A 57072-nucleotide genomic window follows, 5' to 3' on the forward strand; every position below is an offset into this window, starting at 1 on the left:
GTTAAAGGTCAAAATGAGCATAATTCACATATTTGCCATTTAACACATTTTTATCATGTTATTTTCTAATAATTAGCATTTGTAAATGAAGATTAACTACGTTCTTTGTTTGCATGCCCAAATCAGATAATAAGATTTAACTTCCTAAATATTCTCTCGTTGTTTTTATCGTTTGTATCACCCATGCTGTGCGCGGTATTGGTCTACCTCTGGCCAGAAAGGCTACCGGCTATTGCGCACGTCAAAGACTACCACTGTAGCAAGAGTGACGCTATAATTAATCTCCTGAATAAACTCCGGTGGAATAAAGGCTTGCCATGAACGCTAACTTTGCTTGATAGCAGGCTTCCTTTTGTTCTTTCGTCAATTCAACTTTTACTTTCGGGCGGTTTTCCCATTCCTTAGCAGCAGCTTGTTTAGCTTCGTACTCAATAGATTCCTTTGCAATATCCCAAGCTCTTTTCAGACACATTGAGAAATTTGAAGCGTATTGCCATTTGCTTCTATGGATCGCCCAGGCTTTCTTCATTATCTCGCTTTTGTTGTATTTTGTTTTCATTGCTTTGTGATATTAATTGTTACTCTTATGATGCAAATGTAACGAATAATATCAAATACGCAATACTGTTATGATATTAAATTTGATATTTAACGTTAATTAATACTTTTCAATGTAACAAATAAGGTCACAATCTATATTTTTGCATAGTAACATATAATATCACAATAATATGCCATTAAGAATAAAAGAGATTGCTAAAATCAAGGGCATTACGATAGGAGAGATTGCCGATAGAATGGATATAAAGAGAGAGAGTTTGAGTAGGGCTATAAATGGAAAGCCTAATCTTGAAACCCTTGAAAAAATTGCATCTGCTCTAAATGTTGAATTATGGGAGTTGTTTACAGATTCAACTTCAAAGGATGAATTAACAGCCCTTATAAACCACAAAGGAGAGTTTTATAAGGCGAATACGTTAGAGGAGCTTGAAAAAATAGTAAAAAAAATCAAGGGAAATGAATAGTATGTAATATGGCTATACTACGAATCGAGGAGATAATGAAAGAACTGATAGCTTAACACTGCTCTTCCAGCTTAATGTCCTCCTTCAAATCAATTTGTGCAAGTATTGTTGTCTTCGTTTAAATAGGGGCTAAAGAGTTTGCGATATCATGCTTTACCAAACTACCAGCAGTATTGATATATTCCTTTAGAAGATTCAGTCTGTCTTTTGTGGGTATATCAATTTGTCCATGACAGCCATTTTTTGGGTAGGCAAAAAGGAATACCACCTCCTTCCTGTCTTTCCTTACTAAAAAGAAAAGTCGGAATCCGTCCCTTTTACTTAATTTCAAGTGTGAATTTCCAATCCTAATCTTTTTTATCTTGAAGGTCTCTTCTTCCCATATTGTTGTGCTGAGCTGCACAATGTCCTCATGTTTTAATGACGAAAAAACAGAACAAACATCCTCATTTATTGACGAATACCCGTCTTTTGCTTTCTTGGTTAGTTTGGATATTTGTGTTCTAAATGACTCCGTAGATAGGTAAGTACACACGATTACAGGTCATTTATTTGTTTAGCTAAAGACTTAAAGTCTTCATCATTTTCAAGTTCAATCTTGGAGACTTCAAGGTCGGTAGCTATTTCAGTTAAATCAAGTATGCTACATTTGAACTCCCTGATAACCTCTTTAGAAGAAGAATAAACCGTTTCGTTCTTTCTAAATATCAGATAGGAAGCATTTAACCTTTTAATGACGTCTTGCAATTTAGCCCTGAACTGCAAATAGCCATCCTTATCAACGTTATCAAACCCTTCGTATATGTAATCAGACAAGTCATTAGCCAGCTTTGAGATATTCCTAACCTCGTTTTGAAAGCTTATAACACTGTCAAGAAACCTATTAGCAACCTGCTCAAAGGATTCAATAGATTTTCCAGACTCAACTTGCACATCATTTATCTTTATGACTATTTCTTCTACTACGCTCATATCCACATTATTTATAACAACCTTGTTATAATACAACAGCAAATATATGACAAAAGTCTGTATAATAAATATAAAATATATTTATTATTTATATCACAGGCACAAAGAAGGGTCAAGCCGCCCTTCTTTGTCATTATTCTTTTGCATACAATATCAGTTGCTTTTCAGAATTGAACAATACATTTTGAACGCCGCTTTTTAAATATCCCTGATAATTTTTCTTTTTATACCTAAATTTCACAAGCCCGTTAATATCATCACCAACAGGTAAGACTATCCGTCCGCTTGTGGCAAAATTATAAACAAAAGGCTCAAACAGCTTCCCGAATATCGGTACATCTACATAAATCAGATCAGAAGTATATCCCTGCAAAGTAGCCTCCCTGTAATTCGTTGTACCTTTGAAATATAATTTATTTGTGACAATGCCAAACCTTGTCATATTCGCCAATGCTAGGAAAAATGGGTTTAGTGTGGCATTAAACAATTTTATTCCTCCGGACATAAGGTAAACTGCATCATAAGTGTAATAGTTATTTCCGGGTAATGCGTCCGATTTATAAACAACCAACTCAAAGATATCGTTGTCAGACTTGTTAGAGGCGCTTTCTTTTGATTCCTCTGGCGTTTTCCAGCATAATAGATCAATACCTATCGGGTCTGCCCTGAATGGAGAAATAAGACTTAAAACGTTATCCTTTTGCGTGATATATCCCGTATCATAGCTGAATGTTCCGTTAGTTTCATATCGAGAGTTTAACCCATCATCGTCATAATTTTGCTCTTTGTAGCCTATTTCAACAGATGTGTATAAATGATCCTGATCCGCCTCGATAATTAGATCGCTTACTTCGCTCTCAGACAGTTCCAGCACAACGTCACTTTTGTACATTTGTCCTCTCGGCTTGAAAACTACTTCGTTATCCTGATACTCCCTTTCGTATCCCTTTACTCCCATCCAATCTTTGAAATCATCAAATGATATATGCATAGTTGCATTGTCGAGCTGCCGGATTGATTCAGCCGCTATCAGTTTGCTTTCGGATTGGCTTATTGAATCGTTAAGCCATTCTATTCTCCCTGAGAAATCACGTCCGTTAGTCATAAGGGCTACCAGCTTATTCAAGAGGGCTTCAGGATCAATCACGTCTATTGTTCTCGAAATTCCTTTAGCCCAAAATGTTAGTTCCATATCCTGGAAAGAGTCTATAGTCAGCTGGTACGGATTGGATGTATTGTGGTGGTATGATACGACTAGAGATAATGTGTCTGATTCATTAAGTTCTATTTCTTCATTGCAATCCACGGTAACATCTTGAATGTCTTCAACAGTATGTACATAGAACGGCCATTCCTTAATTACAGTTTCGCCATTTTTACATAATAAAAGTTTTGCCGGATCGTACCCCTTTCTATTGATCGTAAACCTTGTTATAAATGATAGGTTCACGGTTACATGATTGTCCGCCTTGAAAAAATGTAGTAAAATCTTCTCCCCTTCCTTGTTTAATCCTCCAACTTCACTAGAAGATTTATCTTGTGTTCTAAATTCATGTTTTACATTCTCCAGCACATTTGACCCGCTTAGGTATATGTATGGGTAAAACCATTCCGCCCCTACCCATCCCGTTACATTTTCTTCCATCGCCACCGGAACCCACTTTACTGACTGACGTAAATTCATCCGGTTGTACTGCCATTTCTTGCTTTCCGCAATCTCTGACACAGGAATATCATACTTTGTCTTACCGGCACTCTTGATATACGAATTAAGATCGCTGTTTTCTGCTTCGATCGTTACCCGGTTGTCGTCTATCTTGATAGTGCTAAAGTCAAGGCTGAATGTACGAATTAGCGTATATTGGTTTACCTTTACCTTATCACGAAGGTAGATTCTAAGCTGACAGTAGGCGTTTTGACGGTATGTTTCGTATAGTTCCTTTAGGAAGTCCTTCGCCTCTAAAACAAAACCTCCGCTTATCATGCCGGTTTCTACCTCTATGCCGGAAAGCCCGTCACGGTCAAACGACACCTCGAAACCTTCCCCTGTTTCCACGAGGTCGGTAACATCCAGTTCACGGGTGTCTAATTCTTCCGATTCCCGCTTCCTGTACCCGAAATTTATAAGGGCTATCTTCACTTTTGGCGGAAATACCTTCTGCTTAATGTGATTAGGTATTCTCTTTTCTAATATGTCTGCTGTTTTCACGATAGTTTATTTTTATTTCTGTTTGAAAGATTGCTGATAGCGGAAGAGTAGATAGTGTTTTGTCTGATCCTGTTAATACTAACAGTCATCCGGTCTATCTTCTTCCCCACTTCCTTCTGCTCATTTATCATCCCCTTCATGTCTATGCTTGCGCTAATCGGCTTCTCTTCCTTCCTTTCCGGTATCCGCGCGTTCTCTTTTGCGAGATACGAAGTCATGTCTGGGAACACTTCCGTTCCCCTTGGCATATTGACGAGCGTCGGATAGTCAGGAGTGATGAATCTTTCTCCGGTTGGGAGTATGGCTACTTCAGGGCGCCCACCATCACCGACTATTGCCAGGCCTCCGGGGTGTTTAGGTGTTCCTGTTCCTTCTGCGTATTCAGGTATCTTCTGTGCGGCTATAGTAGCTATTTGCGCCGCTCCCAGTGCGCTTGTTATTGCCACTAGTGCAAGGTTTGGAAGTGCTGCTGTAACTCCCCTTGCTGTATAAATTGCTGCCTGCACAATAGAGTTTGCCTTCTCCCATCGGGCTTGTTTGAGTTGCATTTCCCTTTTTTTAGCCTCGATCTCTTCTTCACGAGCCTGGGCTTGCTGTTCTATGTATGCTTTCTGTGCATCGGCATGCGCTGCCGAGATAACACCAGCTTGCTCTTTCTCTTCGATACGGCTTATCTCGTTATCACGCCATTCCTGGTTTATATCGGACTCCTTACTAAGAACGTCTAATTGGTGGCTGAAACGGTTGTTTATAGCGTCAAAAACTATGTCGCTCGCTTCGTTTGTGTAATGTATTATCTTCCTTGCGAGTTCTTTTGCGCTCATCTCTCGTTTTTTGGCAGCCGCATCAGAGGCTTTTGCCACATCTTCATACCCTTTGATTGCGACTGCACTTGCTTCTTTGGCATACGCAGCACGCACAGCAGCTATCTTCTTCTCTATCTTCTCAATTTCTTCATCCAACAGTCCGGATATTTCCAGAATATCTTCGAGCCTGGCAAGTTCGGCTTCCATGCGTAGATTAGCGTATTTTTCTATAATGGAAAGTTTGCGCTTTTCGTACACTTCTTTCTCGAAAGCATCGTTTGCGTATTGTTCAGCGAGTCTTTCTAGCGCATCCTGCTCTTTCTGTGCCATAGAGGACAGCCTTTCCTCGTGAGCATCATTGATTACACTTTGTTGTTGTTCAACATAATCCTTCGTAATATCAAGCTGCATTTTTTCAGACTCTTGCTGGAGTTTCAAAAGCTCTGCCACCTCTTTGTCCTTTATAAGCGCTCTTTGCGAAGAAGTCAGCTTGTCGTTTGAAAGCTGGAATTTAGCGGACTGGCTTATTGATTCCATTTGCTTTTCAACGAAGGAATTTAAAGCGGCCGTCCGTTCATCGAAAGTCTTTTTGTTATCTTGAAGGACGAGCTTGTTTGCCTCCGCTTCCTGGTTGATTCTGAATAACGCTAAGTCTTGGTAAGCTTTCTTTTCGGATTCAGCCAATCTCTCCCTCTCTTTCTCAATTTTTTCTGCTGCTTTTTTAGATGCTAATTCTTCCGATTTAGTATCATTCTTTCCAAAATCACTTCCAAGAAGATCGGTCACGTTTATTTTAGAAATGAACGTCTCTGCAGTTTCTGATAGATTTTTCATTTTATCGTCCAGCGCTCCAATTTTAGCCTCAAATACTCTAAACGTTTCGCTTCCCCTTATTGTCCTTGAGATGGCTTCTTCCAATTCTATCTTTTTAATCTCAAGCTCCGCCATTTGCTTATATATATTCTCTACGACAGCGGAGTACGCCTTCGCCTTGGCAGTTGCCAATATGGATTTTGTCAAATCTTCATACGCCGCCTGGGATTTTCCAGCGAGTATTTCCTCTTGTGTGAAATTATTAAATACAGATGGGTATTGTTTTATTAGTTCATCCGCTGCTTTTTTTCTCTCCTCTAAACTTTTATTCAAGTCTTGAGTAGCGCTATATAAAATTTTTAATTGCACGGTTTCTTTTGAGTAGTTTTCGAGTGCCTCTAATTCGGCTTGATTTATTAAATCTCTTTCATTTTTCCACTCTTTGAATGCTTTTATGGCAAGCATTATCCCTCCAGCAACAAGACCTACTATTGCAAATTGAAGTGCTGATGCTATTCTTGATGTAACCCCAAGAGATTTTACCAACTGATCGTTTACCTTTATCCATGCCCCCTTCAACGGAGTAAGCTGCTGTACTCTTCCAACTATCGCCCCGATCCTCGGGTCGACAAGGCGAAGAGTTGTTGTCAGGTCTTTAACGGCTAAATCGTAATTCCCGACTTGTAGCTGATGTTTCCCTGTGGCCTTTTGGAGTTCATTCATCTTTCCGTATAGGGCTTGTGCGTGAGATTCTAATTCTTGCTTTGATTTTCCGTTAAGCTTTTCAGCATCGCTCATTCCATTGGTTGCTATTTTTAAGCGGGAATATTGAGCAGAAAGATTATCATAGCTACCTATAGAAGTTCTTATGATCTGGTTGTTGTATTTTATAGTATCCCCAAGAGTTTTGATTGATGCTTTTTGGTCTTGCTCTTTATCTATAAGAAGAGCCTTCCTCTCTATGTACTGATCGTATGTAACAGACTGTGCTTTATATTCTTTGTCAAGCGATTTTATTGAGTTTTGTGTTCCTTTTAATTCTTGCTGAAGGGCAACATATTGCCTCTGTTGTTCTTCAATCTTTTTTGTGGCTTCATCGTATGCCTTCTTTGAAAGATCCATCAAGGTTTTCTCTTCCATTCGAGCCGAAGTAGTCTGCTCTAAATTCTTACGGAAATTCTCAGTAGCTTTCGCTTCCGCGCTCGTGGATTCAATTACTTTACGCGTTACCTTATCCTTCTCGTCCATGACCGACAAGTGCTCTTTTTGAGCCGTCAGTATCTTATTTTCAATTCCATTGTAAGCCGTTATTGCAGCTGCGAGCTCCTTGTATGTGATAGCCTGGTTTTTAAGAACAGAATTTAAACTACCAGCCTCTTTTAGTACGGAGTTCATTTTCACTTGTGCTTCGGCAAGTTTTTCGTCTAACTTGCTGAGTTCCGTTATCGCTGATTGTGGTACTAAATCATTTGTATCCATTTTATTTAATTTCTAAGGATTTGTTAAACTGTTTCACATACGCCGCATATTCTGACAGCGTGATAGTCATTCTATTAATATGGAAGCCTGAAAACTTCGATACCAAAGCAATCTGTTCGTTGTAATCCTGAACGGTAACCTTTCCAGACTCCTCTTCTTTGGATGTGTTTTCCAACCGGGATAACTCTTCTTTCAAAGAAACAGACTTACTCCTGGCCTTGCTGTCTATCAGTTTTAATAGCTTCGCCTTCTCCGCATCCGTTTTAGGCTCTTTCGCTTTAATCCCGAATCTAGAAAGCACCTCAAGACATGAATAATCACCAACGGAAATTAGCGTCATGCATGCACTATAAGCCGTGATCGTATTCCGTAGCATATAGATCTTCCTTATTGAGTTATTTACCGAGCTTGCGCGCCCATTCCCGCACAGGGCTGAAAATTCAGCCGTGAGAATTGATAGGCTTTCTTTTAGCGCCTCTTCGGTCGGATTTCCACTAACTACCAGCCCCTTTAAATTGCCATCACAGACCGCATCTATGTAAGCGTAGAGAGGACATGTATTAATGCTGTGTATAGCAAATGAACTCGATAGGATTTCCAGGTCTTCCCGCTTTTTCCCAGCAGCTTTTCTTTTCGTGATATTTTTTACCTTCATATTCATAAATAATAACGTCTGTTTTTTCTGAATTTGACTCTATAATTGCAGTTCTGCGCACATCAACAGATGCCTTTAGCTTTACTTTTCCACATCCACATCCCATAATTATCCGTATTTTTGAATTATTCCACTTAGTCTCCTTGCGAACTCAGGAGCTATGTAATTATTGAAAAAGAACACCTTTGATTCAGGGCTGATTCCGAACACCTTGTCGTTATATTTATGCGAAATATCAGGTGTATCTATGTAGGTAGAACTGATATTGTAAGTCCTCCCGGATACGTTTATAAACATGTTCCCCTGAAACGGACCGGTAACAATCAAGTTCGGGGTGTTCTTTGGCTTGTTTGGATATATTGAAGGGTTCTGAATCCTTGCATTGTGCTGTGATTCCAGCTTAGACTTCATATCAGCGTACGCTTTAGCCGCTTCCGGAGTCTTAAAATGAGGGTCGCTCAAATAGTCAGGCGAAAGTAAATCTCCGTCCGTATTCCGACCTAAAAGCATCTGGTCTCGATTGAGAGAAAGAAGTGTATCCTGGTTATCTGCCGCTACCTTGGAAGCGATATCGTATATCCCAGCACACTCTTTCCGAAACGCCTCAAATCTGTCTATCATCCCCCTGATTGATATCATAATGCCAATATTTTACGCCAATAATGATAGTGCCACACCGTACATGTAAATCAAAGTGTCAACAAAAAGGGAGGAAACGCCAGCCCCCTCCCTTTACCAAATTGTTTTCTTTTTACTTCTCCTTCTTCTTTTGCTCTGGAGCCTCTTTCGTTTCAGCCGGAGGCGCAAGAAGATCGTATACTTCTCCCAGCTTACCCGAAAGTAGACCTACATCCAATCCGTTTGCCTTGGCAATCACTTCGGCATTTTCTTTCACGAACGCCTCTTTGCTCTTTGATCCCTTGATAAGGGAATCGCTAATGTCGATAGACTTTAATCCTATTTTTATCTTCATACCGCTTAGAATTAAATTGAAGTAAATTCGTCTACGCCGTCCAATCCAAAGATTCCGCCTTCGTCAAGAGCCAAAGCGTTTCTTACACGATAGTTGGCTGTAGGAGTGAATGTGAGTTCATTCGTCTCAGCATCGTATGTTACAGAGGTTGGCTGCTGTCCACCGTCATTTAAGAACATGGTAGCCGCCCATTGCTCGCCAAAGATTGAGGTGTAGTCTGTTCCTGAGCATGCAGAAACTACCAATGCCTTTCCTGAATCAGAACCTTTTGCCAGTTTTACGCCTACAATCCCTTCTGGTAACTCGTCCAGCTCAAACCCATGCAATGTCTTTAGCTCTTTTTCGTAGTTTGCTGAGTAATACACATCAATATATAAAGCGTATGGGTCATTTCCATTTCCTTCAATTCGGGTGATCTTTATCGTAGCATCAAATCCACGGAACATTTCCGCATCTGATCCTCCAGACTTTCTAATGATTGCAGTCCCGTATATATATCCTTCCTGATCAACACGGAATACTCGAACTTGAAGTTTATCAAGCTCCATCAATTCTTTATACAGGCAATCTCCAGCATCAATCCTATATTTTACACCACGAGGATTTATTCCTACTGGCTTCGGACCCGAAAATCCGACATCAGATGTTTTAGAATCCCCTCCGGAACCTTCGTTGTTAATGATATTCATTATAGGCCACATCTTGTCTACCCCGTTGGATATGATATGAGCCTGAATCTCATCCTTAAATGTGTCCGGGTCTGTAGAATACGTAGCTGATAGCTTTGTAATTATAAGTCCCGCCGTTCCGTCTTCTTTTTTCGGGCAGTTATCGCGCCCTGTGCGGGCGTTTCTTGCCGAGCAATCTGCTATAACAGTTCCCAGCGCCATTGCTACGTTAATGCTTCCTCCGGCGAACATACCAGCTAAATCTCCAGTCAAATAACAGAGAGCGGATACAATGAGCAAAATAAGCATGGAAAAACCCATGAACTTAGCTCTGTCCCGGTTACGGCAGCCGATAAGGCCGCCCTTCTTACAATCTTTCAGTATCTTTTTCATTTTTTTCTAACATTTATCGTAAATAATATTCATGTTTATCCTAAAACAGTGGAAAGGGTGCATGTCTGTGAATTTTATTACATCCTGACTAAACTCCCTGAACACATTTTTTATCCCTACCTGTATGGAAGAAACGGTAAATCCGTACATGTTGCAAAGGCTTACAACATCCATCCTTACTTCTTCATCTGCACGGTGCAGAACTTTACTTTTAAGCCTCTCAAGATTTACGCAGAAAATAAGGGAACCCGTTGTTCTCATAGAGGTTGATTCAAACTTCACCGTTTCATCCATGACAAAAAAGCTCGTAGCGTAAACTTTATCATCAAAGAACGTTTCTCGGTATTCGTTTCTACCCATGTAGAACTCCGGAATATATCCTCCGTCTTTACGGTTGATATACACCCGGCAAAAGGAGTTGTAATCACTCTCTGCGATTCCCCATGCCTTCAATAAACCGCTCCAAATTCTGTTTTGAAGCTTCTGGATCGGCTTGTCTATTCCTGTCGGATTCTCTTTTACGTAAAGCATGGTGTGAGCGTTTTTACTTTCCCTTTTGGAAGAAGGTTCTCTTTCAGTCTTTTTATTTCCCGTGCAATCTGATTTCTGATTCCAGTTGTATAAGGAAATTCAGGAGAAGAATAAGCAATATTCAAGTCGTTATACAGCTTATCAAGCATATTCTTAGATATCCTTTCCGTTTTGTTTGACCGGGTGGAATTAAGAATGAGCTCAATCACGTTGGCGGCCATTTGTAAACCAATAATCGTGTCGAAAACATACTCATTTCGTTTTATTACCTCTGTAAAATCCCGATAAGAACATATTTCTGCGTTGAGTCCGTATGTCTTGTTTGAAAAAGACAAGTCTTCCAGGCTTTCGCCTTCTGACGGTTCGGCGCGAAACATATATGTCTTATTGAATCCAGGAGATGTAAAGTCGATTGGAACAAGGCTGCTTTCGTAGTATAGATAAAAGAAACCTCCCTTATACTTGTCACATGTGTAATACAAAGGCCAATCTACACTAACGACCACCTCCTTACCATCTTCAACTTCAACAGTTTTCTCGTACAGAATGCTAGCCGTATTATGTTGTAAAACCACATTGATAGTCCCCGTCCCCGCAAAAAGCAAGGACAGGGTTCTTATCATGCAGCTATAACTGGCATCCTTTGAAACGGATATCTTATACCCCACCTTTCCCACAGGATTACTCTTCGGATTTTCCCGTCTTTCAGAGTCCCGGTTAAAAATAAGGGATTGCTCAATAAGTGTATTTTCGTTGAATACCCCATTTAAGCTGTTCAATATGGCTGAATATTGTAAATCCTCAAGATACTTGTTGAAGCTGTCTTCTCTTGCGTTCACCTCCTCTATATTATCATAGATATTAGTGAGCGTTATAGCTCCATGCGTATCTTGAAAGTATCTGCTTGACCTGGCTTCTTTATTCTTTTCAGACAAAGAAACCGGGGAAAGCGAATCGCGCCACCCCATCCGGCCAAACAGCACTTCTTTTATTTCAGCATTATTGAACATTATGCCTGGGCTACTTCAAATACTACCGTTTCATTTGCCGTAGAGAGAGGTGCGAGATTTGGAGAAATATCAACAGATACTTCAAATTCGATCACAACATCCTGCTCGTTTCCATTTGTCGCAGAAGTATCGGCTCTCTGCGAATATCCATGAACGGCCATCACAAGTCCGCTTACCGGGTCTGTCATTGAGCCAAAACCTCCCACATAGGTATTATAATCACCTTCGCCCTGTCGGTTTTGTTTTGGTATCCAATCAAGTACACCGAAGGTGTTTGCAGGCAAGAACAGCGAAACGCCATTCGTGTAATTCGCATCATCAAGGTCTACGCTTTGAGCTATATTCATTCCATTAAATTGGAATCCGAAGTTCGTAGCGTTTGATTTTCCTTGTGCCGCATGGAACTCTGCATTTGCATAAGCTACCGGGTCGGCAATCACGTCATACAGTCCACTGTAATAGTTTTGCGCCATCATTGACTTCGCAAGCTGCCAATACCTTCCGTTAATTGGAGATGCAATCTCGAAAGCGAAATTTGCTGCATTCCAAGTACCGTTCTTAGTGGCGATATTCACCTGTGTCCTTTCGGCATATAGGTAATCCACTAAGAATTTTTCGATATCGTTGCGGATATTCTGGAAAGCCTGAGAGAACTGGTTTGCAAGTACACGATTGGCATCAAACATATTGTTATCCAGCCATTTTAACGTAAACTTGAACTTATCCACAAAGGGAGTCCAGCTGAGATCAACGGAAAGGGAATCCCCTAAATCACCTTGGTGGTCATGGGCTCTCCCGCTCCCGGTAGTCGTTCGCAGATTGCGCTTTATGATATAAGCCTGTATAGGGCGGTCTTCACGTGTGCGCAGCTGCATGTGGCCTGGAATAAGTATCTGGCTATTCTTTTGGCCTAATGTAAGAACCGGAGATGGTGCTTGTCTTAATTCAGGAGCTTGAAAGTCCTGATTAAGCAATGCCTGAGCCATCACAAGGTTCGACGCATTAAAATTTGGCATAATAATTATTCGTTTTTAAAATGACTCCCTGTAACCTGGGATAATAACCTCGCACTGTATCCTGTGCTAATTGTTGAAAAAATCTTTATTATCTTTTGCGTATTCCTGGGCTTTAGCCAGGTACTCCGCTGAATTTGTACTTTTCCCTTCTCCTGTCCATTGTTTTTCAAACTCTGATAGCGATGAAGGAACGCCTAAATTATTTTTTGTACTGTAGGATCCTCTACCTTTCCGAGGGTCTTCTGTTCCTTTCGCCCATCCTTTTTCTGCCGCGTAAGTATCGAACACCTTGTCTATAGAAACTGGTGCTTGCGTCATGTTGTCTCGGACGATCTCCCCGTTTAATTTGGCCACTATTGACCCATTCTCTTCTTCTATGGAATATCCGTTCAGTTTCATAACTGAAAGCATGTCATTTTTTGAAAGAAGATAATCCTTCGTCACCATAGAGAGCGCTTTCGATGTCATATCCTTTGTTCGGATATCTGATTTCAACGTGTCATTCTCCGCCTGAAGTGTAGAAACATTCACTTTCAACTTTTCTATGACGCCGCTAAGCTCATTTACCTTTTCATCCGGCTTAATGTTGGCGTCTTTCTCGATCTTAGCTTTAAGCGCCTCTATGAATTTATGAGGGTCTTTTCCTTCTAATTCAATCCCGTGTTTCTCTTTCAGTTCTTTTACAAGGATTTCAACACCGACCGCCTTCCCGCTGTCGTAATGCTGTTTCTGAATGTTCTGATCCCTCGTTTTTAAATCTTCCTGAGTAAAAACGGAAAGATCCGGAATATCCACCTTTGTTTCCTTTTCGGACTTAATGGCCTCCTCTAAGGTTTTCGGATCAACCTTGATTAAACCGGCAATCTTGTCTATATTTTCCTTTGATAACATGCTGTTTATTTTTTAATGTAATAAATCGTTCCTTTTATCCCTCTGGAAGACGCTTTATTAAGCGATTCTGCCACATGGTCAGGTATGTTTACGTCTTTAACCTTTTTGATCTTATCTTTCACAACCCCATCCTTCCTGAGAGCAACAACCCACTTTTCGTAATTACATCCACTTTTAGCATCTGCCTTCTTGGGCGACGCTTCTGTTTCTACTTCGTCCAGGTTTTTCTCTGCGATACTTTCATTCTTGTCATCAACGCTCACGGCTTCTTCTGGAAAAAGAGATTCTACGAATACTTCTGTCGGGGTGTTATTCCCGATCTTTTCCTGAGACATAAGGATTTCTTTTATCTCTTCTTTTGAAGTTCCTTTTTCAAGTTCACTCTTGATTAGGTCTAATGCTTCCTGTTTCTTCATTTTGATTCACTATTAATTTATCTTTAACATATTCGTCAAATTTCTGCTGTAACACCTTTGTTTGAGTAAATATTATTTCATTATCACTCAGTGTTTTAACAAATTCGGTAAAATAAACCTTTTTCGTATAATCCATGCCTGACACATTGAGAGCCTTAACTTGAGATGCTGTAATATGCGGGAATGGCTCTAATTCTAAAGACTTGATCTGCTTTTGAAGTTCGATAGAGTTGTTCTCGTACTTAGACTGTATGTATTCCATTAGGAGATCATCAAGCATCGTATCAGGAGCTCCGCTCTTCCTGGCAGATTCATATTTATTCCATATCGCATCTGGTGTCTCTATCTGAAACCGTCTTCCGTAATTCACGGACGAACCTTTATATGAGTTTCCAAAATAGAATGCACCCATTTGGTCGGTTATAAACTTCTCAATCGTTTCGGCCGCCTCTGAGAATTTTGTTAATCTGTCGTTTATGGGCTGAGTGTCTATGAACTTTCCGGTTGCAGTTTCGTTTTCCGTATCTTCCAGCTCTTTTGTTCCCCAGATCGTTTTAAACATGAGTGTTTCGAGGTCTTTTAACTCCTCAGACATTTTGTCCCACGCGTCTATATCCGGAGCAACATATCCAGCTACATCCGGAGCTATCTTCGTATCTCCGCTTTCTGGGACAGGAAGATGTTTTACGTCTGAAACATCCCATTTTAGTTTATATCCTGTTCCCTTACATGTGCTACACTCACTTCCTTCAACATATCCGGTGCCAAGGCATTTCGGGCACTGACTTTGGTATTCCCAGTATTTAGGGAATCCGTGTAAAAGTTTATATACAGACTTTACGGAACATTCCCTCAAGTATTCGTCTGCCAGCTCTACCACTTTTTCAAACGGGCTGCAAAAATAATCTGTACCTAAAATCGGAAGGTCTGAGTTGATAATAGCTGGAACAATTCCGAAGTAGTTAGGATATGATTCTTCCTTTATTATTTTTATATGCTCATTTTCATATTCAACAATCAGGTCGTTTAAATCATCTACTACCCGGTATCTTTTCTTTCCTGAACTTACGCTTTTCGGAAGTTTTGGCTGGCTATCACAAGGAACTTGCTCCTTACCAACATTGAAAATCACATAATCAAGGTTTCTACCATTAAGTTTATAAGAAAACACCTCGTTGCTTCCTTTATATGTCGGATAAGCGTCTCCATTTCCGTCTACCTCCATAAATACCAATCCCATAGGATCAGCAAGATATGCAGGCTTCCAATACTGTTCCACCCATTTACGAAGTGTAAGCCCGTTTTCAGTATTTCTTAGTTTGTCCCGGAATATCTGATTTTGTCTATCTGGAAGATCATAAAACGTTGATCCTCCAGTAGCAGAGAATATCTTGTCTATTGGGCGGGATACCCTCTCCATTATATCCTTGTTGGAGCGCGCATATTTTTTTCTCGCTATATACTGATCGTTGTTTTCAAAACTGTTGATCTTTTGAATATACTCATCCATACCTACCCCGTATATATGGACAAAAAGATTCTTTCGCATCTTTTGCGCCAATCCGACAACATTCTTTCCCGGATTTTCTTTTATTATATTCAATATGTCATTTGTAGACAAGATCATAATACCACGTATTTTTTTCTTCTTTGTTTGAACTCTTTATACTCCTTCTCCAAAACCCTGCATATAAAGTACCTCTTCGCGTCTGAAATGTGTCCGTTCTTTTCGTAAGACACTCCAGTTACAGAATCCTTTACCTTCTCCTTTACCATCTCTCCGTCCTTTCCTTCTTTCACTGTATTATAGTCTACCTTTGAAAGGGAGCAGTTATCACCAATCACGATAGAGAAAGGCGTTAATCCTTCATATATGTCATTGATAAAAGCCGCGCTCATGGATATTGACGGATTAGCTTTCATTATGCGATCGTTTACTATGTAATGCTTTCTGAACTCCCGTAGATACACTCCGAAGAAACTATCGTTATCCGTTGCTGATTTATTCTTTCCTGAGGCGTCACCGTAGATGTAAACCACTCCTGTGTAATCAATATCATCCAGATACTTTGCTACTTTCCTGGCCGCCTTTACAGCGGTGTTTTCCGGGTCTTTAGCACACAGCTCCTCGAACTGTCTTATCTCTTTATCGTTGATCTGCCATAGCGTCTGGGATATGTAAGGAATCCTATTGATGTCTATTGTCAGGTGTACCGTCTTTTCGGGCAAAAATTGAACCGGCTGAACGTGTTTGTCAATATCAAATGATTTCCAGAACTCACCTCCTACGCGGTAACTTCCCCAGTTTCCGAGTCCATATACCTGGTACTGGTTTGGTTTCTTTAGGCGCATCTTCTCGAAGTTGGCTATCGTATGGCTATCTACAAATCCGTATTCGCCACATGGACTCCCAGTCACCCAGTAATTATCCCTGTATGTTGTTTTTATAAGGATTGCATCCCCCGCTTTGTTTATCCACTTTTGAGACTGATTATCTAATCTGCTTTGTGGCTTTCCATCCAGAATTAAAGGTTGCTCAACCCATTCATCTCCATCAATCAGTGAGGTTTTTATCCAGTGGGTTTCCTCTATTGGATTCCAGTCTGCGTATATCTTCTGATTTGGTCTTCCCCTGAGTCGGCGACTAATCTCGTCAAAGTCTGCCTCGTCAAACTTTGTAAGCTCATTCAGGTAGACAATATTGAACGATTCAAGCCCCTTTACCTTTTCGGAGTCGTCAAGCCCTTTAAATACGAAGCGATTCCCGTTCAGACATTGGATTTTGAAATTAAAGAAGTCAAAGAACTCGGATTCTTTATTTATTCTTTGCTGCACATCTTTGAAAGTCTCATACACAGTAGTCATAACTGTTACGCTTTCTTTCCGAAGCACCAAAGCATTTAAATCACTCTCAAGCGCGTTTACAGACTGGCATTGGGCGATTGAATAAGTTTTAGCTGCCGAACTTCCTCCGTAAACCAGGATATATCTAATCCTGTGATCCTTTTGCGCATCTTCAATATGCCAATAAAGAGGATTGAAGCATTTTTTACTGAATCTGAATATAGTTTGATCCATTTACTCATACTCCACCTTTATTACATTTGATTTAACCTCTGTCTTTTCCGAAAGACCAAGTTTCCTCGCTATTATATTAGCATTGAAAGCCCCAACCGTAGCCCCTTCAAATTGTTGGGTTTCGATTACTCCCTCTATACGTGTTATGACAGTGAAAAAATCTTTATGATCTTCATCTTTGAATTTTCGCCAAAAAGATTGACTGGCATCACAATACAACATTAGTCCAGAAATAGTGTACGGCCTTTGGGTAGGCGTTTCCTCTGTTTCGGTCTTATCCTCTTTCTTTTTTGTCTTACTTACAGCCCACGGATGATCGTCACACCATTGAAAATACTCTGATGCAGCCTCCCATAAAAGCTCAGGCGTGGCAAAGAGTTTATCTCTACCATGCTTGCTTCTTAGTTTCCAGAACTGATTTCCTTTCGGTGCTGCGCACATATTCTTCACTTTTTAGCGAAGTTAGGCAGTGTATAGAAATGATCTTGATTTATCAATGCGTAGTTTTCTACATGTCGAAAACTTTTACTATTTCAAGCATTTTTTCATCCTTGATATCCAGAAAATCAGACACGCGGCCTACTCCGTGAATTATTGTAGGGCGTGACTTCCCGAAGAATAATTCTATTTCCTGGATTTTATACTTCTCTCTCTTTCTAAGTATGTACCATATAACTTGCCTTCTGTCGTTTATATACGATTCCCGGCTTTTGGACATTACAGAACTATACTCAACCCCCAGCCTTTCGCAATATTCTCTTACTTTATCTTCCATACGTTTTAATTTATTACCTTTGTTTTGTCACATTCAAAGGTTGCTAAGGCTGCCTTTCTATTCAAAGCCGATCGGTTGCGAGCCTTTCGGCTTTGAATGGGATTAAACGAGTTTATAATAATAAGAAAACACAAACGGGTTGCTATCCCATGTACCCTTACCGTTTATCGCATCTATTTCGGCTGCATAAGTATTTTTGGGTGTATCATAAAAGGTTTCGCATCCCGGATAACGGTAAGATTCTAAAGGAACACCATCTTTCGGTATCCAATATTCCATTATTCCTTCTCTCAAACAATCTTCATCTGATATATCCTGTAACCTCTGGCACTTGACGTCTGTTATTTCAATGAAGTACCTGGCAGCCGACCCAGGCATGAACATTTTATTGTTCCATTTGACTAAATCCCCGTATATTGAATCCAATATTTCCGTGTCGTTACCATACCGGTACAGTATATCGCTTCCCTTGTTGCACATAGTTTCCCTGATAGGAAAGGCGGTAAAAAGCATATCTTCATCGTTGATGTATGGTTCCTTTAGATAAACCTTTTCTCCTATATTGTATCGAGGTTTTATCAGATAATCATCCCCATTGTCATTATAAGGCCTCTCGTTTTCGTCCATGCCCCTGAAATACAGTATTTCTCCATTCTTTGATACGGCCTGTATTCCATGTAGCCCTTTTGGCGCTTTAACCAATCGCCGGGTATTTGTCTTGTGGCCTTCTATCGTTAAGATAAAATTCGGCTCTGTAAATAATATTCCTTTCATTGTAGTTATATTTTATAGTTCTATCTCCAGTTCTTTCTTCTCAAACAAATAGTAATAATTCTGTAGCTCATGCAGAAATGCAATCTTTCCGTATCCATGAATGAAGAATTTATTTCTATGTTCCTCTACCTTTACATTCTTCCAATACTCTATAGTCCATTTTACTTCCATTCGTCTTTTAAAACATGAAATGTCGGACCATATTTATTTCTTGCTTTAAGGAATGAAGGACTTTTTGACAGCAGATCCTCTGTTAATGGAATAGGCTCAAAATCTTCACATGGCAACATCCAGCTTCCTCCTTCGTGCTCTACAGTCACAAATTTTTCGCTTATCGCTTTTACAGAGAGAAGAAACGCTCCATTTTCGTTTGAGTGTTTTATCCAATTCCCTATTCTTAATTCGTTTGATTTAATCATCTTATTTTCAGTTTTATTTTCGATTTATTTATTTTTAGCAACTATTCGGGATTTCCGAATAGTTCAAGCTGGAATTTTATAGCATCTCGATTGGGCGCCATTCAGGAACGTTTTCAATACCAACAATTTTATTGGTTTCGTTGAGTGTAAACGTCAATCTTCCGTCATCCATTAATGACAGCCAAGCCGTATTATACCTGTATGTTCCGTCTGATAATGTTCTCTTAATCAAAACTACGCTGTAATAGTCCGGCAACTCCTCCTCTACGCTTATCCAATCCTGAGCAGCCTTAAAGCCATTCTCGAACGCTGTTTCCAAATCCAGCCTTCCGATCAGATTACTATCGAAACCGGAGGCGTATTCTTTTGCTTGTTGGTTTATTGATTTCATGTTTCGTTAATCTTTTAACACATCCAATTTATCCTTCATAAAGTCTATGAGATTTTGAGCTTCCTTCTTGCATAGCCTAACACCGAAAATCAAGTGAAAGTCCTGAATCGTAATCTCTAATTTGTTTCCTTTCCCTACTTTTACCCTGAACTCTTTATCAGAATCAAAATCGTATTTTTCAAACGCTCTCATTTTTCGTTAATCTCAATTAATTTTTCTTTTACCACAAATTCTACCAAAAGCCTACGTTTATTAGTACTTAGCTTGCTTTTCTTTTCTTGAATAAGATTATATTCTGTTATAATATTTTGAACATTACTTAGGCCAGCATCTCTCATCCATAGAGGTACTTGATGCCATGCTAAACTTTTTTTCGGTTTGTTTTGTATAGCAATAACCTGCGATTGTTTATTGCGCGCTAACAATAATTCTTCTATTCCAACATCTTCCCCAACTCCTACTATTCCTATATTCATGCTTGGCTGTTGTTTCTTTGATAGCATAGCCAAATGAATCTCTGAGTCTAAAACTAATCCTCCATTGAGGACATGCTCTATTGATACATCTGATAGCATTAATAACTGATCCAACGTAGGTCTTCTCCACTTCGATACACGAATATAATCCGGTACGCTTCTGAAAGATTTTGTATGTTGCATAAAATCACCGCACTCACACCTTATCATAAAAGGTGTTACGCCTTTATCTTCATACAAGGTGATTTGTTGATGCCCGCATTTCTCACATTCGTATAAATCATATACTCCACGCCCATCATAGATTTTGGCATCTTCAATGGTAGATAGCATTTCTTCATATCTATTTGTTATATTTTCATTTTTCATCTTTTGTTATTTTTATTCATCCCAGCGCCTTAAACAACGCTTCGTTACTCGTTTTAAAACTCCCTGACTCGTGGTTTAGGTAATCAATCCTGATATACCCATCAACCGTAATTTTAATTTGATATCCGCACATGATGTTTGTTTTTTCAGTTATAATAAATCCGACTTCTTAACCCTAAACACTTCCCCTTCAACCTCTTTTGTTTTAAAGTCCGAGAAATCCGCTTCGCCCTTCATTACAAGCCTGCATACTTCTCCGTAGGTGTACAGTTTAGCTCGCCTGTCGAACCGAATAATATCGGAAACATTCAGCTCTTTGTAGGCAAAATTGTCGATAGTATGATTGACAGCATCTCTTAGCCTTTCCGGGGAAAAATTGTTTTTCAATACCCTTTCGGCAAGAAGATTAAAAAACTCCTGGCTTTGCTTTGGAAATGCAGTTCGTAGGCGAGCCATCTCGACGGCAATCTCATTCGGCTTTAACTCTCCAGCTCCATAAAGGCTGATCTCGCATCCGTTATCAGTCCGGAGTAAGCCCCCTGGCGATTCCTTCTGCAACGTTCCGGAAGAACTCTTCGTTAACTCCGGTAGAATTGTTGATAGTTTTTTTACCTCCATTTGCTTTTGATTTCGCGTTTGATACAATCTCGTTGAATTTTGAATTGATATTTGGAACGCTGAAGTTTTCAAACATCCATCCTTCTGTAATAGACCCTAAGAGAGCTTTAAGAGCAAATAATACTCCTTCGTCTGTCAGGTCAAGCCCTTTTTCTTTTCGCTGGTGTTTCAGCTTGTTTAGGATAGACGACATTCCGCCTGCGTCTTTTGCGGACCAGTAGTAATCGCTTTGGAAAACATCTCTGTAATGATCCTCGAATACCTCCCTGGCCTGCTTATTAAGAGGCGATGCCGGTTTTTGGGGCTTTCTTGGATTAGCAGTATCCGGCATCTTCCCCTCAAGTTCCTTTATCTGATTGTCCTTTTCCTGCAGTTTTTTTTCTAACTCAATCAATTTGGATTCTATTTTCTCAAACCCCTTGGGGGGTGTGGGGGGTATATTATTATTCTTAGTCTTAGTCTTTATATTATATGCTCCTGGTTTAGCTCCCGAGTTAGGTGGCAGTTTAGCTCCCGAGTTAGCACCCGAGTTAGCTATCAATATTTGATACCTACTTTTATTTCCGTACTTCTTTCCGCCTAATTCAACTGATATTAATCCTGATTTGATAAGTTTCTTTTGGGAGTTTTTAAACGTGTTTATTGACACACCTACTAAGCCAGCCAATCTGGAATCGGTATTTTCAAATTCCGCTGCACTGTTGGAAGTTGTTTTGGTGTTATCATCCCAGCCTACCGTGTTCGCTATCTTTAACAATAAAAAGTATAGCCTCGTATCCGTGCCGTCAAATTGCCAAACCTCGTCTACTTTCCAAAAATTATTAATCAAATTAAGATAACTCATATCAGCTTTACAAACTTTCCATTAATCGTATTACCTACCTCTATCTTACCCTCAAGATAGAGCCTGTTTAACTCACTCTTTACATCTATATCCTCGCAGAGCCTTGATATCTCAAGTAGCGTTGCATGAGTCGGATGTATCTTCCTTTTCTTCTTATCCTCCTCTATCTGGTTGATGATTTCTGTTATGTTCATGTTTTAAGGTATTTGAAGATTTCTCTCCACTGTTTCTATTGCTTTAAATATCTCATAAGCCACCTGAGGTACTATGGCGTTTCCGTACCCTTTGACTGATTCGCTTCTCCATTTAGAAAAGGTAATACCGTCCAATGAGTCGGAAAACCCATCATTTCCGCCAAGTACAGGGGATTGAGTTGGAAATTCGCTCCATCCTGGCATTTGGAATATTCCGGACGTTTTGAGCTGTGGAATTTCGCTTGTACAAAATCCGCCATCGTTACCATTGAATTTGTAGGCGTCGGCAACAATCCCAGAGTTGCCAAATCGTTCAGTCCAATAGTCCAACCTTGATTTATCTTTCTCTCTATTCTCGGAGATACCTTCCTGTGTCCGTTCTTGTAATTGCTCGCTTCCGGAGTGGGTAGTAATCCTTTTTTCGCCAGTTCGTTCAAGGATGCTCCGAACCCGTTCCCGTTTTTCTTGTTCGCCTTGACCTTTTCTCTTCTTTTGTCCAGCTTTTCTAAATCTACGTCTCCCGGCATCATTGCGGTCGGAGTGGGCAATAATGAAGCATCTGTATCTTTGGTGGGGCGCTCCGACGCTGCAAGCTGGAATAATATACGGTTGGACTTGATATCCTTCTCGCTCAAGATCTCTACAGATAACACCAAGGGTGTATTCTTGTTCGAGTATCGTTTCCGTGTCAGGCGCTTCAAATAAAGAGGCTTGACTTTCCACTTGAGTCTCCGTACCGGGCTGTACCATGCTGGCGATTCCATCAACGTTTTCGCCAATAAACCAAGGCGGTCGGATTTCTCGCACATCCTTATACACCCACGGCCAGAGGTAACGGTAATCATTCGCTCCTTTTCGCTTTCCTGCGTTACTGAATGGTTGGCATGGGAATCCGGCCGTAAGTATATCAATCCGGTATCGCCATTCTCGAAAAGATTGTTTTGTAATGTCTCCATATCCTATACTTTTAGGGAACCAAAATTTTAATACCTCTCTACAGAAATCATCATTTTCGCACCAGAAAGCATTTTCCCAGTTCATCCATAAGGCTGCTAATTCAGCTGCTCCAAATCCTGTACATAAAGAGGCGTGCGTCATATAACTTCTTGTTATTTTTAAATAATCTCACTTTCTAATCTTCATCCGTCTAAACTTATACACCAGCATACCCGCATCCCTTTCATCTTGGTTTATCCGTCCTTCTACTTTAGTGATTAACCGGAAGGTCTTAGCGTCAATACTCTTAGTCCCTAAAGGTTTCACGAGCTCATAAGGGATATTTAGGCGCTCACACATCTCAACCAGCTTACGCCCTGTCTCGTGGTTCGCTCCTACATTCTTGGCTATCCTTTCCCCGGCACTCTTTGACTGGAGATACTTTCCGTGAAAGTTTGACTTCTTATTAAGCCATCCAGCTTCAATACGCACAAGGAGTATACAGCCTTGTAATTCGGAAAGCCTATCAAATACCTCGAAGAAAGTAAGGCTCTCAACTTCCAGCTTTTCAGTTTCAACATCGAAGGATGCGAACCCGGATTTAATCGTATCCGGGTCTATGCCGATCAGCAAGCCCATCAGTCAGGTAGTTTGTAGTCTTTGTTTATACCTTCAATCTCTTTCCGTTTGATAGAAACCGGCTCCCCAGTATCTTCATCGTGGAACTCTTCTGTCCAGACACGGGTAAGTACGGCCTTCTGCTCTTCAAGCTGGGAGAACAGCTTTTCTACTCTTCTTTCTCCAATCTGTAATTTCGCCATGAGGAAACGAGGTGAAGCGTTATCATGTTTTTGTACCAGTTTGACGGCTTCACAGAATAGCGGATCCATTTCCGGGAATAGTTCTGTTTGGATAGGTTTTTCTTCCCCTTCTTTCGGAACGTATGGGTAAACATCCATAATCAGCGTCTCTTTAATCTCTACCAGTTCCCAGTCGGCAAGAGTACCCTCCATTCCTTTTTCGATTACTTCCATAGCTTCACGAATCGTAGAGGCCTGCGCTAACACCTTGATAGGTTTCTTCTTTTCCTGGTAAGAGTTTTCATCCAAAAGGATAAGGTTTACCTTTCCTGAATACCAGCGGTCGCCAGATTCATTAAAGAATATTTCTGATATCCGTGGTTGTTTGATATCAATAATCTCAAACTCTCCAAAGGGCGTTAATTCCTTGTTGGTACGCGCTTCTGCTTCCGTGTAATTTATGGCATCAAAGAGGTATACTTCTGTAACCTTACTCTGCATACCATTTTCGAGCGTCCTCTCAAAACTTGCTTTTACTTCAAAATACTTCATAGGATTTATGTTTTATATGGTTTTATATTTCTTCTTCCAGTTCATCAAACAGGGTGGGGATATATTCCTCCGCAAATCTCTCTTTCACGTTTTGCATGTTTTTTACCGTCTGTTTGAAATAGCTTGTTTTAAGTTCTATTCCAATAGCTTTGCGTCCAAGTGATACAGGGCTGTAAACCTCGCTACCTACTCCCATGAATGGAGTGAACACCGTTTCTCCTTTGTTGGAATACAACTCTACCAGACGGTCTATAACGTCCAGTTGTAGAGGGTGTACGTGCTTTTCATCATCTTCCTCTTTGCTTTTCTTATACGGAAGCACATTGTCTATTCTGATATCATCCCAGACAGATGATGCGTAGCGCTGCCAGATAATATGACTCAGTTTGTTTGTCTTTGGATCTTCCCAATCTTTATATTTCCGCTGTAATGCCTCAAAATTTCCATACTTTTTCTCCATATCCGGCAGCATGGGTGTTGCTCCGGCATAATAGGATAATCCTTTCGGGTGTACTACCGGTATTTCGTTTATCCCTTTTTTCTTGAAAATAAGTATGTAGTCCGGCATTGCGGTAAAGCATTCGGTAGAATCTTCTACTATAAGTTTGTGCATCAGAGACCGGACCATTGTTCTCATGCGGACCTTTAGGGGTTCTTTCCATATCGTTATGCGGTTCTTATAGTAAAATCCGTGCTTCTCGTACAACTTTATGATCTCATGTGGAAAATCCCAGTTGCTGCCGTTCTGATTCACTATTTCCTCGCAATGAACCGCCGATATTCTTCCCGGTTTCGTTATCCGTGAAATCTCTTTTATGAGAAATTCGTATTGTTCAAGGAATTGTTCCTTTGTCTCACAATTAGAGAAGTCGTTTGGGGAGCTGGAATAATTGTATAACCCAGCAAAAGGAGGGCTGTAAACGGATAAGTCTATACTATGTGCCGGTAATCCGGAAGTGACATACATACAATCACTTTCGTATATCGCATAGTCTTCTGTTATGATCTGATCTTTTGTCATGCTGTTAAAAATTTAGGAAGTATTATTTCTTTATTAAATTCTTTCGAGTGGATGTGAAAATTTCGGTGTACGTTATCATTTAGCTTTGTGAATAGTTGGTTTGCTTTTTCTGCTTTAGCCAGAAGAGAATCCAATACACGTTTTTGGCCATCTGAATAAACCAGGTCTGCAAATACCGGTCGCTTTTGTCCAAATCTCCAGAAGCGGCGTATAGCTTGGTAGTATTGCTCGTATGAGAATGTAGGAAAATATACCGTATGGTTACAGTGTTGCCAGTTTAGTCCAAAGGCTGTCATAGAGGCCTTTGTTATCAGTTTCTTTATTTCGCCTTTTGAAAACGCTATTAGTATTTCTTCTTTTTCGTCAATAGACATGCTGCCTTTTACCTGGTGGGCGTCTTTATCTATCTGCTGTAGTAAATCTCCTTCAGGATTAAGATTGCACCAATAGACAGATGATTCATGAAGGGATGCTAATTCTACCGCCTTTTCGCACCGTTTACGGATTGTTATCTTTTGCTCCTGTCGAACTTCTGTTTGCGTTCTCGCTATTATTGGGAATAGCGCCATTTGGCCATTGATTATTAGATTTTCTTCGTTCTCAACCGGGATGTAATTCGTTATAAGTTCCGGAAGTATATGTTTATCATCACTAAATCCAAGGTCGGACGGCTTTCGCATAGATATACTCCAGCTATTTACCCAATCAAAGAAATCATTTTCAGCATGCGATTTTAGTATCCACTTCGTGCCAATATTCTGCGGCCTTATTGTGTCTTCATTGTTATGGAAAAACCTTGTCAGCATATCGGTATATCCCATATATCCCAATGCTTCCGAACTTGTTCCCAATTCTATAAAGTCGTTAGGGGATGGGGTGGCTGTGAATAAAAAGCGGTACTTTACTTTCTTTATAAACGAATTAATGAGATTCTTTATCTTTCCTTGGAAGTTTTTCAATATGGAGCTTTCATCCAGTATCACACAATCAAAATCTGAAGGATTAAACTTGCTTAGACGCTCATAATTGGTTATAACTATCTTTGTATTAAACTTTCCGTCCTTGGAATACATAATATCATCTATTCCGAATTTCACTGATTCTGTTAGGAACTGGAAAGCAACCGCAAGAGGGGTTATAATAAGAACCGGACGGTTTGTTGTGATAGCGTAATTGTAAGCCGTAACAAGTTCTATAATCGTCTTTCCAAGTCCAGTATCAATAAAATCTGCACAACGCCCTTTGAGTATTGAAAACTCAGCAATATGACGCTGAAAGTCAAACATACAGTCAGGAAGGAATGAAGGGAATATTCCATGATTTCCTTCCAAATGTTTCTTGTTCTCAATGAATAAATTATAGTTTTCCATATCTTAAATAAAGTGCTTATAGTATTCCTCAAATTCTTTCCAGTATAAATCGCCTGGATCGGGTAGTTTTATTCCAAACTCTGTCAGAGCATCTGCCTGAACTTTGTCGAGAAAGTCTTTCATTCCAAGCGTGCTTAGCTTGCTTGTTCCGGAAGTGATAGTCTGTTCGATACCGTTTATGACTGTTTTCCTTGACAGGAATTTCATGCAGTAGTAATCATGCACATCTTCTTTCGGAGTCTCGGTTTCTTTCTCGATGCAAGCATAACGTAGCCACATTAGCCTGTTTTGATCCAGTGTTCGCTTTTTGACAATCCTTGATATTGTAAGTGAATACTCGCCGTTTGAGAGCATGCTCAACATGCTTTCCAAGCGTTCAGCCGCAATCTCCTTATTCAGTAAGATTCCGTTTTGTTTTACTATCTTGATTGTCTTAGCCATATACTTTGTTTTAAAATGCCGGTCTTTCCCGGCCGTCAGGAGTAAACTCATCATACAGATTCTGCAATTACTAAACCCTCGTGTGTCTTTCCACTGTCACAGTCTATGTACCGATACTGTCCGGCAAATTGCGTCTTATATGCCTATTGTTTACCCCGTTTCTCTCTATCTATAGGGGTTTGTGTGGGAGACAGGACTCGAACCTGTACGTTGAGATATTCGGGTTTCTTTGCACGTGTCATTGAGGTTGCGCGTCTCATTAATACCTCACACTTCGTGTATAACTCAACACCCCGTGTCTACCAATTCCACCACTCCCGCAGTTGGGGTGTTATACCCCGAACTTTACTTTTATCACATTAATGATTGCCTTATATTCTTTTCCGTACTGATTGTCTCCATGAGTGGATTCAACTTGTTTCTCAAATTCCTCCAGTGTGCCAGAAAAACACCCACATCGAACTTTCAACTTGTTCTCTTTTTCACGAAAAACTGTTGTTGTTCGGCCAGCGGACCCGAAAGATTGAAAACAACAGTAATCCGCATTGCCGTATACCTCCGCATTGCCGTATACCTTCGCATCGCCGTATACCTCCGCATTGCCGTATACCTTCGCATTGCCGGATACCTCCGCATTGCCGGATACCCACGCATTGCCGGATACCCACGCATTGCCGGATAGGTTGTCTTCTTTTTCCACCCACCCTCCGAGATCCCCAACCTCGATTTCTCTTACTTTTCTGGTACACTTTATTCGGAATACTTTAACGCCAAATACGTTCACCTTAAATTCGTCTGTCAGACAAAAATGTTTTTCTTTATTTTCCATGATGTTTATTTGATTATATGCTCCTTGAATCTTTTCGGGATATTTGTTACAGTTCTTTATGCTTTGCTAATTGATAATTCTTCTTTTCTTCCTTATCCATATCGCTATAGCAATCCTTACAGACTACTGGATATCCATGTTCTTCTTTGAAATACACACAGCATAACTGACAGCAACGTCCTTTTATAATATCTTTAGCTATTTGTCCCATCTTTGTGTTTGTTGAATATTTTAGAATGGTAAATCACTACCTGTCTCTTTTGTATTGTCCGCGTATGGACTTCCAGATACATACGGATCATCTGTGTTGTCTTTTACGTAAGGCTCTTTAATCGACACATTAAATCCTTTCACCTTGTCACTCTTTGGAATCCAGAGGGCGGCCTCCCATTCTTTACCATCAGGCGTTTTTACCTTTCCCCTGCAATAAGGTTGTATGCCTCCTGCTTCGTATTTGTCATTCTTGAACAGTGTTCCCTGTCCGGGTTTAATTTCGTATGCCATATTCTTAGTTTTTGAAATAATCTTTTATATGCTGAAAGAAAGCTGCCCTTTCCTTTATTTTCTCTATTACTTCGCTATCCCTTTTGATTCTGAATTTTATTACTTCATCTGGAAGAATGATTCTTTTTTTGTTTTCTTCATCATCGTATGTCTGTACTTCCAGATAGGCAAGGTTCGCCTCTTCAAGTCCTGTTACATAAAGCTGATGCTGAACCTGTTCATAATTCTGTTTGTATTTGCTTACTTTTTTAAGAAATGATACATATTCGTCATACTCTGAATCTTTATAGTCCTGCATAATCAGAAAGTCAGTACAAAAGCAAGTTTTCAGTTCGTCAAAATCCACCACCTTGCCACTCTCAATCTTCGCAAAATCCAGTGTAGCCAAAAGCACACTCATTTCTTCAGAAGAAACTTTATATTGCGGGTAATAGCCATCTGGAAGCATTTGGAAGTACTTCTCTTCCAGGATAGCGCCCGTCCGAAGGGCGTCTATTGGAGAGTTAAAGGAATTGTAATAAGGTATTTCGTCGCTGAAAAACTTCCGGCAAAAGTTTTGAAACCCTTTCGTGTGCTTCCCTTTCAGAATATCCTTTATATCTCCACTTCCTATATACATACTTTTCATAACACACCTTTTTGATGGAATCCATTATAGACTGTATTCACCTGTGATTCGCTAAGCTCATTCAGTTCTCCAACGTTGAAGCGTTTTAACACCTGATGCAGGGTGTCTATATTTTTAAACAAGTAGTTTGTAATCACTACGCGCCTCTCTGATGGCTTTATTGCGGTCTTTTCTTCGTTGCTTGGCTGATTGTCTGCATCTTCTCCGGTCGCTATCTTGTAAGCGTTCAGAAGGGCGTATTTACGCGCATAGGTAGAAGCCTTCCCGAAGCCTTTATCTCCAGAATCCAGGCCGTGTCCGAATGATTCTATGTTTATTTGTATTTCCGGGTTATCCAGGTCTACAAACAGTGTGGTCAATTTGATTACAAAAGAATATTTGATACTTTCGTAGCCGTCTTTTGATACCGATCTGATAGTTTCTTGTGATATCAGTTCCTGTTTTTGAGGGATAGACATTAAACGATGCCGGCTTTCCGCTTCTTTTACCTTTTTCACGACTGATTTGTCTGATACAGCCCGGTAAGAACTCTTTCCCACGCCCACCTCCATATCCTTTCCAATGGTCTTTATGTCGTTAGCGACAGCCTGTATCTTTTCAAAGAGGTTTAACTTTTTTGCTTCCATTTTTACTTGATTTTTTGATTGGTTCTACTATTATCAGTACCTTATTTCCTATAGGCTCTACCGTTACAAGAGATCGCTCTTTAGGCTTTAGATTCCTTAGTATGTTTCTTATGCTTACCATACCTTTTCCCTGTAAGAAACTATTGCTAGGATAATCGACATGAAGCACATAAAGGCGTGAATCGGATTATAGAGTGATCCTATTAGGAAGATTATAGCCATAAGGGAAAAGGTCGCCGTAATGGCTATGTGCGTGCATGTCATAAAACGCAGCTTCCAGAGTTTATAGGGGCGTATTGTTTTCATACGTGCGTGTTTTAAGATGCTTTCTTTGTTAATCTGTAGCAAGCAAGTGTATTACATAGCTTTTCAATCATACTGTCATTTACTGTATCATCGAAATAGTCTATGTTTTCAAGGTATATTGCTTTTTCGCAATTCGGATCAATAACAGCAACCATAAGGACGTCTTCCTTTGTTACGATGTTAGTAGACAGCCCTAATCCTATGGCTACGAGCTGCAACTCTTGTACTTTTTTCAGATATTTAGTTTTCATGGATTATAGATTGTATTCATGTTCTACTATGGCATATCTCATAGCCTCTTCTCTCGTATCGACATTGTACGTAAGACACACAATGCTCTCAGGGGCGGATGTGATAAAAGCTATCTCTTCGCTTAGATCGCTTTCGGCTTCTCTTTGCTTGAGAGCTTTTAGGGCTTCCGATCCCTCGTCTTCCTGGTCGAAACGGGTGAATATTTGGGATAAGGTTGTCATGCGAGATTTACTTTGATTGATTCTAGGTAGTTAATTATCGTTTCCTCTTTAAATAAGGCAACCGTTCCTCTTTTATAGTCGTAAGCCAGATCACCCCGCAGTATTATCCTATCTATCTCGGATCGGCTGCATTTGATAATGCGGCAAACCTCTTTCTTTGTATATAGCACCGGGAGTTCCATATCGCTTATTTAATCCGGGTTACTTTCATTTCATCAATAAGTCCTACTTCGGTAGGCTTAAACAAATACCCTTCTTGGTTTAAGTATCTGGCTATTGACCTGATATTGTTTGCCTTAATATCCTTCGTTTTGAAAATTACAGACTCTCCAGGCTTGATATTCAGTAGAGTTCCCTTTACATCAACTTTTGTTATCAATTTTGCTTTTGTTGCCATAGTTTTATTATATTTACATTTTGTATTTTGTTTATGAAAAACAACGTTTGTTGCGATTATCATAATGCAAATATACAAACTGTTTGTGTTTATACAAACTATTTGCTAACTGTATTTTGATTTTCGTGTTATTTATACTTATTCTAAATAATAAATCGTATATATGATTTTAAATCAATTGATTATGGGAAATGTTGAGTCTTTATTCAAAGAAGAAGATATTCAGGTCTTAGACTATATACTTGATAGGTTGAAAGATAATAAGACCGTAGAGGCTGACGATCTTATTTCGGGAGGTATGCTTCCTAAAACAATAAAGCTGAGTGAGGCGTATAAGGAACTTGAAAGACACGCGCCTGCGATCATAAAATATTGCGGTCTATACCATAAATTCAATGTTGCTGGCGGTCATTTCTATAGCGACGAAAGGACGGTTTCTTTTTGGGATAACGGAGGATTTGAGATTGAATACAAAAGATCAAAAGAAAGAAGGGAAAAGGACGAAGAAAGAGAAAGCCTGAAAATGGAGATTGACAGGCTTACGAAGCTGAATTTGGAAAAAGATAATGAAGCAAAGGATTATCAGAAGATGATAAGGTATCAAAAATCTATAATAAGGTATCGTGACCTCATTATAGCCGTATTGTTTATAATAAGCCTTGTTCTTTCAATCTTTCTGTTCTTTTGGAAATAATTCGTCTATGCTGTTAAACATTATGACTCGCGAGTCATCAGCGCATGAATTGTTTCCATTGCGTAGCGCGTGTTCATTAACATTTCCTATAATCAAATTATTGGACAGCATATATTCCCCAAGATAAAGGCAGATATCTCTCGCTAAATCCCTTTTGGATAGATCATTTTCGTTGACAGCGAGAGCTATTAAGATAATCTCTTCCGGCTGCGGGATTGCTTTGTTTCCATCACGATAAGGTAGTTTTAACATGATTGTAAATTTAAAATGTGATTAATATATGACAATATTCAAAAAACATCATTCATCTGGAGAGTCTCGTTGCAGTTTAGATAAACATTCGCAAAGAGATAAATACAATGCATCCTTTGTTTTAGAGATAAACTTTTCAGCGTCCTGTTCAATTAATTCTTTTACGCGTTTCTTTATATGTGGAGATATTTTAAAATTAGGATCAGGTTTAACAAATCCCTCCCCCTTTATAAAATTGTATATTTGAATGGCTTCATTAGTTATGCCAATGGGCTCGCTTGGATGTATGCTTGCGTACTTTACGCATCGCTCCCTGAGCCTACGCTCCCTGTGCAGATTTATTTTTTTGATTAGTGATTTCATAACAAAAATTTAATATTAATATGTATGGAAAATGAACTATTATTAAAACAATTTCGCGAGTTTTGCGAATCCATTAAAACTCTTTCTGATTCAAACTCTGATAGCATAAAAGGGCTAATAGAGCATTTTGAGAACAAAAGGACAGATTCGTTCATCATAAAAGAAAAGATCGTTCCAGAAATCAATAGGCTCATATCTGAATACGATGGTGATAACTCCTGGCTGAAAGACGAATTGCTTAAAATAGAACGGGAGGTATTCTTTGGATCATGACTTATCTCCTGCCTCTAATTCGCCTTTAAGTAATTGAATACTCAACTGGTTTATTTCCTCTATGGCGCTTATCAAATTTTTGCAGCACTCTGATGCTTTCTCCAGCCTGCTGTCATAATAATTTAAATTATTGATAAATTCCTGGGAAATGTAATTTTTGTTTTCTGATTGTCCCATAACATAATATATAAAGAAAGCCAGCCATACGTATAGGGGCGTACAACCGGCTTTCAGATTAAAAATATAATATTACAAGTACTAACAATGTCGTGCGCCCTATCGCATCGCAAATATACAAACTATTTACAAACCATGCAGCCATACGAAAGAATTATTAAAGTAATGGATTATTTCGGATTGAACAAAAACAGCTTTAGCGAAGCTATCGGAATATCAAACAACGTTACTATTGGAAGGATTATTAACGAAAAAAGGAGTCCGAGCAGGTCGACTTTGGAGAAAATCGTTAAAAGATTCCCTGAAATAAGTTATGATTGGCTTCTAACAGGGAAAGACCCTATGTTAAAAAGCTCATCACAGTCCAGCGAAAATCTTCTTACGCCAGTCAAGCCTGCGAAAGTTATACCGCTTTATGATGATGCAATGACTATTGGTGGAGCAAACGACTATGTGGCTGAAACGGGATCCGCTTACGCTCCTACTGAGTACATAGATGCTGGAGATTGGTTTAGAGATGCTACATCTGCTATTAGGCATTATGGAGACAGCATGATCGAATATCCTCCGGGGTGTATTCTTGCCTTAAAAGAAGTGCAAGATCGTAGACTGATAATACCAGGCAGGGATTACGTAATAGAGACAAGTGAATATCGGGTGACGAAACGTGTTCAGAAAGGAAAGGACACTGAGCATATCGCAGCGTATAGTACAAATATGGAAACATACCCGGACGGAAGACAAATACACGAGCCGTTTGATATTCCATACAAGTCTATAACGCATATATCTTTAGTTCTTGGGTATGTGGTAAAGGCGAATGGCGGAACTATGGTTTATAGTAAAGGGAAGGAGTGATACCTAATTTTAAATACAAAGTACTAAAGTACTAACAATGTCGTGCGCCCTATCGCATCGCAAATATAAGAATTATAATTCTAACATCATGGATACAATAGACAGAATTAAAAAATATATTTCCGAAAAGGGAATATCAGAAAATGACTTTGCCTCTAAACTTGGTATTTTGCAAAGATCGGTGAATTATTATCTCAAAAGAACACAGAAGCCCAGCTTTGAGTTTATTGAAAAAACAATTAGTGTTTTTAATGTTAATCCCAACTGGCTACTAACTGGTGAAGGCGAAATGGAAAAATCCGAAATAAAAGCCGATTACTCGGACTTTAGAAAGAACGGATACACCCCTTACTATTCTGAACTATTAGTTAGTGCTGGGGATTACGATCTGGCTGCGATAGAGCAAAAGGAAGAGCCGAGCAGTTATTTAAAAATCCCTGGTGTTGTGGCTAATTATTGGTTTCCTATAATCGGATGCAGCATGGAGCCTAAGATATTTCCGGGCGATACAATCGGGGCTGTGCTTATGGAGAAATGGGATAGAGTAGAGCCGGATAAAACATATTTGGTGATAACAAGGGATCAGAGAATGGTAAAACATCTTGTAGTAGACGAAGAAAGCACGGACTTCCTTTGGGCTGTTTCGGAGAACTACCCGAAGTTTAAGGTTTACAAAGATGAAATACTAAGGATATTCCGTGTTGTTTGGGCGGGGAGATTGGTTTGATAACTTAATATACTAATTAATATGATGCCAACAGATATTATTATCGCAACTTGGATAGGCTTATCCATAGGGATAGGTATTTTAGGAATAAATAAAGAATGTGGCTTTTGGCTTTCTTTTTTCTGTTCTTTGTTTTTTTCTCCTTTCATTGGTGCTTTATATGTTTTGATTTCAGAAAAAGAGTCGGATATTGATATGAAAAATACAATCTCCCAAATGGCTGACATGTCCATACTGAAGGATGCCAGCGATATGCTTATGGATGACACCATAACGCAAGATGAATTTGATGAGATAAAGGCTAAAATACTTCGCAAGAAAGAGGCGAGAATTATTGATCCTGTGAGGAAAAATTGAATAATTCGGCATTTTATACTGTTTGCATTTTGCCAATCATTTCGCAAATTATTTTGTTTGAGTACTTTTTCCACTATATTTGTATTCGTAAAAGGCATAAAACTAACTTATATCTTTGTTAAAGGCGTGAACATTTCAATCTTTTCTATGTTTTATGAGTATAGGAGGTTGTGATCATGGCTAGGAAAAAGAAAATCGCAATGGACAAAACAAGAGTTACTGGCAAAACTGCCAAGAAGGCGACAACAGAGCGGTATGTGAAGGAAAATTCTTTCTCGGCAGATCAGCTAATTGACGCATGGTCTAAAGGAATACAGCAAGGAAGCGGCATTCCTAACATGTTCAACGAGGCCTTCTCTTTATTAATGAGTTCTACAAGCATAATCGTTGATTTTTATAATAAAAATCTGACAAAAGCAGATTGCTCCTCATTATTCATGAGGGTTCTTCCTTGTAAGGTTAATTTCATAGCGGCAATCAGTAAGGATTTATACTTTGACGACGAAAGGAGCAAGCCCATCTATCTAGCGTCTGCTAAAATAACACAGCAAAATCCCGCAATATCAATATCGTTTATGCCATATACGGATGATAAATCGATTAATATTGCCAGCCTGAATGCTGATGATTATGTCAAAATAATGTAATTCGTCTATGGGAAAGAAGAACCACGTTGAACACGCCGCCCATAACGAGAAGGTATGTAATTATTTAAAAAAAAGCCCACAATACTCAGACTGGGTCATTACTGTCGCGTTTTACTCCGCAATGCACTATATAAGACATTTGATAGTTCCTCAAAAAATAGAAGGTTCTACTTATAATGATTTTGAGGAAATTTTCAAATTAAAAAAATCACCTGGAGATGGAAGGCATGGGTTCCAAAAGACATACGTAGCTATCCATCATATGGATATTTACCACGATTACAGCAAACTACATGAAATGTCTGAATTTTCACGGTACCATACATATGAATACACGAGAGAAGATTCTAAGAAAGCATGCGAATACCTTGAAAATATTAAAATTTACACAAAAGAAAAAAAGGTTTTTTGAATCGTCTTTGTTTACAAAAAAACTAACCAATGAAAAAGATTGTAATATTATTCGTTTTAACGGCTATGCTTTCAAGCTGTGTGACACATCAAAAGTATAGGGAATATTCAGCTTTTATTGATTACTCTCAGTATATGAAAGAAGGATTCTTTTTAACTGAATCAAACTCTGTTAATTTTGATTACATTCCAGTAGGGAATGTTTCCTCCTTAATTGTAGGAGGAAAATCAGGAAAGAAAACTATATATGTCAGCCATGACGACGCTTTATGGCTATTATATTCAAAAGCAAAAGAAATGAAGGCAAATGGAATAATCAATCTAAAATTTACCTATATATCCGGAAATTCATATTCTGATGGATACACAAGTCATGTGGGATACTCTTCTATTTCAGTTTCCGGCATGGCAATCAGGAGAAGCGCGGCTAAGACAAGATAGAATACGACTGGTCGATAAATTTGCACTATTTTCGCACTGTTATCGTAAACTGCTAATATGCAAGGTGAAATGGAATCCCAATAGATCACCGAATAAACAAGCAGTTAAACCCAAGCGTTTAGCTGCTTTTTTCTTGCTTTCACATTTCGTTGCCAACTATAAATTAATAAACAGGATGGAGTATCGATTAAATAAATATATCAGTAGTTCAGGGTTTTGCTCCCGTCGTGAGGCCGACCGTTTTATAGAAGATGGAAGAGTTACGATTAATGGTAAGCGGGCGACCGTAGGCATGCGTGTTCTTCCGGGGCAGAAAGTAAAGGTGAACGGCGAACTGATTGAGAATGCCATTGAGCCGGTTTACATTGCATTTAATAAACCGGTAGGGGTGGTCAGTACAACCGATCTTCAAGAAAGAGACAATATTGTCAAATTTATTAGCCATGAGCAGCGCATATTCCCTATCGGACGTTTAGATAAAGATTCGCAGGGATTGATTTTGTTGACTAATGACGGCGATATTGTGAACAAGATACTCCGGGCCGGCAATAACCATAAAAAAGAATACCTGGTAAGAGTCAACAAACCGATAACTCAAGAGTTTTTAACCCACATGGCGCAGGGAGTCCCCATATTGGATAGAGTAACCCGCCGATGTGAGATTGTTGAGATAAACCCACACGTCTTCAGAATAACCCTTATCCAAGGCCTGAACAGACAGATCAGACGTATGTGTGAATATTTTGGTTACGAGGTAACTAAGTTGGAGCGTATCCAAGTTATGAACATCAAACTAGGCAATCTGGGACAGGGCAACTGGCGGAATCTTACCGAAGCGGAGTTAGAGAAACTCTTCTCTATGCTTGAAGAGTCGGAGAAAACCGCACCTAAGAAAGGTTTTCCCAATAGTAATAAAAAAATCAACAGAGCCCTTGAGCAATCAGATATAAAGCGCGATTACCGTAAGGCCAACAATGTCTTCAAAAACGAAAAAAAGGCTTCTAAGCCCAAACGAGGAAACACAGGAAGAAGACAAAGATAAAACCCGTGATTTTGTCGATATAATTACACAAACCAGACAACACAAACATCTTATTGTTATAGTTTATTTACCCAAATAAACCTGAAATTTGCCCAAGGAGAAAACAAATCTTTGATAGTGAAATAAAAACGAATGCCAAGACTTTCACAAGCCCTGGCACTCTTTAACCTTTTTGTGTAAAAAATCTCTATAATGGACAAAGATACGCTACTCAATCGAAACTGCCATTGATTTATATCAAAAAATTAATTTTGCATGTTTTTTTAGCATTTTATATAAAACAACAACTCTCAATACACAGGTATCTAAACCACAGTTATTGTATTTCTTTTACATTTTCCAAACAGCACAACAACAGCAGCACATCACATTGTATACCAAAGCATTAAAGCACATTAAAAATCGCATGTGTGCAATTTAGAAAACGCATGCATGCTTTTTGCAAATCGCATACATGCGTTTTCTAAATCGTACGCATACGATTTTTTCTCAGTTCATATTTAAAGATTAAAAAAGAAACTCGTCCTATACTAGTCTTTTGAGTATTTCGTCGTGGAGCAAGCCGTTGGTGGCTATTACCTGATGGCCGGATTGCCAGGTGTCGGCTCCTTGGAAGTCGCTTAACTTTCCACCGGCTTGTTGTAGGATCAGGCCTCCAGCGGCTACGTCCCAAGGGCCTAAGTAGGCTTCGATGCGTGCTTCAAAGCGTCCGCAGGCTACATAACATAACTCTGCGGCGGCAGAGCCTAACAAACGCAAACCTCCGGCTGTTCCGTATAACTGCTCTACCAGGTCGACGGCTAGAGGTCGGTATTCGTCAAAAGAGTATGGGAAGCCTAAGGCTATAAAGGCATCATTAATAGTAGAAACCGAAGATACTGTAATTTCTTCTCCGTTCAGAAAAGCTTTCCCTCCCTTTATCGCATAAAAACATTCATCCCGGCAAACTTCATATACAACACCCAGAAGTATCTCCTGCTCAGTTCGCAGGGCAATACTTACACAATACGGGGCCATATTATGAATATAGTTGGAGGTTCCGTCTAAAGGATCCACTACCCAGCAATAGGTTTCGTTGGTATGCGTGGCAGAGCCTTCTTCGGTAATAAAGCCTGCGCCGGGCAATAAAGCCGAAAGCCTCTCCACCAGATATTGCTCACAGCCTTTATCTACATAGCTCACATAATTATGAGCGCTTTTTTCTTCCACGCGTGATGCATCAAACTTCCTTCGTTCTTCTTTCAGAAATTCTCCTGCACTTCTTGCTATCTTTTGTACTTCCTTACAAAGTTGGTTTAGTTCCATTATTCCTCTGATACTAAATTCGCAGCCACAATATTGTTGGTTGTAAAAATCATTCTCTTTCAGTAGTATACGGCGGCGTTCGCTTAAGCCATCTTTCCGCCAGTTTTTATCCCAAAATTCTACATTTTCAAACTGTCCGGCAGCCCAATGTCCGGCTTCGGCAATTTGCTCCAGGCTCTTCCAGCGCGAAGAAGCCAGGGTAGTAGTAAAGCGCCGGATACCTGTTTTCTCGGCCAAAGCTGCCGTAGCCAGCATACGTACTTTAAAGCATTGCAGACATCGCTTTCCCCGTTCCGGTTCCCGCTCTAATCCGGCAATATCCGCCCGCCACTTATCATGATCATAATCCCCGTCTATAATCTCAATCCCCTTGGACAGAGCAAATCGGCTACATTCTGCCTTCCGGATATCATACTCCTCCCGGGGAAATATATTCGGATTATAATAAAACAACACCGGAGTCATCCCCTCCCCTAGCAACCATTCAATAATAGCCGCCGAGCAGGGAGCACAACAGGTATGTAACAATATCTTTTCCATCTCCAGAGACAAAGATACGCATAAAAAAGGCTTGAATTAAAATTTCATCCGTAAAACCCTGATTGCGTTTAGTATTGCCAGCAATGATACTCCTACGTCTGCAAAGACAGCTCCCCACAAAGAAGCAATACCTATTGCACCCAGCATTAACACTGCAAGCTTTATACCAATGGCCAGACTTATGTTCTGCATGACAATCCGGCGGGTTGCCTTTCCTATTCTGATTGCTGTTGCTATCCGGCTGGGTTGATCGGTCTGTATGATTACGTCTGCTGTTTCGATGGCCACATCGCTACCCAATCCACCCATAGCTATACCTATGTCGCTCATAGCAAGAACGGGAGCATCATTTATTCCGTCGCCCACAAATGCAATGTTGTTTGACAAATCAGATTTCAATCGCTCTACATAGTCTACCTTCCCTTCAGGAAGCAGATCACCATAAGCCTGAGTGATATTTAGTTTTGCGGCCAACTCTGATACGATAGCCTGTTTATCACCGGATAGCATCACGATATTTTTGATACCCGTCTCCCTCAAAGCAGCTACAGCTATAGCAGCATCTACCTTAGGAGCATCCGCCACAAGGATATACCCGGCATATATCCCTTCGATTGCACATACAACAGTTGTTTCAGGTATAGCGGCTATTTCAGGCGGGAACTCAACCTTGTTCTGCATTAATAATTGAAGATTGCCCACCAATACTGTTTTATTATTAATGGATGCCTGCAATCCCTGTCCTGCGATTTCATTTACATGCTCTGGCTTACTAACTTCAATATTTTGCTGATTGGCATATTCTACAATGGCTTTAGCTATGGGGTGCGTACTTTGGGATTCTGCTGATACAACCGTATGTATCAGGTCTGTTTCATTCATATGATTGGCTGACACCACCTTCTGAACGCTGAATACGCCTTGTGTCAATGTACCTGTTTTATCCATCACTACTGTATTTACTTTCGTAATGGCTTCCAGATAGTTACTTCCCTTAAACAGAATACCTTTCCTTGATGCAGCCCCGATACCGCCAAAATACCCAAGAGGAATATTAATTACCAATGCACACGGACAGGATATGACCAAAAATACAAGTCCACGATAAATCCAATCATAAAAAACATAATTGAATGTAGGGTTAATAGCTGAATAAACGTAGGGTAACAAGACGATCAGGACCGCCAACACAGCTACTATCGGAGTATATATCCGGGCGAATTTTCGTATGAAACGTTCTGTGGGAGCCTTCTTCTCTGTGGCATTCTGAACAAGATCTAGAATGCGGGATAAAGCGCTCATCCCAAACGGTTTTGTCACTTCAATTCTTGATACATTATTTGTCAGGATCATTCCGGCAAGGACTTCTTCACCTTTCCGTATTGTTCGGGGAACACTCTCTCCGGTTAATGCCGAAGTGTTGAAAGAGGCCGACTCATTCTGCAAAATCCCGTCAAGAGGCACTCTTTCACCTACCTTTACTTCTACTATATCGCCTATATTTACAAGCTCCGGCGAAAGCGTTTCGGTTTTATCATCCTTAATAACTGTCGCTGTTTCAGGCCGTACGTCAAGTAAGGCACTGATACTCTTTTGCGCACGGTTCACTGCACTATCCTGAAATAGCTCACCAACCGTATAAAATAGCATTACAGCAACTCCTTCGGGGTATTCTCCGATAAGAAATGCTCCGATAGTTGCTATACCCATTAAGCTGAACTCGTTGAAAAAATCTTTCTTAATCGACTCCCTAAATGCCTCTTTCAAAACAGGTAAGCCTACAGGTATGTAAGCTGCCAGATACCATATCAGACGTATATAACCGCTAAACAACTCTAACTTAAATACATTATCAAGTAATAGCCCTGTTACAAGAAGAATAAAACTGACGGATGCAGGAAAATACTTTCCCCATGCAGATGATTGAGCACCCGGATGTGAATGACCGCAACAGCCGCTTGTATGCTCTGCTGCTGGGCTGCATTGAGATATCTTTGCCATAACTGAATACAAGTTAAATCGTTATTATTTACAGCAAAGGTAGAGGGGTATTTCTGCAACCAGGTTGCAAAGATTGAAATCAATTACTCCGCAAACTTGGAACAGTTGTCACACAAGCCTTTCATAACGAAATTCACACTCTCCAGAAGAAACTTGTCCGGGAGTTTCACAGATGGGACAGGGATACTCTCCAAACAGAATGTTTTCTGGCAGCGGCTGCATTTAAAATGAACATGCAGTTCACCAATGGAGCACATGCATTCGTCACTGCAAACAGAGTATTTTATGGAGCCGGAACCATCGTCAATACTATGTATCAACAAGTTTTCGTGAAATAAGGTTATTGTCCTGAAAAGAGTCGATTTATCTACGGTTTCCAATACCGTTTCAAGATCAGTCAAGCTAAAAGCTTGCGGATAATCAAGCATAGCTCTGAATATAAGTAATCGAACTGCCGTTGGCTTTATATTTCTTGCTAATAATCTCTCTTCTAATGTCTTCATCTCAATCAAAACAATAATTATACAACAAAGATAACATCCAACAAGCAATTATACCCAATCTTCACTGAAGAAAGCATATTTTTTCAGACCTTATCGGTGAAGCCGTGCCGCAACAAACTGGCTGACAAATAAAAGAATTCGCTATTAATATGCAATTTATTGGTAAAAAAATATACCTTTGCAGCCGATTAAAGAATCGCGCCACATATGTCACGCGATCGATTCACAATTGTGGTTCGATCCTTTTACATTTGTGGTTTGATCGCGTGACATATGTGGCGCGATTCTCTGATGATGATTTCAATAGATAGTTATTATAATACATATTAAAACTGAACGCTATGAGTTTAAAATTTACGTTACACGAAACACCTGCTCCCAAGGGCAGGGAAGAGAAGCCGGGAAGACATGCCCGGGTGGTTCACGACGAAACGGTAGGGATGGAAAAGTTATGTAAGCTGGTGTCTGCCAGCAGTTCTTTTTCGTCGGCCGATGTCAAAGGGATACTGGAAGCCTTTAATTTCTGGATGGGTTTTTACATGAAAGGGGGAAGCATCATCAAACTAGAGGGGCTGGGGCATTTTTATCCTACCCTGAAAAGCAAAGCGTATAAAGACGAAAAGGGTCGGAAAAGAATCCGGATAGAGGTTGATACAGTGGGCTTCCGCTGCGCTCCCGAGTTAAAAGATAAAATTCGCCTGGCAACACTTGAACAAGAAAGGCGTCCGAGGGTAAAGAAGTTTACTCCCGAAGAGCGGCAGAAACGCATCCTGAAATACTTGGAATCAAATCATTATGCTAATTGTCGCACCATTATGGGGCTAAACACCTGCGGACAGCAGATAGCTCTGAGAGACCTCCGCACCCTAGCCGCCAAGGGGGATATAACCCGGATCGGAAACGCGCGGCAAACACTCTATGTACTACCCTTTGCAGCTACGGTACAAACAAATTCACTTTTTTAGTGAATTTGTTAAATAAAAGCATTATCTTTGGAACAGCAAACATGAGGTTATGATTGTGAAATTCGGTAAAAAATATCTTTCAGAGTTATATTATAACGGAAAGTGTAGAGAGAAGAAATACCGCTTTCAGCCTAATGTTATAACAAGCTACAAAAGGCGCATTGACACATTGAATGACTCTTCGGGAATTGAGGCTCTATATCGTATTAATTCACTTCATTATGAGGTATTACAGGGCGACAAAAAGGGGTTGTCTTCTATACGCGTCAATGATCAATACCGGATAGAGTTTGAAGTATCAAAAAACGAAGAAGACGAGATAATCGTTACTGTTTGTACTATAATTGAATTGTCGAATCATTATAAATAAAGGCTATGGGAAATTTAGGATATCCATTCACACCTACACATCCGGGTGAAATACTGAAAGAAGAGATAGAATACAGGGGAATTTCTCAAAAAGAACTGGCCCGGCAAATAGGCGTGTCATACACTATGTTTAACGAAATATTAAACGCAAAGCGCCCTGTAACGGCGAGTATTGCTTTAATGTTTGAGGCTTCCTTAGGAATTGAAGCCGAGATGTTAGTCAATATGCAGGCACGGTATAACATGCAATTAGCTAGAAAAGACAAAAAATTACTCTCTCGTTTTGAAGAAATAAGAAAAGCAACCGCTATCCTGTAAAATTCAATTAAACGATAATAAAGAAACTGAAATAGGGTATTAATAAGCCGAAAACTACTTTCTTTGTGGGGAATAGTTGAATGATAACTTATATGGGTGCTTTTACTTCGGAGGAGTTTGAACAGTGTTTTAAGGATTTTTATCAGCCTTTATGCCTGTTTGCTCTTCGTTATACGGACCAGGTAGATGATGCAGAGGATGTTGTACAACAAACCTTTGCTGATATATGGGACAAGCGTACCACCATAGGGCAGATCAATAACCTGAAGGCCTATCTCTACCGCTCAGTAAGGAATCGTTCGCTCTCTCTTTCTGTCAAGCAGCAAGATCATCAAATAATAGATACTCTTCCCGATGTGGAGGATACTTCCCTCGACGAACAGATACATTGCGCCGAGCGGGATGCCCGTTTGTGGAATGAGATAGACAGGCTTCCCCCCGAGCGGAAGAAGATATTTCTGCTATCTAAGCGGGATGGGCTTAAATATAAGGAGATTGCCGAAGAGCTGAATATCTCTGTCAAAACGGTGGAAAACCAGATAGGGAAAGCCCTTAAATCGCTGAAGGAAACAGCGATTCGCATTTATACTTTCTTTTTCGGATAAAAAAAATAATATCCGGATAGGGGTTTTTTGACGTTTCCGAGTCTTACTAGTGAAACGAAATTAAAATCATTAACAAAGAAAGTAGAGATGAAAAAAGTTACAGTAGTGTGCATGTTGATAATGAGTTCTTTAACAGTGCTTCACGCACAATGGTCTTTAACTCCGGAAGCGGGTATTACAGCTATAAACAGAGCAGGTAATGATGATTGGACTGCCGGGTGGAAGTTGGGTGTAGGCCTTGAATATGAGTTTAATAATCGGTTCTCGCTAAAATCCGGACTACATTACTCACAACGCGGGTATTCATACAATTATTTGATGCCCTTTTATTTTTCAGATCCCGCTATGGAATATGGTTCGCTTGACTATGTATATAGTCATGGGGATATGAACAGGCATTTTTTGCAGATACCACTTATGGCAAAGTTTTCGTTTGACCTGACGAAGGATGCGCGTTTCAACTTTGCAGCAGGTCCTTACATTGGCTTCTGCATCAATGAATCCTGGGGGTACGGAACATGGGTTTTAGGTGAAGAGCCTCAGAACCCAAACCCATATCATGGTTATTATGGTAATTATGGATATGGGGGTTATGGCGGTTATGGCAGCTACTACTATAGTAGTAATAACAACAACCGGAAGACATTCGACTGGGGTTTGAGTTTCTCGATGGGTGTTGAAGTGAAGAACTGGGTGATGAACCTGGGTTATGAGTTGGATCTGGGTAAAGAATACCGCTGGGATTCTATGAACCCCAAGTATCACACCTTCAGCCTGTCGGTAGGATATAAATTTAAATTAGGAAAATAAAATAAATGCATAACGAGCAGGAACATAAATGGGAAGAGCGGATTCGCTTTGTAGCCAAACACTACGAAGAAGGACGTCTTGATACGGATAAAGCCTGGAAGCAGTTTGCTTCGGAAAAGGGCATCCGGCGGACGATCCCGCTTCGCAGGTACCTATTGGCTATTGCCTCTGTAGCTTTGCTGCTCGTTGGTATTACCTCCCTTTATCTATGGGAGAGAAGCAAGCCGGAATGGGTGATGGTTTCTACCCTTCCGGATCAACTGAAAGATGTATATCTACCGGATAGTACGCTGATTAGTATGAGCGGAAATTCGTGGATCAGATATAATGTAAAAGAATATGGAAAAACCAGGCGTGAAGTGGAGATGAAAGGGAAAGCTTTTTATGAAGTAACACATGATGAATCACGCCCCTTTTCCGTACAAACCAACTATACGGAAGTAGAAGTGCTGGGTACAGCTTTTCAGGTACACGAGCGGTCTGCTTCTGTAGAGGTACATGTAGCTACCGGAAAGGTAAAATTTACAGCCGGTCAGGATCAGGAAAAAAAGAGTATAATATTAACAAAAGGAATGTCGGCAAATTATTCTATGGAAACACAAGATATAGAACTACAGACAAAAGAAAAACCTAATTATCTATCGTGGAAAACAGGTATCATTCACTTCCATGGCACACCTCTGGAAGAAGTTATAGACGATTTAACAGACCATTATAACCAACCGGTAAGAAGCCGCACAAGCATACGGGGCGAGCGGTTAACAGCCACCTTTGAATCTTTACCGCTAGATCAAATACTGATGATAATCAACCAAACTTTAGATGTGCGTTTGTACGTTGAGAAATAAGACAAAAAATTGTGGTATGTGGTACGTGATATGTGGCAAGTTACTTACCCCTTACCCCTTACTGCTTACCTCTCTTTTGCTGCTTTTTTGCTCCTTCACACCTATACCATTAGTCACTATTGACATGAAACAGGTAGATGTAGAGGATGTCTTTCTGGAGCTGGAAAAGCAGACAGGTCTATTTTTCTCTTACGAGTCCTCCTTACTGGATGAGTTCCCGAAAGTATCGCTGACGGTGAAAGACGAATCGCTGTCTTCCTGCCTGAAAAAACTGTTTGCCAATCTGCCGGTAGTGTATAAGGTAGCAAACGGGTACATCATCCTGAAAAGAAAACCCCGGCAATATACAATCAGTGGCTTTGTCAGAGATTCGGTTTCTTACGAAAGCCTGATCAATGCTACGGTGATAGATTGCTTATCGGGTAAAGGAGGTGTTTCCAATAATTACGGTTTCTACAGCATTACGCTTCCAGCCGGAAAAGTAGTTCTGCGTTCTTCATATGTTGGATACCAAACAAAAGAGATACCTCTCTATTTAGACCGGGATACCTTGATAGATATACCACTCTGTCTGTTGGGGGCGCTACAGGAGGTTGTAGTCCGGGGCAATAACCCCCATTCGGAAGTAATGAGCAGCCGGATGGGGAATATAGAGCTCTCGTCGGGACACCTGTCTAAAGTGCCATCTTTGTTTGGCGAACCCGATCTGATACGAACTTTCCAGCAGATGCCGGGGGTAGCTTCAGGGACTGAAATTCTGGGTGGTATGTTCGTAAGAGGAGGAAACGGGGATGACAACCTCTTCCTGATAGACGGGATTCCGGTGTACAACGTCAACCATGTAGCGGGGCTCTTTTCCACCTTCAATCCCGATGTAGTAAAGAATGTGGATTTTTATAAAGGAGGCTTTCCGGCACGATACGGCGGAAGGCTTTCGTCTGTTGTAGACGTCCGCCTGAAAGACGGAGATATGCAACAGTATCACGGCAATGTATCGATAGGTCTACTGGCGGCCAAAGCCAATATTGAAGGGCCGATCGTCAAAGACCGGACCTCTTTCAACGTGGCCTTCAGGCGTACCTGGCTGGATGCCCTGAGCGCTCCGGCCTTCGCCATTATAAATAATACCCGGAAAAACGAGGACGTGTTTGTAGGCTATTCGTTTTACGACCTGAATGCCAAGATCAATCATATCTTTACACCTAAAAGCCGCTTGTATGCTAATTTCTACATGGGGCAAGATCGCCTGAGGTATACATATTGGCACAATATAACCAAATTGAAACAGGGAACGGAAACGATCTGGCGCTGGGGCAACCTGGTAACCTCTCTCAACTGGACCTATATATTCAACCAAAAGCTGTTCGGGAATTTCAATACTTCCTACTCGCGCTACCGTTCCAAGATGCAGGAAGAAGAAAAGACACCAATATACTGGGGATCAAACATGATAAAAGATATTTATTCGTCGCACAATTCCGGGATAGAAGACCTGGGCTATCGTTTCGACATGGATTACTCCCCCACCCCCAATCACCGGATCCGCTTTGGTGCAGACTACCTGTACCATATCTACCGGCCGGAAGATAAAACAATGCATGCAATGATCCTCGATTTATCTACCACCTATGCCTATAACCAATTATATAACAACCCAATAATCTATGCACATGAATGGAGTATATATGCCGAAGACGACTGGCTGCTGCACGACAAATGGAAAGCAAACATGGGAGCCCGCCTGAATGGCTATCAGGTAGATGGGAAAACCTACCTGTCGCTTCAGCCCCGTATCTCCTTGCGCTACCTGATAACCCATGATTTATCCTTAAAGGCCTCCTACGTAAAAATGGATCAGTATGTACACCAGTTGTCCAACACATACGCTAATTTGCCCTCGGATATATGGGTGCCGGTAACGGCTAATGTAAAGCCTCAGAACTCCCATCTGTTCTCCTTTGGCGCCTATTATAAGCTAAAAAAGACATATGACCTGTCGGTTGAAGGTTACTATAAAAGAATGGATAACCTGATAGAGTATCAGGATAACGCCTTACTATTCCCTGATTATGTAGATTGGGACAAGAAAATATCCATGGGAGAAGGACGCTCTTACGGGGCGGAGTTCATGGCACGAAAGAGCGAAGGCCGGACATCCGGTTGGGTATCCTATACGCTTTCCTGGTCAGACCGCATCTTTCATGACCGGCTGGTAAACGAAGGCAGGCGCTTCCCTGCCAAGTACGATAACCGCCACAAGCTGAATGTAACAGTCATTCATAAATTCAGCCCCAAAGTAGACCTGAGCGCTTCGTGGACATACGCCAGCGGCAACCGGGTAACAGTTGTTATAGACAGCTATTTATCTCACCAGACAGGCAATTCCTATCCCGGCTATATCCATGATGAAGCAGGGTACTACCTACCTGTTAATACCTTTGAAGGCATACTAGGCCGGAATGCCGCCAAGCTGGGAGACTATCACCGGCTCGACCTGAGCCTGAACATTTATCGCCCCAAGAAGAAAGGGCGGATGGGTATCTGGAACGTCAGCCTGTATAACGTCTACAGCCGCATGAACCCCTTCTATATAGAGGATACCTACCTGAATCAGGACGGACGGTTTACCATCCGTCAGAAGGGGATTATTCCGGTTATTCCCTCGGTTTCATATACCTATAAATTCTAAGCCTATGAAAAGAACAGCCTTGCAAATACTTGTGATCTTGCTGACAATATCGGTTACTTCCTGCACGTCGGATATTGAGCTGGATATTGAGCTTCCGCCTCCTTCTCTGGTACTGAACGCTTCCCTGTGTGAAGACTCCGTTATCGTAGCCCATGTGTCGCGTACGGTAAGCAACCTCTTAGTAGGTAACAGGTATTCTGATTTTGTAGATAGCATATCCATAGATAATGCGGACGTAGAACTCTATATCAATGATGTAAGCCATGGCGCCATGCAAAAAGCGGTAGCCAAAGGGATGTATCTGATGCCGGGCTGTTACCCTTCGCCGGGCGATCAGGTCCGCATAGAAGCAAAATCAGACAATTATAAGCCGATATCAGCCTCTGTACAGCTACAGGAACGTCCGGAGATTACAAAGATTGATACACAAATGATCTATACGGGCTATAGCCATATTATGCAGTTGGGAGTCAGTTTTAAAGAAAGGAGAAACGAGCAGAACTTCTATATGCTATCAATCTACGGCAAAAGTATAATAGAGTTAGAGGATAGTACAGTAGTAGGGCTATTTACCGTTTATAGCAAACATAATAACGAATTGGTGCTGGAAGAAATGGTTCCTGAATATTTTACGCGCTACTATAACTATTCTTCTTATGGCAGCTATTATTATCCCGGCAGCGTATATGCCACTTCGTATATTTTTTCAGACGAACTGATTAACAGGGAGGAATATACGATAGACCTGACATTAGAAAACATATATCTTTCCTATGCAAGTGATACCCTGTCTATTTCCACCAGCTATGAGATAGAGCTGTCATCTATATCGGAGTCTTATTATTTATATTGCCGATCCAAGACTTTGCAATACAAGCAGAAAGAAGATCTATTCGGAAGCGTAGGCCTACGCGAACCCATCCCTACCTATACAAATGTAATAAACGGATATGGCCTATTATCTGCCAAGCAAATCTCTGCTGAATCAGTTGAATTGCCCTTGAGTGAGACGCCTCCTCCTTACGTCTGGTGGTAGCTTAAGAGCTTGCGTTATCAAAAACCCCTCTATTATGAAACAAATATCCCCCTACTATTAACTGTACTGTGCACACATCTAAAACATTCGATGCTTACTAAGTGAACAAAATACCATATTTTTGTCATGTGATAAATATCGCTAAGTGCAAACTTAAATCTAGGATCCTAAATAAAACAAGAATATCATGAAACGATTCATTCTACAAGCATTTGTATTGATTTTCCTCTCTATTCCCTGTCTTGCACAGAAAGGTTATAACAATCCTGTAATACCGGGATTTTACCCCGATCCCAGCGTATGCCGGGTAGGCGATGATTATTATCTGGTAAACAGTACATTTGAATACTTCCCGGGGGTTCCCATCTTTCACAGTAAGGACCTTGTAAACTGGAAACAGATCGGGAACTGTCTGACACGGGAATCGCAACTGAACCTAAAAAAATGTGCTCCTTCAGGTGGTATATACGCTCCTACAATTCGCTATCACGAGGGGACTTTCTATATGATAACCACGAATGTATGCGACAAAGCAAACTTCATCGTACATACCGAAGACCCTGCCGGAGAGTGGTCGGAACCCGTTTGGTTAAAGCAAGGCGGCATCGACCCGTCTCTCTATTTTGAAAATGGAAAATGCTATATGCTTTCCATTCCTAACCAAATCACCTTGTGCGAAATCAACCCCAAAACCGGAGAACAGCTGACCGAGTCGAAACAGATCTGGAACGGTACAGGCGGACGCTACCCCGAAGCGCCGCACATCTACAAAAAAGACGGTTGGTACTACCTGCTGATCGCTGAAGGAGGAACAGAATACGGACACAAAATAACCATCGCTCGTAGCCGCAAGATCGATGGGCCTTACGATTCCAACCCAGCCAATCCGATCCTGACACACATCAATCAAAATGCACAAATGAACCCAATCCAGGGATTGGGACATGGAGATTTTGTTCAGGCACACGATGATAGCTGGTGGATCGTTTTCCTAGGCTTCCGTCCACAATCGGGACAGCACCATATGCTCGGAAGAGAAACATTCCTGGCTCCTGTAAGATGGGATAAAAACGCATGGCCTGTAATTAACGGAAACGGCACTGCACATCTACAGATGGATTGCGAAACACTTCCGTTGAAGCCCCATACACCGGCTCCCGTACGCACAGACTTCGATACTCCGAAAATGGGACTGGAATGGAACTACCTGTACAACCCGATAACGTCTAACTACTCACTGAAAGAGCGTCCGGGATACCTGCGGCTAAAAACTTCAACTATACAATTAGACGATCCGAACGTTACTCCTACTTTCGTAGGCAGACGGCAACAACATATCGACTGCACCGTTACTACAGCCATCGAGCTCGACAAAGCTTCACAGAATGATGAAGGCGGCATCACGGTATATATGACCAATCAACACCACTATGACCTATTCGTGCGTCAGGGAGATAAAGACAAGCAAATCATCACCTTGCGCTACCGTTTGGGTAATATGAAACATATCGAGAAAGAAGTAGAACTTCCGAAAGGCAAATTCTATCTGCGGGTAGAGGCTAGCAAAGACTATTACAGCTTCTCCTACTCTACCGACAATAACAAGTTCCAGCCGGTAGGAAAAATGGATGTACGTTACCTAAGTAGCGAAACCGTAGGTGGATTTACAGGTATCTACTTCTCCCTTTTTGCTGCTTCACAGAAGAAATCCAAAGGAGTTGCAGATTTTGAGTGGTTCGATTATTCATACTAAACCGGTTCCTATATATCTGATAATATGATATTGTAAAGAAAATTAGGGCAGAAGAATAAGATAAAAACATCCTCATTTATTTGCTATAATCAGCAATTAAAGGTAGTTTTACACTTCTGTTATGAAAACTACATAATAGTATATGAGGAAAGAATTTATAATAGTTTTTCTATGCATTTGCATCTCTTTATTGGGTCATGCTCAGTCTGTGAAATTATTTTCCGTAGATAAAGAGTTGTCAAACAGCTTGATTTATAATATTTACCAGGATAAAAACGGAATCATCTGGATTGCTACGGAAGACGGACTGAACCGGTATGACGGATCCAAATTCACTATTTACAAACACGACAAGAATGATACGCTCTCTTTGGGGCATAACTTTGTGCGTATCCTCTTTGAAGACAGCAAAGAGCATTTCTTTGTAGGGCTTTTCAAAGGGTTGCAACTCTATGATTATGCTACCGATACCTTTAATGATATCCCGATGATCCTGGAGAACGGAGAGATTGCCAAATCTCACGTTACATCCATCATTGAAAGAAAGAACGGAGATATTATTATCGGAACTTCCGGAGAAGGCCTTTACCAACTGACACAAGAAGACGGTAAGCTGTATGCCAAGCAGGAAAGCTGGATTGTTCCCAGTTTACATATCATCTGTGTGTATGAAGATAAAGCTGAAAACTTGTGGGTTTCAACAGAAGATAAAGGTCTTTATCTGCTGACTAAAAACAATAACCTGATCAGTTTTTTCAGGCATAACAACATTGTATTACATAACATATCAAGCATTTGCGAAGACAAGGATGGCAATCTTTTGGTTGGCAGTATGACTCGTGGCCTCTTTGGTTTCAACAAAAATGCTATGTCTTTCTTCCCGATTGAATACCCGGAAAATCCGAACCTTCCCATAAAAAAGTTGTATACAGACGGATCTAATGATATTTATATCGGTACAGACGGCTGCGGCATAAAGGTATATGATTCGGACAGTAAAAAGATTATCGATAATTCGTTCAACGTCACGATATTCGACCTGGAAAAATCCAAAGCACATACCATGATCAAAGATAATGCCGGAAACATCTGGCTGGGTATTTACCAAAAAGGGGTTATCATGGTGCCGGTTCAAACCAATAAGTTCAGCTATATCGGATATAAATCGATGAAATACAACAAGATTGGATCTAATTGCATTATGTCCGTATACGAAGACAGTGAAGGTATCTTATGGGTAGGAACCGACAATGACGGGCTTTATGGGCTGCATCCGGATGGTAGGTCGGTACACTTTGCCCATTCCTCAAAAGAAACTTCTATTCCGCCTACTATTCTCTGTATTTTTGAAGACTCCAATAAGAATCTTTGGCTGGGTTCTTACTTGAATGGTATGGCAAAGGTGAACAAAAGAACAGGAGAATGTACCTATGTTACCAACCTTCTTGATCAAAACCAAAACCCGGTTCAGCGGGTCTATGCTTTTCAGGAAGATGCCAATAAACAACTTTGGATCGGAACCATGGGATTTGGTCTGTACTGTATGGATCTGAACACCGGAGAAATAACGAACCATAACCGGATAAATACGCCTGAATTATCCGGAGAGGAGAATTATCTGTTCAACAACTGGATCGACTGCTTGCTGCTGACCAAAGAGCAGAAATTATACATAGGAACTTATAATGGCTTGATCTGCCTGGATCTGAAAACCAAAAGTTATCTTTCTACTTTTGACACATTAGTATTGTTCCCCGGACTTGTTATATATACCTTGTACGAAGATAAACAAGGAAATCTATATGCCGGTACATCCGAAGGCTTGATTTGCATTGACAAGAACACCAATCAAACCTCTATCTACACTACGGAAGACGGGCTCCCGAACAATGTAGTCTGTGGAATAAAAAGAGACGGGAACAACAATCTTTGGATCAGTACAAATTATGGAATGTCACAATTTAACCTGATTAACAAAACGTTTGTAAACTATTATGCCAGTGATGGTTTGCAAGGTAATGAATTTTCAAAAAGCGCCTCTCTGATTAACTTCAAAGGGCAGTTTATATTCGGAGGTATCAGCGGTATAACCTTTTTCAACCCTCAGGATATATGTTTTCAGGAAAAGAAGCTACAAATACACATAACCGATTTTTATATACACGACAAGCCTGTAAGGAAAAACACGAAATCCGGCAGTTACACAATCATTGATACATCAGTGATGAGTGCCGAAAATTTCAACCTTTCCCATAGCGATAATTCGTTCAGTATTGAATTTTCAACCATGGAATTCAATACTCCCGAAAGGATCTCTTATATGTACAGTATAAATGGGGAAAACTGGGTTACTTTGCTTCCCGGAGTCAACCGGATCTCATTCAGCAATCTGGCTCCCGGAAAATACAACTTCAAAGTAAAAGCAAGAGATTATGATTCCTATTCGGATGAACGGAATATATCTGTAACCATACACCCACCCTGGTATCTTACCGCTTGGGCAAAACTGGTTTATTTGCTTATAGCTCTTCTGCTTATCTATCTGTCAATCCTGGAAACACGGCAACGATATCGTTCGCGCCAGAAAATGGTTGAACATCAACATGCCGAAGAAATCAATGAAGCTAAATTGCAATTCTTTATGAATATTGCTCACGAAATCAGGACTCCTATGTCGCTCGTTATCAGTCCGCTTAAACGCCTGATGACATCCGACAAGAACAACGAACGGCAGGCAAGCTATAAAATAATACACCGTAATGCCGAACGTATCTTAAGCTTGATCAATCAGTTGATGGATATCCGGAAGATTGATAAGGGGATTATGACGCTTACATTCCAAGAGGTGGAAATTGTAGGTTTCGTTGGCGATCTCTATTCCTATTTCGAATACCAGGCGAAAGCAAAAAATATAGATTTCAATCTTCGTACAGAGCTGAAACAGTTGAAGGTATGGGTAGACCCCAAGAACTTTGACAAGATTATTCTGAATGTGCTTTCCAATGCTTTCAAATTTACACCGGAAAACGGAAAAATAGATATCTATCTGAGTATCATAGATGAGAAAACAGTATACAACAACATAGAGCAGTATTTTGAGATCATCATCTCAGACAATGGTATCGGAATAAATGATGAAGAGAAAGAACGTGTTTTTGAACGTTTTTACCAGATACGTAACAGCCACAACAGTTCCAATGTCAGTACAGGAATTGGGCTTCATCTTACCCGCTCATTAGTAGAATTACATCATGGTTCGATATGGATGGAAAATAACGAAGAGGGAGGCTCCAGCTTCATTATACGCATCCCTATGGGAAAAGACCATCTGAAACCCGAAGAAATAGAAGATAGCCCTGAACAGACAGCTGTTCCGGCAGAGAAAATAGAGATTTCTTCCGATTTACCAACCGACACTGATAAAGTAAAAGTGAAATCGAAAACCAAGCACCGGATCATGATTGTAGAAGACGATGAAGAAATCCGGAAGTACATCTGCGAGGAGTTGGCAGGCGAATATCATACGGTTGAATACGCCAATGGCAAAGAGGCGCTGAGTGCCATCTTGAAGAAAGCACCTGACCTGGTAATTAGTGATGTTATGATGCCTGAAATGGACGGAATCACCCTTTGCCGTAAAATAAAACAGAATATCAATATCAACCACATCCCGGTTGTTTTAGTCACTGCAAAGTCAAGGGAAGAAGACAATCTGGAAGGTCTGAGTATCGGGGCAGACGCTTATATTGTTAAGCCTTTCAATATAGACCTGTTGAAGAAAACCATCGAAAATATCATTCGCAACAGGGAACTGCTTCGTAATACATACGAGGGGAATCAACTACAGGAAGATAAAGTAAAGAAAATACAGATCAAATCAGCAGATGAAAAGCTGATGGAAAGGATCATGAAAGTCATCAATAATAACCTTTCAAATCCGGAATTAAGTGTAGAATCAATAGCAGATCAGGTAGGTATCAGCAGAGTACATTTGCACCGGAAATTAAAAGAGTTGACGAATCAAACTACGCGTGATTTTATCCGCAATATCCGCTTAAAACAGGCCGCAGACCTGCTAGCCGGTAAAAACCTTTCCATCTCTGAAGTAGCAGAAGCTACCGGCTTTACAAACCTGGGGCACTTCTCCAATGCCTTTAAAGAACTATACGGAGTACCCCCAAGCACCTATATGGAAGAGCACAGAAACAATTCTTGAATATCGTCCCACAATTGTAGAACTTATGTTCAACATATGTAGAACATGAGTTCAACAGTTGTTGAACATGTGTTCTACATATGTGGGATTTCAAAAATATCAGTAAAAAGCTTATACGCCACTGAAAGAAGAGAAACCTCCGTCTACGGGGAGTACTACTCCAGTGATGAAGGAGGCAGCTTCCGAGCAGAGGAACTGTACAGCCCCGTTCAATTCTGTGATGTCTCCGAAACGGCCCATAGGTGTTTTGGCCAATACTTTTTTGCTTCGTTCAGTCAGGCTTCCATCGGGGTTGATTAAAACCGCCCGGTTCTGATCGCCTATAAAGAAACCGGGAGCAATGGCATTTACACGGACTTTATCTCCGAATTTCATGGCCATTTCCATAGCCATCCACTGGGTAAAGTTGCTCACTCCGGTTTTGGCCACCGAATAGCCCGCTACACGGGTAATGGCAGAATAGGCAGCCATGGAAGATACATTGACAATACTTCCGCTTTTCTGCCGGGCCATCACCTCGCCGAAAACAAGGGAGGGGAATACCGTACCGTTCAGGTTCAGGTTGGTTACTTTGTCCCAGTCTTCAATTTTCATGTCGAATATAGTCTGACTCTCCGTCAGGGTAGCTCCCGGCATATTTCCTCCGGCAATGTTGAGCAGGATGTCTATCTGTCCCCATTTGGCAAGTATCTCATCTGCTACCTTCTTCAGGCTGTCGATGTCTAATACATTGCCTGCAATGCCTATTATTTCTCCGCCTTTTCCGCTTAGTTCTTTCATTAAGGCATCCAGGTTTTCCTTGCGGATATCAAGAGCTGCTACTTTAGCTCCTTGTGCAATGAAACTACGGGCAATGCTTCCGCCCAATACGCCGCCTGCACCTGTGATGACAGCTACTTTTCCGGCTATACTGAATAAATTATTATTTTCCATTTTCAACTTTCAATTTTCCATTTTTAATTGATGACGTACAGCGGCCATTACACCATCCATCTGAGCCAGGGCAAACATCCGGCCATAAAAGGAATAACCCGGATTATAGCCTTTGGAGGCATCATCAAGCATCAGTTTGCCATGATCCACACGCATGGGCAGAAAGGGCTTTTGCTTCTCGAAGATGCGCACCAGCTCGATCAGATGGCCTCTGCCTTCCAGGTGCGAGGCTTCAATAAAGTCGCCGTTCGGAAGGATATCCGTACTTCGCAAATGCACAAAATGCGTACGAGGGGCAAACAAAGCCGCTAGTTCCGGCACAGAATTATGCGCTCCCGAGCTTAAAGAACCGGCACAGAAGGTGATCCCGTTGTGCGGGTTATCCACAGCCTGAAGGATCCAGGCTATATCTTCGGCTCCTGTTACGATACGGGGCAAGCCCAATACAGGAACAGGAGGGTCATCGGGATGCACACACATATTGATCCCATATTCATCACATACCGGCATAATCCGCTTCAGAAAATAGCTCATATTCTCGCGTAGCTGCTCTTTCCCGATGCCGTCGTATAAATGCAACAAGCCTTTGAAGATGGCTACCGGATTTTGATCTCCTTCTTTAATATTTCCATTGATAAACCCCTGTGTTTTAACTATAATCGTATCTACCAGGGCTTCTTTTTCTGCTTTCGAGATGGTTTTGTCCAGCTCCAGCACCTTGTCTACTATCGCTTCCGGATAATCATCAACGGCATCCTCGCGTTGTAATATACAGATATCGAAATAGGCAAAGCGAACCTGATCGAAGTACAGGGTAGATGTTCCATCGGGTAGTTTGTTACAGAGATCGGTTCGTATCCAGTCTATTACGGGCATAAAATTATAGCAGACGGTTTGAATGCCTGCCTTTCCCAGGTTTTCGAGACTGATGATATAGTTGTCTATCAACTTATCTCGCTCTGAACCTGCGTATTTGATCTCTTCACTAACAGGAAGACTTTCTACTACCGACCAACGCAGACCTGCTCTTTCTATATACGTTCTCAAGTCCACTATTTCCGCTAGCGGCCATATCTCACCATTCGGAATATGGTGTAAAGCGGTAACAATTCCTTCCACTCCGATTTGCCGGAGCATAGCCAGAGTGATCGTGTCTTTCCGGCCGAACCAACGCCAGGTCTTTTCCATTTTCAGTTATGATGTTTCATGTCTAATTTGATCTTTTTCAGCTCTTCCAGCTCATTCACCGGTCGCTCTAGTT

General features: G+C 40.6%; 68 protein-coding genes, 1 tRNA gene and 1 pseudogene (1 of these 70 cut by a window edge). 20 read left to right on the forward strand and 50 right to left on the reverse strand.

Annotated features, from left to right (window positions below):
• Positions 1-277 precede the first annotated feature (277 nt).
• The gene (locus M2470_RS06545) at positions 278-559 is read right to left on the reverse strand and encodes a hypothetical protein (RefSeq protein WP_280744244.1); all 282 of its coding nucleotides are present in this window, start codon (positions 557-559) and stop codon (positions 278-280) included.
• 172 nt (positions 560-731) lie between these two features.
• Here M2470_RS06545 and M2470_RS06550 point away from each other — a divergent pair, with 172 nt between their 5' ends.
• Positions 732-1025: a helix-turn-helix transcriptional regulator gene (locus tag M2470_RS06550; protein WP_280744245.1), complete on the forward strand. Its 294-nt coding sequence runs from the start codon at positions 732-734 to the stop codon at positions 1023-1025.
• Between the two features lie 537 nt (positions 1026-1562).
• Here the strand turns inward: M2470_RS06550 and M2470_RS06555 are convergent.
• From M2470_RS06555 to M2470_RS06750, 40 genes are all read right to left on the reverse strand, one after another.
• Positions 1563-1997 (reverse strand): hypothetical protein, encoded by a 435-nt coding sequence (locus M2470_RS06555; RefSeq protein ID WP_280744246.1) that lies wholly within the window; start codon positions 1995-1997, stop codon positions 1563-1565.
• A gap of 133 nt (positions 1998-2130) precedes the next feature.
• Positions 2131-4206 (reverse strand): hypothetical protein, encoded by a 2076-nt coding sequence (locus M2470_RS06560; RefSeq protein WP_280744247.1) that lies wholly within the window; start codon positions 4204-4206, stop codon positions 2131-2133.
• Positions 4203-7304: a hypothetical protein gene (locus M2470_RS06565; protein ID WP_280744248.1), complete on the reverse strand. Its 3102-nt coding sequence runs from the start codon at positions 7302-7304 to the stop codon at positions 4203-4205. The genes M2470_RS06560 and M2470_RS06565 overlap by 4 nt, the downstream gene beginning before the upstream one ends.
• A 1-nt stretch (position 7305) precedes the next feature.
• Positions 7306-7965 carry a hypothetical protein gene (locus M2470_RS06570; RefSeq protein ID WP_280744249.1) on the reverse strand — a complete coding sequence of 220 codons (660 nt, stop codon included), beginning with the start codon at positions 7963-7965 and terminating at the stop codon, positions 7306-7308.
• A gap of 102 nt (positions 7966-8067) precedes the next feature.
• Positions 8068-8598 carry a hypothetical protein gene (locus M2470_RS06575; protein ID WP_280744250.1) on the reverse strand — a complete coding sequence of 177 codons (531 nt, stop codon included), beginning with the start codon at positions 8596-8598 and terminating at the stop codon, positions 8068-8070.
• Between the two features lie 112 nt (positions 8599-8710).
• Positions 8711-8932 (reverse strand): hypothetical protein, encoded by a 222-nt coding sequence (locus tag M2470_RS06580; RefSeq protein WP_280744251.1) that lies wholly within the window; start codon positions 8930-8932, stop codon positions 8711-8713.
• 11 nt (positions 8933-8943) lie between these two features.
• Complete coding sequence (locus M2470_RS06585) at positions 8944-9993, reverse strand: hypothetical protein (protein ID WP_280744252.1); 1050 nt, start codon at positions 9991-9993, stop codon at positions 8944-8946.
• A gap of 6 nt (positions 9994-9999) precedes the next feature.
• A complete protein-coding gene (locus M2470_RS06590; protein WP_280744253.1) occupies positions 10000-10524 on the reverse strand; it encodes a hypothetical protein in 525 nt (174 codons plus the stop codon).
• A complete protein-coding gene (locus M2470_RS06595; RefSeq protein ID WP_280744254.1) occupies positions 10512-11534 on the reverse strand; it encodes a hypothetical protein in 1023 nt (340 codons plus the stop codon). Before M2470_RS06595 ends, M2470_RS06590 begins: the two co-directional genes overlap by 13 nt.
• Positions 11534-12550 carry a hypothetical protein gene (locus M2470_RS06600; protein ID WP_280744255.1) on the reverse strand — a complete coding sequence of 339 codons (1017 nt, stop codon included), beginning with the start codon at positions 12548-12550 and terminating at the stop codon, positions 11534-11536. The genes M2470_RS06595 and M2470_RS06600 overlap by 1 nt, the downstream gene beginning before the upstream one ends.
• A gap of 66 nt (positions 12551-12616) precedes the next feature.
• Complete coding sequence (locus M2470_RS06605) at positions 12617-13441, reverse strand: hypothetical protein (protein ID WP_280744256.1); 825 nt, start codon at positions 13439-13441, stop codon at positions 12617-12619.
• Positions 13442-13446: 5 nt separating this feature from the next.
• Positions 13447-13857 (reverse strand): hypothetical protein, encoded by a 411-nt coding sequence (locus tag M2470_RS06610; RefSeq protein WP_280744257.1) that lies wholly within the window; start codon positions 13855-13857, stop codon positions 13447-13449.
• On the reverse strand, positions 13820-15484 hold the full coding sequence (locus M2470_RS06615) for a hypothetical protein (protein ID WP_280744258.1): 1665 nt from the start codon (positions 15482-15484) through the stop codon (positions 13820-13822). Before M2470_RS06615 ends, M2470_RS06610 begins: the two co-directional genes overlap by 38 nt.
• The gene (locus M2470_RS06620) at positions 15481-16935 is read right to left on the reverse strand and encodes a phage terminase large subunit (protein ID WP_280744259.1); all 1455 of its coding nucleotides are present in this window, start codon (positions 16933-16935) and stop codon (positions 15481-15483) included. The genes M2470_RS06615 and M2470_RS06620 overlap by 4 nt, the downstream gene beginning before the upstream one ends.
• Complete coding sequence (locus M2470_RS06625) at positions 16936-17376, reverse strand: DNA-packaging protein (RefSeq protein ID WP_280744260.1); 441 nt, start codon at positions 17374-17376, stop codon at positions 16936-16938.
• 67 nt (positions 17377-17443) lie between these two features.
• Positions 17444-17710, reverse strand: a complete 267-nt coding sequence (locus M2470_RS06630; protein ID WP_280744261.1) for a helix-turn-helix domain-containing protein — start codon at positions 17708-17710, stop codon at positions 17444-17446.
• A gap of 102 nt (positions 17711-17812) precedes the next feature.
• Positions 17813-18484 carry a hypothetical protein gene (locus M2470_RS06635; RefSeq protein WP_280744262.1) on the reverse strand — a complete coding sequence of 224 codons (672 nt, stop codon included), beginning with the start codon at positions 18482-18484 and terminating at the stop codon, positions 17813-17815.
• 12 nt (positions 18485-18496) lie between these two features.
• Positions 18497-18655, reverse strand: coding sequence for a hypothetical protein (locus tag M2470_RS06640; protein ID WP_280744263.1), 159 nt, complete (start codon positions 18653-18655; stop codon positions 18497-18499).
• A complete protein-coding gene (locus tag M2470_RS06645) occupies positions 18646-18903 on the reverse strand; it encodes a hypothetical protein (RefSeq protein ID WP_280744264.1) in 258 nt (85 codons plus the stop codon). Before M2470_RS06645 ends, M2470_RS06640 begins: the two co-directional genes overlap by 10 nt.
• 76 nt (positions 18904-18979) lie before the next feature.
• Positions 18980-19294: a hypothetical protein gene (locus M2470_RS06650; RefSeq protein ID WP_280744265.1), complete on the reverse strand. Its 315-nt coding sequence runs from the start codon at positions 19292-19294 to the stop codon at positions 18980-18982.
• A 6-nt stretch (positions 19295-19300) separates the two neighbouring features.
• The gene (locus M2470_RS06655) at positions 19301-19486 is read right to left on the reverse strand and encodes a hypothetical protein (protein WP_280744266.1); all 186 of its coding nucleotides are present in this window, start codon (positions 19484-19486) and stop codon (positions 19301-19303) included.
• Complete coding sequence (locus M2470_RS06660; protein ID WP_280744267.1) at positions 19483-20139, reverse strand: hypothetical protein; 657 nt, start codon at positions 20137-20139, stop codon at positions 19483-19485. The genes M2470_RS06655 and M2470_RS06660 overlap by 4 nt, the downstream gene beginning before the upstream one ends.
• Positions 20140-20289: 150 nt before the next feature.
• Positions 20290-20757, reverse strand: coding sequence for a hypothetical protein (locus M2470_RS06665; RefSeq protein WP_280744268.1), 468 nt, complete (start codon positions 20755-20757; stop codon positions 20290-20292).
• Positions 20660-21601: a hypothetical protein gene (locus tag M2470_RS06670; RefSeq protein ID WP_280744269.1), complete on the reverse strand. Its 942-nt coding sequence runs from the start codon at positions 21599-21601 to the stop codon at positions 20660-20662. The genes M2470_RS06665 and M2470_RS06670 overlap by 98 nt, the downstream gene beginning before the upstream one ends.
• On the reverse strand, positions 21598-21795 hold the full coding sequence (locus tag M2470_RS06675) for a hypothetical protein (protein ID WP_280744270.1): 198 nt from the start codon (positions 21793-21795) through the stop codon (positions 21598-21600). The genes M2470_RS06670 and M2470_RS06675 overlap by 4 nt, the downstream gene beginning before the upstream one ends.
• Before the next feature lie 3 nt (positions 21796-21798).
• Positions 21799-22893, reverse strand: a complete 1095-nt coding sequence (locus tag M2470_RS06680) for a DNA cytosine methyltransferase (RefSeq protein WP_348524615.1) — start codon at positions 22891-22893, stop codon at positions 21799-21801.
• Between the two features lie 27 nt (positions 22894-22920).
• The gene (locus M2470_RS06685) at positions 22921-23370 is read right to left on the reverse strand and encodes a hypothetical protein (RefSeq protein ID WP_280744271.1); all 450 of its coding nucleotides are present in this window, start codon (positions 23368-23370) and stop codon (positions 22921-22923) included.
• The gene (locus M2470_RS06690) at positions 23370-24083 is read right to left on the reverse strand and encodes a DUF4494 family protein (protein WP_348524214.1); all 714 of its coding nucleotides are present in this window, start codon (positions 24081-24083) and stop codon (positions 23370-23372) included. The genes M2470_RS06685 and M2470_RS06690 overlap by 1 nt, the downstream gene beginning before the upstream one ends.
• A gap of 22 nt (positions 24084-24105) precedes the next feature.
• A complete protein-coding gene (locus M2470_RS06695) occupies positions 24106-25104 on the reverse strand; it encodes a DNA methyltransferase (protein ID WP_280744272.1) in 999 nt (332 codons plus the stop codon).
• Positions 25101-26474, reverse strand: a complete 1374-nt coding sequence (locus tag M2470_RS06700; RefSeq protein ID WP_280744273.1) for a DEAD/DEAH box helicase — start codon at positions 26472-26474, stop codon at positions 25101-25103. The genes M2470_RS06695 and M2470_RS06700 overlap by 4 nt, the downstream gene beginning before the upstream one ends.
• Before the next feature lie 3 nt (positions 26475-26477).
• Complete coding sequence (locus M2470_RS06705) at positions 26478-26969, reverse strand: hypothetical protein (protein WP_280744274.1); 492 nt, start codon at positions 26967-26969, stop codon at positions 26478-26480.
• A gap of 128 nt (positions 26970-27097) precedes the next feature.
• Positions 27098-27236, reverse strand: a tRNA-OTHER gene (locus M2470_RS06710).
• A gap of 10 nt (positions 27237-27246) precedes the next feature.
• Positions 27247-27744 (reverse strand): hypothetical protein, encoded by a 498-nt coding sequence (locus M2470_RS06715; protein WP_280744275.1) that lies wholly within the window; start codon positions 27742-27744, stop codon positions 27247-27249.
• 46 nt (positions 27745-27790) lie between these two features.
• Positions 27791-27955, reverse strand: a complete 165-nt coding sequence (locus tag M2470_RS06720; protein WP_280744276.1) for a hypothetical protein — start codon at positions 27953-27955, stop codon at positions 27791-27793.
• Between the two features lie 20 nt (positions 27956-27975).
• Positions 27976-28248 (reverse strand): hypothetical protein, encoded by a 273-nt coding sequence (locus M2470_RS06725; RefSeq protein ID WP_280744277.1) that lies wholly within the window; start codon positions 28246-28248, stop codon positions 27976-27978.
• 4 nt (positions 28249-28252) lie between these two features.
• Positions 28253-28876 (reverse strand): hypothetical protein, encoded by a 624-nt coding sequence (locus M2470_RS06730; RefSeq protein ID WP_280744278.1) that lies wholly within the window; start codon positions 28874-28876, stop codon positions 28253-28255.
• Positions 28873-29502 carry an ERF family protein gene (locus tag M2470_RS06735; protein ID WP_280744279.1) on the reverse strand — a complete coding sequence of 210 codons (630 nt, stop codon included), beginning with the start codon at positions 29500-29502 and terminating at the stop codon, positions 28873-28875. The genes M2470_RS06730 and M2470_RS06735 overlap by 4 nt, the downstream gene beginning before the upstream one ends.
• 317 nt (positions 29503-29819) lie before the next feature.
• Positions 29820-30059 (reverse strand): hypothetical protein, encoded by a 240-nt coding sequence (locus tag M2470_RS06740; RefSeq protein ID WP_280744280.1) that lies wholly within the window; start codon positions 30057-30059, stop codon positions 29820-29822.
• Between the two features lie 3 nt (positions 30060-30062).
• Positions 30063-30281, reverse strand: a complete 219-nt coding sequence (locus M2470_RS06745) for a hypothetical protein (RefSeq protein ID WP_280744281.1) — start codon at positions 30279-30281, stop codon at positions 30063-30065.
• Between the two features lie 187 nt (positions 30282-30468).
• A complete protein-coding gene (locus M2470_RS06750) occupies positions 30469-30678 on the reverse strand; it encodes a hypothetical protein (protein ID WP_280744282.1) in 210 nt (69 codons plus the stop codon).
• Between the two features lie 163 nt (positions 30679-30841).
• Here M2470_RS06750 and M2470_RS06755 point away from each other — a divergent pair, with 163 nt between their 5' ends.
• Positions 30842-31372 carry a hypothetical protein gene (locus M2470_RS06755; RefSeq protein ID WP_280744283.1) on the forward strand — a complete coding sequence of 177 codons (531 nt, stop codon included), beginning with the start codon at positions 30842-30844 and terminating at the stop codon, positions 31370-31372.
• Between the two features lie 300 nt (positions 31373-31672).
• Here the strand turns inward: M2470_RS06755 and M2470_RS06760 are convergent, their stop codons facing one another.
• Positions 31673-31987, reverse strand: a complete 315-nt coding sequence (locus M2470_RS06760; protein WP_280744284.1) for a hypothetical protein — start codon at positions 31985-31987, stop codon at positions 31673-31675.
• A gap of 24 nt (positions 31988-32011) precedes the next feature.
• Between M2470_RS06760 and M2470_RS06765 the strand changes: the two genes are divergently transcribed.
• Positions 32012-32260: a hypothetical protein gene (locus tag M2470_RS06765; protein WP_280744285.1), complete on the forward strand. Its 249-nt coding sequence runs from the start codon at positions 32012-32014 to the stop codon at positions 32258-32260.
• On the opposite strand, the gene M2470_RS06770 is transcribed toward M2470_RS06765, so the two are convergent.
• Positions 32255-32437: a hypothetical protein gene (locus tag M2470_RS06770; RefSeq protein ID WP_280744286.1), complete on the reverse strand. Its 183-nt coding sequence runs from the start codon at positions 32435-32437 to the stop codon at positions 32255-32257. The genes M2470_RS06765 and M2470_RS06770 overlap by 6 nt on opposite strands.
• Before the next feature lie 135 nt (positions 32438-32572).
• Between M2470_RS06770 and M2470_RS06775 the strand changes: the two genes are divergently transcribed.
• The 7 genes from M2470_RS06775 to rluF all read left to right on the forward strand — a co-directional run bounded on the left by M2470_RS06775 (position 32573) and on the right by rluF (position 36920).
• Complete coding sequence (locus M2470_RS06775; protein ID WP_280744287.1) at positions 32573-33295, forward strand: helix-turn-helix transcriptional regulator; 723 nt, start codon at positions 32573-32575, stop codon at positions 33293-33295.
• An 88-nt stretch (positions 33296-33383) separates the two neighbouring features.
• Positions 33384-34022 carry an XRE family transcriptional regulator gene (locus M2470_RS06780; RefSeq protein ID WP_280744288.1) on the forward strand — a complete coding sequence of 213 codons (639 nt, stop codon included), beginning with the start codon at positions 33384-33386 and terminating at the stop codon, positions 34020-34022.
• 21 nt (positions 34023-34043) lie between these two features.
• Complete coding sequence (locus tag M2470_RS06785; protein WP_280744289.1) at positions 34044-34379, forward strand: hypothetical protein; 336 nt, start codon at positions 34044-34046, stop codon at positions 34377-34379.
• A gap of 176 nt (positions 34380-34555) precedes the next feature.
• Positions 34556-35026: a hypothetical protein gene (locus M2470_RS06790; protein WP_280758093.1), complete on the forward strand. Its 471-nt coding sequence runs from the start codon at positions 34556-34558 to the stop codon at positions 35024-35026.
• A gap of 7 nt (positions 35027-35033) precedes the next feature.
• Positions 35034-35438, forward strand: a complete 405-nt coding sequence (locus M2470_RS06795; protein WP_280744291.1) for a hypothetical protein — start codon at positions 35034-35036, stop codon at positions 35436-35438.
• 29 nt (positions 35439-35467) lie between these two features.
• Positions 35468-35878, forward strand: a complete 411-nt coding sequence (locus M2470_RS06800) for a lipoprotein (protein ID WP_280744292.1) — start codon at positions 35468-35470, stop codon at positions 35876-35878.
• A gap of 175 nt (positions 35879-36053) precedes the next feature.
• Complete coding sequence (gene rluF, locus M2470_RS06805) at positions 36054-36920, forward strand: 23S rRNA pseudouridine(2604) synthase RluF (RefSeq protein ID WP_280744293.1); 867 nt, start codon at positions 36054-36056, stop codon at positions 36918-36920.
• Between the two features lie 525 nt (positions 36921-37445).
• On the opposite strand, the gene M2470_RS06810 is transcribed toward rluF, so the two are convergent.
• The 4 genes and pseudogenes from M2470_RS06810 to M2470_RS06825 form a co-directional block, all read right to left on the reverse strand.
• Complete coding sequence (locus M2470_RS06810; RefSeq protein ID WP_280744454.1) at positions 37446-38225, reverse strand: inositol monophosphatase family protein; 780 nt, start codon at positions 38223-38225, stop codon at positions 37446-37448.
• A gap of 6 nt (positions 38226-38231) precedes the next feature.
• Positions 38232-38765, reverse strand: a pseudogene (locus M2470_RS06815) (epoxyqueuosine reductase QueH); the annotation flags it as partial.
• Between the two features lie 36 nt (positions 38766-38801).
• Entirely contained in the window at positions 38802-40766 is a 1965-nt protein-coding gene (locus M2470_RS06820; protein WP_280744294.1) for a heavy metal translocating P-type ATPase, read from the reverse strand.
• Between the two features lie 83 nt (positions 40767-40849).
• Entirely contained in the window at positions 40850-41269 is a 420-nt protein-coding gene (locus M2470_RS06825) for a transcriptional repressor (RefSeq protein WP_280744295.1), read from the reverse strand.
• A 341-nt stretch (positions 41270-41610) separates the two neighbouring features.
• Between M2470_RS06825 and M2470_RS06830 the strand changes: the two genes are divergently transcribed.
• The 10 genes from M2470_RS06830 to M2470_RS06875 all read left to right on the forward strand — a co-directional run bounded on the left by M2470_RS06830 (position 41611) and on the right by M2470_RS06875 (position 54878).
• Complete coding sequence (locus tag M2470_RS06830; protein WP_280744296.1) at positions 41611-42234, forward strand: hypothetical protein; 624 nt, start codon at positions 41611-41613, stop codon at positions 42232-42234.
• A 49-nt stretch (positions 42235-42283) separates the two neighbouring features.
• Positions 42284-42604: a type II toxin-antitoxin system RelE/ParE family toxin gene (locus tag M2470_RS06835; protein ID WP_280744297.1), complete on the forward strand. Its 321-nt coding sequence runs from the start codon at positions 42284-42286 to the stop codon at positions 42602-42604.
• A gap of 5 nt (positions 42605-42609) precedes the next feature.
• Positions 42610-42921 carry a HigA family addiction module antitoxin gene (locus M2470_RS06840; protein WP_280744298.1) on the forward strand — a complete coding sequence of 104 codons (312 nt, stop codon included), beginning with the start codon at positions 42610-42612 and terminating at the stop codon, positions 42919-42921.
• A 92-nt stretch (positions 42922-43013) separates the two neighbouring features.
• Positions 43014-43526: an RNA polymerase sigma-70 factor gene (locus M2470_RS06845; protein ID WP_280744455.1), complete on the forward strand. Its 513-nt coding sequence runs from the start codon at positions 43014-43016 to the stop codon at positions 43524-43526.
• A gap of 87 nt (positions 43527-43613) precedes the next feature.
• Positions 43614-44336 (forward strand): porin family protein, encoded by a 723-nt coding sequence (locus M2470_RS06850; RefSeq protein WP_280744299.1) that lies wholly within the window; start codon positions 43614-43616, stop codon positions 44334-44336.
• A 5-nt stretch (positions 44337-44341) separates the two neighbouring features.
• Positions 44342-45184, forward strand: coding sequence for a FecR domain-containing protein (locus M2470_RS06855; RefSeq protein ID WP_280744300.1), 843 nt, complete (start codon positions 44342-44344; stop codon positions 45182-45184).
• 16 nt (positions 45185-45200) lie between these two features.
• Entirely contained in the window at positions 45201-47873 is a 2673-nt protein-coding gene (locus M2470_RS06860) for a TonB-dependent receptor (RefSeq protein ID WP_280744301.1), read from the forward strand.
• Between the two features lie 4 nt (positions 47874-47877).
• Complete coding sequence (locus M2470_RS06865) at positions 47878-48909, forward strand: DUF4249 domain-containing protein (RefSeq protein WP_280744302.1); 1032 nt, start codon at positions 47878-47880, stop codon at positions 48907-48909.
• 187 nt (positions 48910-49096) lie between these two features.
• Positions 49097-50662: a glycoside hydrolase family 43 protein gene (locus tag M2470_RS06870; RefSeq protein ID WP_280744303.1), complete on the forward strand. Its 1566-nt coding sequence runs from the start codon at positions 49097-49099 to the stop codon at positions 50660-50662.
• Positions 50663-50804: 142 nt separating this feature from the next.
• Positions 50805-54878 (forward strand): two-component regulator propeller domain-containing protein, encoded by a 4074-nt coding sequence (locus M2470_RS06875; protein ID WP_280744304.1) that lies wholly within the window; start codon positions 50805-50807, stop codon positions 54876-54878.
• A 111-nt stretch (positions 54879-54989) separates the two neighbouring features.
• Here M2470_RS06875 and M2470_RS06880 read toward each other — a convergent pair whose 3' ends face one another.
• The 3 genes in view from M2470_RS06880 to M2470_RS06890 are tightly spaced (at most 9 nt apart) and all read right to left on the reverse strand, a layout consistent with a single transcriptional unit that may run on beyond the window.
• On the reverse strand, positions 54990-55811 hold the full coding sequence (locus M2470_RS06880; RefSeq protein ID WP_280744305.1) for an SDR family oxidoreductase: 822 nt from the start codon (positions 55809-55811) through the stop codon (positions 54990-54992).
• Between the two features lie 9 nt (positions 55812-55820).
• Complete coding sequence (uxuA, locus tag M2470_RS06885; RefSeq protein ID WP_280744306.1) at positions 55821-56999, reverse strand: mannonate dehydratase; 1179 nt, start codon at positions 56997-56999, stop codon at positions 55821-55823.
• Positions 57000-57001: 2 nt separating this feature from the next.
• Positions 57002-57072, reverse strand: the 3' portion of a protein-coding gene (locus tag M2470_RS06890) for an alpha-glucuronidase (RefSeq protein ID WP_280744307.1). It continues 1990 nt past the right edge of the window; 71 of the gene's 2061 nt are visible here — the last part of the coding sequence; its start codon lies beyond the right edge, outside the window — the gene reads right to left on this strand; its stop codon occupies positions 57002-57004.

The organism is Parabacteroides sp. PH5-46 (assembly GCF_029892785.1).
In the GTDB taxonomy this organism is placed as follows: Bacteria; Bacteroidota; Bacteroidia; order Bacteroidales; family Tannerellaceae; genus DFXE01.

Coding starts and splice junctions, on each gene's coding strand:
- M2470_RS06750 (WP_280744282.1), bottom strand. CDS start 30,678: ATGGCAACAAAAGCAAAATTGATAACAAAAGTTGATGTAAAGGGAACT.
- M2470_RS06610 (WP_280744257.1), bottom strand. CDS start 13,857: ATGAAGAAACAGGAAGCATTAGACCTAATCAAGAGTGAACTTGAAAAA.
- M2470_RS06870 (WP_280744303.1), top strand. CDS start 49,097: ATGAAACGATTCATTCTACAAGCATTTGTATTGATTTTCCTCTCTATT.
- M2470_RS06765 (WP_280744285.1), top strand. CDS start 32,012: ATGGAAAATGAACTATTATTAAAACAATTTCGCGAGTTTTGCGAATCC.
- M2470_RS06760 (WP_280744284.1), bottom strand. CDS start 31,987: ATGAAATCACTAATCAAAAAAATAAATCTGCACAGGGAGCGTAGGCTC.
- M2470_RS06635 (WP_280744262.1), bottom strand. CDS start 18,484: ATGAAAGGAATATTATTTACAGAGCCGAATTTTATCTTAACGATAGAA.
- M2470_RS06770 (WP_280744286.1), bottom strand. CDS start 32,437: ATGGGACAATCAGAAAACAAAAATTACATTTCCCAGGAATTTATCAAT.
- M2470_RS06675 (WP_280744270.1), bottom strand. CDS start 21,795: ATGAACATAACAGAAATCATCAACCAGATAGAGGAGGATAAGAAGAAA.
- M2470_RS06720 (WP_280744276.1), bottom strand. CDS start 27,955: ATGGGACAAATAGCTAAAGATATTATAAAAGGACGTTGCTGTCAGTTA.
- M2470_RS06555 (WP_280744246.1), bottom strand. CDS start 1,997: ATGAGCGTAGTAGAAGAAATAGTCATAAAGATAAATGATGTGCAAGTT.
- M2470_RS06630 (WP_280744261.1), bottom strand. CDS start 17,710: ATGGAAGATAAAGTAAGAGAATATTGCGAAAGGCTGGGGGTTGAGTAT.
- M2470_RS06880 (WP_280744305.1), bottom strand. CDS start 55,811: ATGGAAAATAATAATTTATTCAGTATAGCCGGAAAAGTAGCTGTCATC.
- M2470_RS06680 (WP_348524615.1), bottom strand. CDS start 22,893: ATGACGCACGCCTCTTTATGTACAGGATTTGGAGCAGCTGAATTAGCA.
- M2470_RS06620 (WP_280744259.1), bottom strand. CDS start 16,935: ATGGATCAAACTATATTCAGATTCAGTAAAAAATGCTTCAATCCTCTT.
- M2470_RS06550 (WP_280744245.1), top strand. CDS start 732: ATGCCATTAAGAATAAAAGAGATTGCTAAAATCAAGGGCATTACGATA.
- M2470_RS06825 (WP_280744295.1), bottom strand. CDS start 41,269: ATGAAGACATTAGAAGAGAGATTATTAGCAAGAAATATAAAGCCAACG.
- M2470_RS06845 (WP_280744455.1), top strand. CDS start 43,014: ATGGGTGCTTTTACTTCGGAGGAGTTTGAACAGTGTTTTAAGGATTTT.
- M2470_RS06840 (WP_280744298.1), top strand. CDS start 42,610: ATGGGAAATTTAGGATATCCATTCACACCTACACATCCGGGTGAAATA.
- M2470_RS06705 (WP_280744274.1), bottom strand. CDS start 26,969: ATGATGAGTTTACTCCTGACGGCCGGGAAAGACCGGCATTTTAAAACA.
- M2470_RS06785 (WP_280744289.1), top strand. CDS start 34,044: ATGATGCCAACAGATATTATTATCGCAACTTGGATAGGCTTATCCATA.
- M2470_RS06605 (WP_280744256.1), bottom strand. CDS start 13,441: ATGTTATCAAAGGAAAATATAGACAAGATTGCCGGTTTAATCAAGGTT.
- M2470_RS06800 (WP_280744292.1), top strand. CDS start 35,468: ATGAAAAAGATTGTAATATTATTCGTTTTAACGGCTATGCTTTCAAGC.
- M2470_RS06755 (WP_280744283.1), top strand. CDS start 30,842: ATGATTTTAAATCAATTGATTATGGGAAATGTTGAGTCTTTATTCAAA.
- M2470_RS06735 (WP_280744279.1), bottom strand. CDS start 29,502: ATGGAAGCAAAAAAGTTAAACCTCTTTGAAAAGATACAGGCTGTCGCT.
- M2470_RS06790 (WP_280758093.1), top strand. CDS start 34,556: ATGGCTAGGAAAAAGAAAATCGCAATGGACAAAACAAGAGTTACTGGC.
- M2470_RS06865 (WP_280744302.1), top strand. CDS start 47,878: ATGAAAAGAACAGCCTTGCAAATACTTGTGATCTTGCTGACAATATCG.
- M2470_RS06670 (WP_280744269.1), bottom strand. CDS start 21,601: ATGAGTTATCTTAATTTGATTAATAATTTTTGGAAAGTAGACGAGGTT.
- M2470_RS06850 (WP_280744299.1), top strand. CDS start 43,614: ATGAAAAAAGTTACAGTAGTGTGCATGTTGATAATGAGTTCTTTAACA.
- M2470_RS06650 (WP_280744265.1), bottom strand. CDS start 19,294: ATGAAATCAATAAACCAACAAGCAAAAGAATACGCCTCCGGTTTCGAT.
- M2470_RS06665 (WP_280744268.1), bottom strand. CDS start 20,757: ATGGAGGTAAAAAAACTATCAACAATTCTACCGGAGTTAACGAAGAGT.
- M2470_RS06600 (WP_280744255.1), bottom strand. CDS start 12,550: ATGCCAAATTTTAATGCGTCGAACCTTGTGATGGCTCAGGCATTGCTT.
- M2470_RS06690 (WP_348524214.1), bottom strand. CDS start 24,083: ATGAAGTATTTTGAAGTAAAAGCAAGTTTTGAGAGGACGCTCGAAAAT.
- M2470_RS06640 (WP_280744263.1), bottom strand. CDS start 18,655: ATGGAAGTAAAATGGACTATAGAGTATTGGAAGAATGTAAAGGTAGAG.
- M2470_RS06575 (WP_280744250.1), bottom strand. CDS start 8,598: ATGATATCAATCAGGGGGATGATAGACAGATTTGAGGCGTTTCGGAAA.
- M2470_RS06685 (WP_280744271.1), bottom strand. CDS start 23,370: ATGGGCTTGCTGATCGGCATAGACCCGGATACGATTAAATCCGGGTTC.
- M2470_RS06835 (WP_280744297.1), top strand. CDS start 42,284: ATGATTGTGAAATTCGGTAAAAAATATCTTTCAGAGTTATATTATAAC.
- M2470_RS06745 (WP_280744281.1), bottom strand. CDS start 30,281: ATGACAACCTTATCCCAAATATTCACCCGTTTCGACCAGGAAGACGAG.
- M2470_RS06830 (WP_280744296.1), top strand. CDS start 41,611: ATGAGTTTAAAATTTACGTTACACGAAACACCTGCTCCCAAGGGCAGG.
- M2470_RS06875 (WP_280744304.1), top strand. CDS start 50,805: ATGAGGAAAGAATTTATAATAGTTTTTCTATGCATTTGCATCTCTTTA.
- M2470_RS06775 (WP_280744287.1), top strand. CDS start 32,573: ATGCAGCCATACGAAAGAATTATTAAAGTAATGGATTATTTCGGATTG.
- M2470_RS06615 (WP_280744258.1), bottom strand. CDS start 15,484: ATGATCTTGTCTACAAATGACATATTGAATATAATAAAAGAAAATCCG.
- M2470_RS06655 (WP_280744266.1), bottom strand. CDS start 19,486: ATGAGAGCGTTTGAAAAATACGATTTTGATTCTGATAAAGAGTTCAGG.
- M2470_RS06715 (WP_280744275.1), bottom strand. CDS start 27,744: ATGGAAAATAAAGAAAAACATTTTTGTCTGACAGACGAATTTAAGGTG.
- M2470_RS06780 (WP_280744288.1), top strand. CDS start 33,384: ATGGATACAATAGACAGAATTAAAAAATATATTTCCGAAAAGGGAATA.
- M2470_RS06595 (WP_280744254.1), bottom strand. CDS start 11,534: ATGTTCAATAATGCTGAAATAAAAGAAGTGCTGTTTGGCCGGATGGGG.
- M2470_RS06585 (WP_280744252.1), bottom strand. CDS start 9,993: ATGAAAAAGATACTGAAAGATTGTAAGAAGGGCGGCCTTATCGGCTGC.
- M2470_RS06580 (WP_280744251.1), bottom strand. CDS start 8,932: ATGAAGATAAAAATAGGATTAAAGTCTATCGACATTAGCGATTCCCTT.
- uxuA (WP_280744306.1), bottom strand. CDS start 56,999: ATGGAAAAGACCTGGCGTTGGTTCGGCCGGAAAGACACGATCACTCTG.
- M2470_RS06725 (WP_280744277.1), bottom strand. CDS start 28,248: ATGGCATACGAAATTAAACCCGGACAGGGAACACTGTTCAAGAATGAC.
- M2470_RS06645 (WP_280744264.1), bottom strand. CDS start 18,903: ATGATTAAATCAAACGAATTAAGAATAGGGAATTGGATAAAACACTCA.
- M2470_RS06700 (WP_280744273.1), bottom strand. CDS start 26,474: ATGGAAAACTATAATTTATTCATTGAGAACAAGAAACATTTGGAAGGA.
- M2470_RS06570 (WP_280744249.1), bottom strand. CDS start 7,965: ATGAATATGAAGGTAAAAAATATCACGAAAAGAAAAGCTGCTGGGAAA.
- M2470_RS06740 (WP_280744280.1), bottom strand. CDS start 30,059: ATGAAAACTAAATATCTGAAAAAAGTACAAGAGTTGCAGCTCGTAGCC.
- M2470_RS06855 (WP_280744300.1), top strand. CDS start 44,342: ATGCATAACGAGCAGGAACATAAATGGGAAGAGCGGATTCGCTTTGTA.
- M2470_RS06820 (WP_280744294.1), bottom strand. CDS start 40,766: ATGGCAAAGATATCTCAATGCAGCCCAGCAGCAGAGCATACAAGCGGC.
- M2470_RS06810 (WP_280744454.1), bottom strand. CDS start 38,225: ATGGAACTAAACCAACTTTGTAAGGAAGTACAAAAGATAGCAAGAAGT.
- M2470_RS06545 (WP_280744244.1), bottom strand. CDS start 559: ATGAAAACAAAATACAACAAAAGCGAGATAATGAAGAAAGCCTGGGCG.
- M2470_RS06565 (WP_280744248.1), bottom strand. CDS start 7,304: ATGGATACAAATGATTTAGTACCACAATCAGCGATAACGGAACTCAGC.
- M2470_RS06795 (WP_280744291.1), top strand. CDS start 35,034: ATGGGAAAGAAGAACCACGTTGAACACGCCGCCCATAACGAGAAGGTA.
- M2470_RS06695 (WP_280744272.1), bottom strand. CDS start 25,104: ATGACAAAAGATCAGATCATAACAGAAGACTATGCGATATACGAAAGT.
- M2470_RS06590 (WP_280744253.1), bottom strand. CDS start 10,524: ATGCTTTACGTAAAAGAGAATCCGACAGGAATAGACAAGCCGATCCAG.
- M2470_RS06625 (WP_280744260.1), bottom strand. CDS start 17,376: ATGTGCGCAGCACCGAAAGGAAATCAGTTCTGGAAACTAAGAAGCAAG.
- M2470_RS06660 (WP_280744267.1), bottom strand. CDS start 20,139: ATGAAAAATGAAAATATAACAAATAGATATGAAGAAATGCTATCTACC.
- rluF (WP_280744293.1), top strand. CDS start 36,054: ATGGAGTATCGATTAAATAAATATATCAGTAGTTCAGGGTTTTGCTCC.
- M2470_RS06860 (WP_280744301.1), top strand. CDS start 45,201: ATGTGGTACGTGATATGTGGCAAGTTACTTACCCCTTACCCCTTACTG.
- M2470_RS06730 (WP_280744278.1), bottom strand. CDS start 28,876: ATGAAAAGTATGTATATAGGAAGTGGAGATATAAAGGATATTCTGAAA.